The sequence below is a fragment of the Arthrobacter sp. JB02-1C genome (genome assembly GCF_057748045.1).
The window spans coordinates 2,537,663-2,595,333 of record NZ_CM173235.1; the positions used below are offsets into that span (position 1 = coordinate 2,537,663).

Annotated in this window: 46 protein-coding genes and 3 rRNA genes (2 of these 49 running past the window's edge); 37 read left to right on the forward strand and 12 right to left on the reverse strand. The window is 67.6% G+C overall.

What is annotated here, in order from left to right; all coding sequences use genetic code 11:
- The 3 genes from AC3ANP_RS11980 to AC3ANP_RS11990 all read right to left on the reverse strand — a co-directional run.
- Window positions 1-1,007 carry the 5' portion of a Pls/PosA family non-ribosomal peptide synthetase gene (locus AC3ANP_RS11980; protein WP_488333039.1) on the reverse strand. The gene continues 2,899 nt to the left of window position 1, outside the view, so 1,007 of the gene's 3,906 nt are visible here — the first part of the coding sequence; it begins with the start codon at window positions 1,005-1,007; its stop codon lies off the left edge, out of view.
- 121 nt (window positions 1,008-1,128) lie between these two features.
- On the reverse strand, window positions 1,129-2,094 hold the full coding sequence (locus AC3ANP_RS11985) for a quinone oxidoreductase family protein (protein ID WP_488330401.1): 966 nt from the start codon (window positions 2,092-2,094) through the stop codon (window positions 1,129-1,131).
- Between the two features lie 110 nt (window positions 2,095-2,204).
- Window positions 2,205-3,308, reverse strand: a complete 1,104-nt coding sequence (locus tag AC3ANP_RS11990) for a fatty acid desaturase family protein (protein ID WP_488330402.1) — start codon at window positions 3,306-3,308, stop codon at window positions 2,205-2,207.
- Between the two features lie 210 nt (window positions 3,309-3,518).
- Between AC3ANP_RS11990 and argC the strand changes: the two genes are divergently transcribed.
- From argC to AC3ANP_RS12035, 9 genes are all read left to right on the forward strand, one after another.
- Window positions 3,519-4,550, forward strand: coding sequence for an N-acetyl-gamma-glutamyl-phosphate reductase (gene argC / locus AC3ANP_RS11995; RefSeq protein WP_488330403.1), 1,032 nt, complete (start codon window positions 3,519-3,521; stop codon window positions 4,548-4,550).
- A complete protein-coding gene (gene argJ, locus AC3ANP_RS12000) occupies window positions 4,547-5,713 on the forward strand; it encodes a bifunctional glutamate N-acetyltransferase/amino-acid acetyltransferase ArgJ (RefSeq protein ID WP_488330404.1) in 1,167 nt (388 codons plus the stop codon). Before argC ends, argJ begins: the two co-directional genes overlap by 4 nt.
- Window positions 5,714-5,749: 36 nt before the next feature.
- Window positions 5,750-6,679 carry an acetylglutamate kinase gene (gene argB, locus AC3ANP_RS12005; RefSeq protein ID WP_488330405.1) on the forward strand — a complete coding sequence of 310 codons (930 nt, stop codon included), beginning with the start codon at window positions 5,750-5,752 and terminating at the stop codon, window positions 6,677-6,679.
- Window positions 6,676-7,947 (forward strand): acetylornithine transaminase, encoded by a 1,272-nt coding sequence (locus tag AC3ANP_RS12010; RefSeq protein ID WP_488330406.1) that lies wholly within the window; start codon window positions 6,676-6,678, stop codon window positions 7,945-7,947. Before argB ends, AC3ANP_RS12010 begins: the two co-directional genes overlap by 4 nt.
- Before the next feature lie 44 nt (window positions 7,948-7,991).
- A complete protein-coding gene (argF, locus tag AC3ANP_RS12015; protein ID WP_488333040.1) occupies window positions 7,992-8,969 on the forward strand; it encodes an ornithine carbamoyltransferase in 978 nt (325 codons plus the stop codon).
- Window positions 8,969-9,499 (forward strand): arginine repressor, encoded by a 531-nt coding sequence (locus tag AC3ANP_RS12020; protein WP_488330407.1) that lies wholly within the window; start codon window positions 8,969-8,971, stop codon window positions 9,497-9,499. The genes argF and AC3ANP_RS12020 overlap by 1 nt, the downstream gene beginning before the upstream one ends.
- A gap of 85 nt (window positions 9,500-9,584) precedes the next feature.
- On the forward strand, window positions 9,585-10,790 hold the full coding sequence (locus tag AC3ANP_RS12025) for an argininosuccinate synthase (RefSeq protein ID WP_488330408.1): 1,206 nt from the start codon (window positions 9,585-9,587) through the stop codon (window positions 10,788-10,790).
- A 26-nt stretch (window positions 10,791-10,816) separates the two neighbouring features.
- Window positions 10,817-12,280, forward strand: coding sequence for an argininosuccinate lyase (argH, locus tag AC3ANP_RS12030; protein WP_488333041.1), 1,464 nt, complete (start codon window positions 10,817-10,819; stop codon window positions 12,278-12,280).
- A gap of 133 nt (window positions 12,281-12,413) precedes the next feature.
- Complete coding sequence (locus AC3ANP_RS12035; RefSeq protein WP_488330409.1) at window positions 12,414-13,154, forward strand: maleylpyruvate isomerase family mycothiol-dependent enzyme; 741 nt, start codon at window positions 12,414-12,416, stop codon at window positions 13,152-13,154.
- 29 nt (window positions 13,155-13,183) lie between these two features.
- On the opposite strand, the gene AC3ANP_RS12040 is transcribed toward AC3ANP_RS12035, so the two are convergent.
- Together AC3ANP_RS12040 and AC3ANP_RS12045 are read right to left on the reverse strand one after the other, a co-directional pair.
- On the reverse strand, window positions 13,184-13,699 hold the full coding sequence (locus tag AC3ANP_RS12040) for a methylated-DNA--[protein]-cysteine S-methyltransferase (RefSeq protein ID WP_488330410.1): 516 nt from the start codon (window positions 13,697-13,699) through the stop codon (window positions 13,184-13,186).
- Complete coding sequence (locus AC3ANP_RS12045) at window positions 13,696-15,246, reverse strand: DNA-3-methyladenine glycosylase 2 family protein (protein ID WP_488330411.1); 1,551 nt, start codon at window positions 15,244-15,246, stop codon at window positions 13,696-13,698. Before AC3ANP_RS12045 ends, AC3ANP_RS12040 begins: the two co-directional genes overlap by 4 nt.
- 102 nt (window positions 15,247-15,348) lie before the next feature.
- Here AC3ANP_RS12045 and AC3ANP_RS12050 point away from each other — a divergent pair, with 102 nt between their 5' ends.
- Window positions 15,349-15,990 (forward strand): DNA-3-methyladenine glycosylase, encoded by a 642-nt coding sequence (locus tag AC3ANP_RS12050; RefSeq protein ID WP_488330412.1) that lies wholly within the window; start codon window positions 15,349-15,351, stop codon window positions 15,988-15,990.
- Here the strand turns inward: AC3ANP_RS12050 and AC3ANP_RS12055 are convergent.
- Window positions 15,960-16,577, reverse strand: a complete 618-nt coding sequence (locus AC3ANP_RS12055; RefSeq protein WP_488330413.1) for a GNAT family N-acetyltransferase — start codon at window positions 16,575-16,577, stop codon at window positions 15,960-15,962. The genes AC3ANP_RS12050 and AC3ANP_RS12055 overlap by 31 nt on opposite strands.
- A 203-nt stretch (window positions 16,578-16,780) precedes the next feature.
- Here AC3ANP_RS12055 and AC3ANP_RS12060 point away from each other — a divergent pair, with 203 nt between their 5' ends.
- The 20 genes from AC3ANP_RS12060 (at window position 16,781) to AC3ANP_RS12155 (ending at window position 42,581) form a co-directional block, all read left to right on the forward strand.
- Window positions 16,781-17,302: an adenine phosphoribosyltransferase gene (locus AC3ANP_RS12060; RefSeq protein ID WP_488333042.1), complete on the forward strand. Its 522-nt coding sequence runs from the start codon at window positions 16,781-16,783 to the stop codon at window positions 17,300-17,302.
- Window positions 17,303-17,490: 188 nt separating this feature from the next.
- A complete protein-coding gene (locus AC3ANP_RS12065; RefSeq protein ID WP_488330414.1) occupies window positions 17,491-19,719 on the forward strand; it encodes a HelD family protein in 2,229 nt (742 codons plus the stop codon).
- A gap of 166 nt (window positions 19,720-19,885) precedes the next feature.
- Window positions 19,886-21,199 carry a tyrosine--tRNA ligase gene (tyrS, locus tag AC3ANP_RS12070; RefSeq protein ID WP_488330415.1) on the forward strand — a complete coding sequence of 438 codons (1,314 nt, stop codon included), beginning with the start codon at window positions 19,886-19,888 and terminating at the stop codon, window positions 21,197-21,199.
- A gap of 501 nt (window positions 21,200-21,700) precedes the next feature.
- A 16S ribosomal RNA gene (locus tag AC3ANP_RS12075) occupies window positions 21,701-23,225 on the forward strand.
- 486 nt (window positions 23,226-23,711) lie between these two features.
- A 23S ribosomal RNA gene (locus AC3ANP_RS12080) occupies window positions 23,712-26,847 on the forward strand.
- A gap of 221 nt (window positions 26,848-27,068) precedes the next feature.
- Window positions 27,069-27,185 (forward strand): 5S ribosomal RNA (gene rrf / locus AC3ANP_RS12085).
- Together the 16S, 23S and 5S rRNA genes form the textbook arrangement of a ribosomal RNA operon.
- A gap of 969 nt (window positions 27,186-28,154) precedes the next feature.
- Window positions 28,155-29,255, forward strand: coding sequence for a hypothetical protein (locus tag AC3ANP_RS12090; RefSeq protein ID WP_488330416.1), 1,101 nt, complete (start codon window positions 28,155-28,157; stop codon window positions 29,253-29,255).
- A gap of 6 nt (window positions 29,256-29,261) precedes the next feature.
- Window positions 29,262-30,254, forward strand: coding sequence for an HAD-IIA family hydrolase (locus AC3ANP_RS12095; RefSeq protein WP_488330417.1), 993 nt, complete (start codon window positions 29,262-29,264; stop codon window positions 30,252-30,254).
- A gap of 10 nt (window positions 30,255-30,264) precedes the next feature.
- Window positions 30,265-30,573 carry a hypothetical protein gene (locus AC3ANP_RS12100; RefSeq protein ID WP_488330418.1) on the forward strand — a complete coding sequence of 103 codons (309 nt, stop codon included), beginning with the start codon at window positions 30,265-30,267 and terminating at the stop codon, window positions 30,571-30,573.
- On the forward strand, window positions 30,570-31,376 hold the full coding sequence (locus AC3ANP_RS12105) for a TlyA family RNA methyltransferase (RefSeq protein ID WP_488330419.1): 807 nt from the start codon (window positions 30,570-30,572) through the stop codon (window positions 31,374-31,376). Before AC3ANP_RS12100 ends, AC3ANP_RS12105 begins: the two co-directional genes overlap by 4 nt.
- 44 nt (window positions 31,377-31,420) lie before the next feature.
- The gene (locus AC3ANP_RS12110) at window positions 31,421-32,464 is read left to right on the forward strand and encodes an NAD kinase (RefSeq protein ID WP_488330420.1); all 1,044 of its coding nucleotides are present in this window, start codon (window positions 31,421-31,423) and stop codon (window positions 32,462-32,464) included.
- Window positions 32,465-32,467: 3 nt separating this feature from the next.
- Window positions 32,468-34,207, forward strand: a complete 1,740-nt coding sequence (gene recN, locus AC3ANP_RS12115; RefSeq protein ID WP_488330421.1) for a DNA repair protein RecN — start codon at window positions 32,468-32,470, stop codon at window positions 34,205-34,207.
- Window positions 34,208-34,285: 78 nt separating this feature from the next.
- Window positions 34,286-36,049 (forward strand): CTP synthase, encoded by a 1,764-nt coding sequence (gene pyrG / locus AC3ANP_RS12120; protein ID WP_488330422.1) that lies wholly within the window; start codon window positions 34,286-34,288, stop codon window positions 36,047-36,049.
- 27 nt (window positions 36,050-36,076) lie between these two features.
- Window positions 36,077-36,739 carry an NUDIX domain-containing protein gene (locus tag AC3ANP_RS12125; RefSeq protein ID WP_488330423.1) on the forward strand — a complete coding sequence of 221 codons (663 nt, stop codon included), beginning with the start codon at window positions 36,077-36,079 and terminating at the stop codon, window positions 36,737-36,739.
- A gap of 164 nt (window positions 36,740-36,903) precedes the next feature.
- Window positions 36,904-37,809 (forward strand): site-specific tyrosine recombinase XerD, encoded by a 906-nt coding sequence (xerD, locus tag AC3ANP_RS12130; protein WP_488333043.1) that lies wholly within the window; start codon window positions 36,904-36,906, stop codon window positions 37,807-37,809.
- Window positions 37,810-38,140: 331 nt separating this feature from the next.
- Window positions 38,141-39,541, forward strand: a complete 1,401-nt coding sequence (locus AC3ANP_RS12135; protein ID WP_488330424.1) for an HNH endonuclease signature motif containing protein — start codon at window positions 38,141-38,143, stop codon at window positions 39,539-39,541.
- Window positions 39,542-39,719: 178 nt separating this feature from the next.
- On the forward strand, window positions 39,720-40,223 hold the full coding sequence (locus AC3ANP_RS12140) for an RNA polymerase sigma factor (protein WP_488330425.1): 504 nt from the start codon (window positions 39,720-39,722) through the stop codon (window positions 40,221-40,223).
- Window positions 40,224-40,225: 2 nt separating this feature from the next.
- Window positions 40,226-41,020, forward strand: coding sequence for a hypothetical protein (locus tag AC3ANP_RS12145; protein ID WP_488330426.1), 795 nt, complete (start codon window positions 40,226-40,228; stop codon window positions 41,018-41,020).
- A 38-nt stretch (window positions 41,021-41,058) separates the two neighbouring features.
- Window positions 41,059-41,547: an 8-oxo-dGTP diphosphatase gene (locus AC3ANP_RS12150; RefSeq protein WP_488330427.1), complete on the forward strand. Its 489-nt coding sequence runs from the start codon at window positions 41,059-41,061 to the stop codon at window positions 41,545-41,547.
- 149 nt (window positions 41,548-41,696) lie between these two features.
- Window positions 41,697-42,581 (forward strand): hypothetical protein, encoded by an 885-nt coding sequence (locus AC3ANP_RS12155; protein ID WP_488330428.1) that lies wholly within the window; start codon window positions 41,697-41,699, stop codon window positions 42,579-42,581.
- Between the two features lie 93 nt (window positions 42,582-42,674).
- Here AC3ANP_RS12155 and AC3ANP_RS12160 read toward each other — a convergent pair whose 3' ends face one another.
- From AC3ANP_RS12160 to AC3ANP_RS12175, 4 genes are read right to left on the reverse strand one after another with little or no spacing between them, the layout of a single operon-like run.
- Window positions 42,675-43,823 carry a bifunctional 2-methylcitrate synthase/citrate synthase gene (locus AC3ANP_RS12160; RefSeq protein WP_488330429.1) on the reverse strand — a complete coding sequence of 383 codons (1,149 nt, stop codon included), beginning with the start codon at window positions 43,821-43,823 and terminating at the stop codon, window positions 42,675-42,677.
- A gap of 57 nt (window positions 43,824-43,880) precedes the next feature.
- The gene (gene prpB, locus AC3ANP_RS12165) at window positions 43,881-44,783 is read right to left on the reverse strand and encodes a methylisocitrate lyase (protein WP_488330430.1); all 903 of its coding nucleotides are present in this window, start codon (window positions 44,781-44,783) and stop codon (window positions 43,881-43,883) included.
- The gene (locus AC3ANP_RS12170) at window positions 44,783-46,303 is read right to left on the reverse strand and encodes an MmgE/PrpD family protein (RefSeq protein WP_488330431.1); all 1,521 of its coding nucleotides are present in this window, start codon (window positions 46,301-46,303) and stop codon (window positions 44,783-44,785) included. Before AC3ANP_RS12170 ends, prpB begins: the two co-directional genes overlap by 1 nt.
- Window positions 46,296-46,955 carry a GntR family transcriptional regulator gene (locus tag AC3ANP_RS12175; RefSeq protein ID WP_488330432.1) on the reverse strand — a complete coding sequence of 220 codons (660 nt, stop codon included), beginning with the start codon at window positions 46,953-46,955 and terminating at the stop codon, window positions 46,296-46,298. The genes AC3ANP_RS12170 and AC3ANP_RS12175 overlap by 8 nt, the downstream gene beginning before the upstream one ends.
- 173 nt (window positions 46,956-47,128) lie before the next feature.
- Here AC3ANP_RS12175 and AC3ANP_RS12180 point away from each other — a divergent pair, with 173 nt between their 5' ends.
- Window positions 47,129-49,024, forward strand: coding sequence for an AMP-binding protein (locus AC3ANP_RS12180; RefSeq protein WP_488330433.1), 1,896 nt, complete (start codon window positions 47,129-47,131; stop codon window positions 49,022-49,024).
- A 20-nt stretch (window positions 49,025-49,044) separates the two neighbouring features.
- On the opposite strand, the gene AC3ANP_RS12185 is transcribed toward AC3ANP_RS12180, so the two are convergent.
- Window positions 49,045-49,764, reverse strand: a complete 720-nt coding sequence (locus AC3ANP_RS12185; protein ID WP_488330434.1) for a response regulator — start codon at window positions 49,762-49,764, stop codon at window positions 49,045-49,047.
- A complete protein-coding gene (locus AC3ANP_RS12190; protein WP_488330435.1) occupies window positions 49,761-51,533 on the reverse strand; it encodes a sensor histidine kinase in 1,773 nt (590 codons plus the stop codon). Before AC3ANP_RS12190 ends, AC3ANP_RS12185 begins: the two co-directional genes overlap by 4 nt.
- A 131-nt stretch (window positions 51,534-51,664) precedes the next feature.
- Here AC3ANP_RS12190 and AC3ANP_RS12195 point away from each other — a divergent pair, with 131 nt between their 5' ends.
- The 6 genes from AC3ANP_RS12195 to AC3ANP_RS12220 all read left to right on the forward strand — a co-directional run.
- Window positions 51,665-53,032 (forward strand): cation:dicarboxylate symporter family transporter, encoded by a 1,368-nt coding sequence (locus tag AC3ANP_RS12195; RefSeq protein ID WP_488330436.1) that lies wholly within the window; start codon window positions 51,665-51,667, stop codon window positions 53,030-53,032.
- Window positions 53,033-53,312: 280 nt separating this feature from the next.
- A complete protein-coding gene (locus tag AC3ANP_RS12200) occupies window positions 53,313-54,212 on the forward strand; it encodes a ParA family protein (RefSeq protein WP_488330437.1) in 900 nt (299 codons plus the stop codon).
- 6 nt (window positions 54,213-54,218) lie between these two features.
- Window positions 54,219-55,067 (forward strand): segregation and condensation protein A, encoded by an 849-nt coding sequence (locus tag AC3ANP_RS12205; protein ID WP_488330438.1) that lies wholly within the window; start codon window positions 54,219-54,221, stop codon window positions 55,065-55,067.
- Window positions 55,064-55,732: an SMC-Scp complex subunit ScpB gene (gene scpB / locus AC3ANP_RS12210; protein WP_488330439.1), complete on the forward strand. Its 669-nt coding sequence runs from the start codon at window positions 55,064-55,066 to the stop codon at window positions 55,730-55,732. The genes AC3ANP_RS12205 and scpB overlap by 4 nt, the downstream gene beginning before the upstream one ends.
- A 46-nt stretch (window positions 55,733-55,778) precedes the next feature.
- Window positions 55,779-56,969, forward strand: a complete 1,191-nt coding sequence (locus tag AC3ANP_RS12215; RefSeq protein ID WP_488330440.1) for a pseudouridine synthase — start codon at window positions 55,779-55,781, stop codon at window positions 56,967-56,969.
- 3 nt (window positions 56,970-56,972) lie between these two features.
- Window positions 56,973-57,671: the 5' portion of a prephenate dehydrogenase gene (locus AC3ANP_RS12220; protein WP_488330441.1), read on the forward strand. It continues 408 nt past the right edge of the window; 699 of the gene's 1,107 nt are visible here — the first part of the coding sequence; it begins with the start codon at window positions 56,973-56,975; its stop codon lies beyond the right edge, outside the window.

A 57,671-nucleotide genomic window follows, 5' to 3' on the forward strand; every position in this document is an offset into this window, starting at 1 on the left:
ATGCCGCCTTCCGCGACCGGCGCCCCGTCCGGGCCGACGACGGCGAGGTCCCAGCCGTCCAGCGGCAGGCCGATCCGGACCGGGCCCGGACCGCCGAGCGGCGCCGCGCAGGCGACGACGGTGGCTTCGGTGGGCCCGTAGGTGTTCCAGACCTCGCGCCCGTCCACGGCCAGCCGGTCCGCGAGTTCGGGCGGGCAGGCCTCACCGCCGAAGATCAGCAGCCGGACATTTTCCAGGGCTTCGACCGGCCACAACGCCGCCAGTGTGGGGACCGTGGACACCACCGTGATGCCGTGGTTGATCAGCCAGGGGCCCAGGTCCATGCCGGTCCGGACCAGGGCGCGCGGCGCCGGCACCAGGCACGCACCGTGCCGCCAGGCCAGCCACATCTCCTCGCAGGAGGCATCGAAGGCCACGGAGAGCCCGGCGAGGACGCGGTCCTGCGGACCGATGGGATCGGTTTGCAGGAAGATCCGGGCCTCGGCGTCCACGAAGGCCGCGGCCGAACTGTGCCGCACGGCGACGCCCTTGGGGGTGCCGGTGGAGCCGGAGGTGAAGATGACCCACGCGTCGTCGACTGGGACCGGCTGCCTGGCGGCCGGGAAGGGCCGGGGATGGTTTTTGTCGGTCACGATCGTGCCGCCGGCGCGCAGGATGCCGGAAACCCGGGCCTCGCTGAACACCAGTTTGGCCCGCTCATCGGGGTCGTCGGCGTCCACCGGGACGTAGGCGGCCCCCACCAGCAGCACCGCCAGGATCGACACGTACAGCTCGTTGGTCCCCGAGGGGATCCGGATGCCGATCTTGTCGCCGGCGCCGAGTCCGGCCAGGTGCAGCTTCTTGGCGGCCGCGCGGACCTCGCCCATCAGCTGGGCGTAGCTGAGCGACCGGTGGCCGTCGTCGAGCGCGGAGGCGTCCGGGAAGCGGGCGGCGGTGTCCTGCAGGACATCGATCAGGGTCCGCTCCGGCGGTGCCGCGAAGGCGCCCGGCAGTTGCGGCTGATACATGGGTATCGCCGGGGCGGCGGGGTCCGCCGGGGTTCCGCTGCCGGCCGGCGGCTGCTGCTCAATCACGGGGTGATTCTCCTCGCCGCAGATGAACGGGGGATTGCGGCGCTTCCAGGCACGATCAGGGAACCAGGATGACCTTGCCGGTGGTGCGGCGCTGCTCCAGGTCGGTGTGGGCCGAAGCGGCGTCCGCGAGGTCGTAGCGGGCCCCGATCCGGACCTTAAGGCTGCCGGCCGCGACGGCGGCGAACAGTTCGCCGGAGCGCCAGCGGCGTTCCTGCGCGTCGCGGAGGAAGTGGGTGATGGTGGGCCGGGTCAGGTAGAGCGAGCCGCCGGCGTTGAGCCGTTGCGGATCAAACGGCGGCACCGGTCCGGAGGCCCCGCCGAAGAGCACCAGGGTGCCGCGGATCCGGAGGGCTTCGAGCGACTCGTCAAAGGTGTCCTTGCCGACCCCGTCGTACACGACATGGACTCCGGCGCCCCCGGTGAGCTCCCGCACCTTGGCGGCGAAGCCGTCGTAGCGCAGCACATGGTCCGCGCCGGCTCCGCGCGCCAGCGCCTCCTTCTCATCGGTGGAGACGGTGGTGATGACGTGCGCGCCCCTGGCCTTGAGCAGCTGGGTCAGGAGCAGGCCGACGCCGCCCGCGCCGGCGTGCAGCAGCACGCTCTGGCCCGGTTCCACCTTGAAGGAGGAGTTGATCAGGTAGTGCGCCGTGATGCCCTGCAGGGGGAGCGCGGCCGCGGTGAAGTCGTCGACGCCGTCGGGTACCGGCAGCGCCTTGTCCGCGTCCACCAGGGCGTACCCGGCGTAGCAGCCGACACCCTCGGCGGTGGCAACCCGGTCCCCGGGCGAGAATCCGGTCACCCCCTCGCCAAGCTCCTCCACGGATCCGGAGGCCTCGGACCCGGGGGTGAAGGGGTAGGACACCTTGTAGACGCCGCTGCGCTGGTAGGTGTCGATGAAATTCACGCCGACGGCGGCGACTTTGATCAGCAGCTGGCCGGGACCGGGCACCGGACGGTCGATCTTAGCCAGTTCGAGGACTTCCGGGCCGCCGGCCTGCCGGGCGACGATTGCGTGTGTCATGTGTCTCCTTGCTGGGTGTCTCCGCTCCGGGGAGGCGAAATTCCATGGCCCGGATTCTCTGTCCATCCTAGGGACACTGCCGCCACGGGCCCAGCGTGATGGTTCTAGAGCTAGTAACGCCGGGTAACGGTGGCCATCGGGCATTCGAAGTGACGGCCCGCGGAAAGGCCGACGTCGTTGAGGTAGCGCACAATGATGCCGTAGGACTGCAGCAGCGTGGTCTCGGTGTAGGGGACCTGGTGCTTGGCGCAGAATTCGCGCACGATCACGGCTGCCTTGTCCAGTTGCGGGCGCGCCATGTCCGGGAAGAGATGGTGTTCGGCCTGGCGGTTGAGGCCACCGAGGAGGATGTCCATGAAGCGCCCGCCGGAGATGTTGCGCGAGGTCAGCACCTGGCGGCTGAAGAAGTCCACCCGGCTGTCCGCGGGGAGCACCGGCATGCCCTTGTGGTTCGGGGCGAAGGAGGCGCCCATGTAGAAGCCGAAGACGGCCAACTGCACGCCGATGAACGCCAGTGCCATGCCCCACGGGAGGAAAACGAAGGTGAGCACCGGCAGCAGGCTCAGGCGCGCCAGCAGGATGGGAAGTTCGACCCAGCGGTGCGTGACTTTGGCGCGGCGGAACACGAACTTGACGGAATCGATTTGCAGGCCGAGGCCCACCAGGAACAGCAGCGGGAAGAAGAACCAGCCCTGCTTGCGGGTCAGGAAGGCGAACCGGCCCTGCCGGTCGGCGACAGCCTCGGTGTGGAAGGCGATGGGCCCGGGCGCGATGTCGGGATCCTTGGAGATGACGTTCGGGTGGTTGTGGTGGGCGCCGTGCTTCTGCTCCCACCAGGAGTAGCTCATCCCGGCCACGGAGGTGGCGAGGAGCCTCGCGGCCCAGTCATTGGCGCGGCGGGAGGCGAAGATCTGGCGGTGCCCTGCCTCATGGGCCAGGAAGCTCAGCTGGGTGCAGAGGATACCCAGGGCGGCCGCGATCAGGAGCTGGAACCAGCTGTCACCGATCAGCGCGAAACCGAACCAGGTGGCCGTCATCAGCAGGATGAGGGTGGAGAACACGGTGACGTAGAAGCCGACCCTGCGTTCCAGCAGGCCGGCGGCCTTGACGCTCTTCAGCAGTTCGGAATAGCTCAGGACCACGGCGTTGGGCTGCCGGACCCGCGCCTCGGGGCGCGGGGGTGTGGCGGGGGAAAGAGTGGGGGTGGGCGTCATAAAACGCATGCCTCGTAACTGTTACGGGCAACGCTGCGGCTGCCATTTGCAGCCGCACGGTCTGGATCACCCTCAATCCAGCATACGCCGCATGCGTTCCCACCCGGCACTCCGGTCCCGGGGCCCGGCTGGACGGTTCGGCGGCGGGACGCGGGCCAGTGAATGCATAAATATCGGGTTCTATGCATACTCTTGCTGTATACTCGAGCTATGACTATTTCAGTTGCCGTCTCGGGCGCCAGCGGCTACGCCGGCGGCGAGGTGCTCAGGCTCCTGGCCGCCCATCCCGACGTCACCATTGGCGCCATCACCGCGCACAGCAACGCCGGTTCCAGACTAGGGGAATTGCAGCCGCATCTCCACGGCCTGGCGGACCGGATTCTGGAAGACACCACGGTGGAGAACCTCGGCGGTCACGACGTCGTTTTCCTTGCCTTGCCGCACGGGGCGTCCGCGGCGATCGCCGCGCAGCTGCCCGCCGGGACGCTCGTGATCGACGCCGGCGCGGACCACCGGCTCCAGGACGCTGCGGCCTGGGAGAAGTTCTACGGCTCACCCCATGCCGGCACCTGGCCCTACGGGCTGCCGGAGCTGCCGGGCCAGCGAGAGGCGCTTCGCGGCGCCACCCGGATCGCAGTGCCGGGCTGCTACCCGACCTCTGCCCTGCTGGCCCTCGCCCCGGGCTTCAGCAGCGGCCTGCTCGAGGCGGACGACGTCGTGATCGTCTCCGCCTCCGGCACGTCCGGCGCCGGCAAGGCGGCCAAGGTCAACCTGATCGGTGCCGAGGTGATGGGCTCGATGAGCCCCTACGGCGTCGGCGGCGGACACCGGCACACCCCGGAGATCGAACAAGGGCTCGCCAACGCCCTGGGCGCTCCGGTCACCGTGTCCTTCACCCCCACGCTCGCCCCGATGAGCCGCGGCATCCTCACCACCGCAACCGCGAAAGTGCGCGAGGGCGTCAGCGGTGCCGAACTGCGCGACGCCTGGGCCGCGGCCTACGACGAGGAGCCGTTCGTCCACCTGCTGCCGGAAGGCCAGTGGCCCACCACCAAATCCGTGCAGGGTTCCAACCACGCCGTGATGCAGCTGGCCTTCGACCCGCACACCGGCCGCGTGATCGTCACCAGCGCCATCGACAACCTCACCAAGGGGACCGCCGGCGGGGCCGTGCAGTCCATGAACATCGCCCTCGGCCTGGCGGAAACCGCCGGCCTCGAGCTGCAGGGAGTCGCACCGTGAGCATCACCGCCCCCCAAGGATTCCGCGCCGCCGGCGTCACAGCCGGCCTCAAGGCCTCCGGCAACCCGGACCTCGCCCTCGTGGTCAACGACGGCCCGGCCAAGGCAGCCGCCGCCGTCTTCACCTCCAACCGGGTGGCCGCGGCGCCGGTGCACTGGTCCCGCGAGGTCCTCAAGGACGGCCGCGTCGACGCCGTCATCCTCAACTCCGGCGGCGCCAACGCCTGCACCGGGCCGCAGGGCTTCCAGAACACGCACACCACCGCGGAAAAGACGGCCGAGGCACTCGGCGTCTCCGCGACGGACGTCGTGGTCTGCTCCACCGGCCTGATCGGCGAACAGCTGCCGATGGACAAGATTCTCGCCGGGATCGGATCCGCCACTGCCGCCTTGAGCCGCGACGGCGGCCCCGCCGCGGCCGGCGCGATCATGACGACGGACACCGTTTCCAAGCAGGCGGTCTTCACCGGCACGGACGCCGAGGGCAAAAAGTTCACCATCGGCGGCATGGCCAAGGGCGCCGGCATGCTCGCTCCCGGCCTGGCCACCATGCTGGTCGTGCTCACCACCGACGCCGAAGTCCAGCCCGAGCTGCTCGATGTCGTGCTCCGGGACGCCACCCGGGTCACCTTTGACCGGGCCGACTCGGACGGCTGCATGTCCACCAACGACACCGTGGTCCTGCTCGCCTCCGCCGCCTCCGGATCTGTGCCGTCCGCCGTCGAATTCGGCAAGGGCCTGACCCAGGTCTGCGCGGAACTGGCCCGCAAGCTGATCGGCGACGCCGAGGGCGCCAGCCACGACATCGCGGTCCGCACGTTCAACGCCGCCAGCGAAAAAGACGCCGAGGTGGTCAGCCGGGCGGTGGCCCGCTCCAACCTCTTCAAGGCGGCCATTTTCGGCAAGGATCCGAACTGGGGCCGGGTGCTCTCCGCGGTCGGCACCACCGACGCCGCCTTCGACCCCGACCAGCTGAACGTGTCCATGAATGGTGTGCAGATCTGCCGCAACGGCAGCATCGGCGAGGACCGCAGCCTGGTGGACCTGGAACCGCGGGAAGTCCGCGTCGAGATCGACCTGCAGGCCGGCGACGCCGAAGCCACGATCTGGACCAACGACCTCACCCACGACTATGTCCACGAGAACAGCGCCTACTCCAGCTAGGCCGCACCCACGGGACGAACCAAAGGACGAACGCAGATGAGCACCCAGACCCGCGAGACCACCACCATGGCCGACGCGCAGGGCAAAGCGGGCACCCTGATCGAGGCCCTGCCCTGGATCCAGCGCTTCGCCGGCACCACCATGGTGATCAAGTACGGCGGCAATGCCATGGTCAACGAGGAGCTCCGCCGCGCCTTCGCCGAGGACGTCGTCTTCCTGCACCACGTCGGCATCCACCCGGTGGTCGTGCACGGCGGCGGGCCCCAAATCAACGCCATGCTCGGCCGGCTCGGCATCGAATCGGAGTTCAAGGGCGGGCTGCGCGTCACCACCCCGGAGGCCATGGACGTGGTCCGGATGGTCCTCACCGGCCAGGTGGGCCGCGAGCTGGTTGGCCTGATCAACTCGCACGGCCCCTACGCCGTCGGCATGTCCGGCGAAGACGGCGGCCTGCTGCGGGCAGTCCGTACCGGCACCGTCGTGGACGGCGAGGAAGTGGACCTGGGCCTGGTCGGCGAAGTCGTCGGCGTGAACCCCGCCGGCATCCTGGACATCGTCGCCGCCGGCCGGATCCCCGTGATCTCGACCGTCGCCCCTGAGATCGAGGACGACGGATCCACCACGGGACAGGTCCTCAACGTCAACGCGGACACCGCGGCGGCCGCCGTCGCCTCGGCCCTGGGGGCGTCCAAACTGGTCATCCTGACCGACGTCGAGGGGCTCTACGCCAACTGGCCGGACAGGTCCTCGCTGATCTCATCGCTGACGGCTTCCGAACTGCGCGCGATGCTGCCGCGTCTCGAGTCGGGCATGATCCCCAAGATGGCGGCCTGCCTGCAAGCGGTGGCCGACGGCGTCGAACGCGCACACATTGTGGACGGCCGGCTGGCGCACTCGATGCTGCTGGAAACCTTTACCACCGCCGGCATCGGCACCCAGGTGGTCCCGGACGAGGAAGTGAAATGAGCCAGATTGAAGTGTCCCCCGAACTGACCGAAATCGTGGAGCCGCACGGCCATGCCAGCGGCGCGCAGTGGCTCTCCCGCTACTCTTCGTCGCTGCTGGGCGTTTTCGGCGCGCCGCAGCGGGTCCTGGTCCGCGGCTCCGGCTGCCTCGTCTGGGACGCGGACGGCAACGAGTACCTGGACCTGCTCGGCGGCATCGCCGTGAACGCCCTCGGCCACGCGCACCCGTTCGTCACCTCCGTCATCTCCAGCCAACTCGCCACCCTGGGCCACGTCTCCAACTTCTTCACCAGCCCCACCCAGGTGGCCCTGGCCGAAAAGCTGCTGGAACTCAGCAAGGCGCCCGCCGGGTCCAAGGTATTTTTCGCCAACTCCGGCACCGAAGCGGTGGAGGCAGCGTTCAAGCTGGCCCGGCGGAACACCGGCGCCAGCCAGGGCCCGGCCGGGCAGCCGCGGACCAAGATCATCGCCCTCGAAGGCGCCTTCCACGGCCGCACCATGGGCGCCCTGGCCTTGACCTCAAAGGAAGCGTACCGGGCCCCGTTCGAGCCGCTGCCCGGCGGCGTCGTGCACGTCCCCTTCGGCGATATCGACGCCCTGCGCGCCGCGATTGACGACACCACCGCCGCCGTCTTCCTCGAACCCATCCAGGGCGAGGCCGGCGTCCGTCCGCTGCCCGCCGGCTACCTGCAGGCCGCCCGCGAGGCGACCACCGCGTCCGGTGCGCTGCTGATCCTGGACGAGGTCCAGACCGGGATCGGCCGCACCGGCAAGTGGCTGGCCAGCGAGGACGCCGGGATCATCCCCGACGCCGTGACCCTCGCCAAGGGCCTGGGCGGCGGCTTCCCGATCGGCGCCCTCATCACGTTTGGCCCGGACGTGTCCGCGCTGCTGACTGCCGGGCAGCACGGCAGCACCTTCGGCGGCAATCCGGTGGCCACCGCGGCCGCGCTGGCCACCCTGCACGTGCTGGAAAACCAGCACGTGCTCGACCACGTCGGGGAGGTGGGGGAACACCTGCGCTCCGGCCTGGCCGGCATCGACGGCGTCACCGACGTCCGGGGCGAGGGCCTCCTGATCGGCTTCGAACTCGATGCGGACGTCGCCCCCGCCGTCGTGACCGCGGGGCTCGACGCCGGGTTCATCGTCAACAGTCCCGGCCCGCGCACCATCCGGCTCGCGCCGCCGCTGATCCTCACCGCGGCCCAGGCGGACCGCTTCCTCGCCGCCCTGCCGGCCCTCCTCCAGACCGCAAAGGACGCCCAGTGACCGCCACTGAAGATTCGACCGCGACCCCGAACCTGCCTTCGACTGTGACTTCGACAAGGCCGGTCCGCCACTTCCTCAAGGACACCGACCTGAGCCCGGCCGAGCAGGCCGAGGTCCTGGACCTGGCGCTGCGGATGAAGGCCGCGCCGTACAGCGTCCAGCCGTTTGCCGCGGAGGGCAGCGGCCGGAAGACCGTCGCCGTGATCTTCGACAAGACCTCCACCCGCACCCGCGTGTCGTTCGCCACCGGCATCGCGGACCTGGGCGGCAACGCGCTCATCATCAACCCGGGCGAGGCCCAGATCGGCCACAAGGAATCGGTCGAGGACACCGCCAGGGTGCTCGAACGGATGGTCGCCAGCATCGTGTGGCGGACCGGCGCGCACGCCGGCCTCGTCGCCATGGCGGAGAATTCCCGCGTACCGGTGATCAATGCGCTGTGCGATGACTACCACCCCTGCCAACTCCTGGCCGACCTGCTGACCGTCAAGGAGCACAAGGGGTCGCTGGCCGGACTGACCATGAGCTACCTCGGCGACGCGGCCAACAACATGGCCAATTCCTACCTGCTGGCCGGCGCGACCGCCGGCATGCACGTGCGGATCGCCGGGCCGGCGGGCTACCTGCCCGATGCCCGGATCGTCGCGGCGGCCGAGGACCGCGCGGCCATGACCGGCGGTTCGGTGCTGGTCACCACGGATGCCGCCGAGGCGCTCCGCGGAGCCGACGTCGTCGCCACCGACACCTGGGTTTCGATGGGCCAGGAGGACGAGAAGGAGGCCAGGCTGCAGCTGTTCCGCGACTACTCCGTGGACGAAGCCGCCATGCGGCTGGCGGCCCCCGACGCCGTCGTGCTGCACTGCCTGCCGGCCTACCGCGGCTACGAGATCGCCGCCGGCGTGATCGACGGCCCGCAGTCCGTGGTCTGGGACGAGGCCGAGAACCGGCTGCACGCCCAGAAGGCCCTGATGGCGTGGCTGATGCACCGCTCCGGCCTCGCCGCGGTGGACGGGCTCGACTGATGTCCGTCCAGCCCGCCGCGCAGGGCGTCAGCCCGGCCACCAAGACGGCCCGGCAGGCACGGATCACCGCGATCCTGACCGGCGAATCCGTCCGCTCCCAGGCCGAGTTGGCGGCCTTGCTCGCTGACGACGGCGTGCAGGTCACCCAGGCCACGCTGTCCCGGGACCTGGTGGAGCTCGGCGCCGTCCGGGTCCGGTCCAAGGACGGCGTGCTGGTCTACGCGGTCCCCGGGGAGGGCGGCGAACGCGGAGCCAAGAGCGGCGTCACGCAGGAAGTCCTCGATGCCCGGCTCACCCGGCTGTGCGGAGAACTGCTGGTCACCGCGGAGGCCTCCGCGAACCTGGTGGTGCTCCGGACGCCGCCGGGAGCGGCGAACTTCCTGGCTCTCGCCATCGACCATTCGGTGATGCCCTCGATCCTGGGAACCATCGCCGGCGACGACACCGTGCTGCTGGTCACCCGCGACCCGGCCGGCGGCGCCGCCCTCGCCGCCCGGTTCCTGCAGCTGGCCGAGGAAGCCGGCCAATGAGGCCGCCGAGATTTTGCCCCACTGACTGTGCACTAAAGAGCGTGCACTCGAAACCCAAGAACCAAACAACTAAGGAGCATGTGAAGTGACTGAGCGTATTGTGCTGGCCTACTCCGGTGGCCTGGATACATCCGTAGCCATTGGCTGGATCGCTGAAGCGACCGGCGCCGAGGTCATCGCCGTGGCCGTCGACGTCGGACAGGGCGGCGAGTCGCTGGAGACCATCCGCCAGCGCGCCCTCGGCTGCGGCGCCGTCGAGGCCTACGTGGCCGACGCGTCCGACGAGTTCGCCAACGAATACTGCATGCCCACGCTGAAGGCCAACGCCCTCTACCAGGGCCACTACCCGCTGGTCTCCGCGATCTCCCGCCCGGTGATCGTCAAGCACCTGGTCAAGGCCGCCCGTGAATTCGGCGCCACTACCGTCGCGCACGGCTGCACCGGCAAGGGCAACGACCAGGTCCGCTTCGAGGTCGGCATCCAGACCCTGGGCCCGGACCTGAAGTGCATCGCCCCGGTCCGTGACCTCGCCCTGACCCGCGACAAGGCCATCGCCTTCGCCGAGGAAAAGGGACTGCCGATCGAGACCACCAAGAAGAACCCGTACTCGATCGACCAGAACGTCTGGGGCCGCGCCGTCGAGACCGGCTACCTTGAGGACATCTGGAACGCCCCTACCAAGGACATCTACGACTACACGGCGACGCCGGAATTCCCGCCGGCCCCGGACGAGGTCACCATCTCCTTCCAAGCCGGTGTCCCGGTCGCCATCGACGGCGTCAAGGTCACCCCGCTGCAGGCGATCAAGGAACTGAACCGCCGCGCCGGTGCCCAGGGCGTCGGACGGATCGACGTCGTCGAAGACCGCCTGGTCGGCATCAAATCCCGGGAGATCTACGAGGCCCCCGGCGCGATGGCGCTGATCACCGCGCACAAGCACCTCGAAGACATCACGGTCGAACGCGAACAGGCCCGCTTCAAGGCCACCGTCGGGCAGCGCTGGGCCGAGCTGGTCTACGACGGCCAGTGGTTCTCCCCGCTCAAGCGCTCCCTGGACGCCTTCATCGAGGACACCCAGAAGTACGTCTCCGGCGACATCCGCATGACCCTGCACGGCGGCCAGGCCGTCGTCAACGGCCGCCGCTCCGAGACCTCGCTCTACGACTTCGACCTCGCCACCTACGACACCGGCGACACCTTCGACCAGTCGATGGCGAAGGGCTTCATCGAGCTGTGGGGGATGTCAGCCAAGGTCGCCTCCGGCCGCGACATCCGCGTCGCCGGAAAGTAGCCCCTGTGGCTGAGCAAAAGGCGGAAATGGGCCCACGGGCGCAGGGGTCCCCGGCCGAGCGCAGCGAGGTTGGGGAGCGCTCGGGGACGAACACGGGCGCGCTGTGGGGCGGCCGGTTCGCCGGCGGCCCCGCCGACGCCCTCGCCGCGCTGAGCAAGTCCACGCACTTTGACTGGCGGCTGGCGCGCTACGACATCGCCGGCTCCAAGGCGCACGCCCGCGTGCTGCACACGGCCGGCCTGCTCGACGAGGCCGAGCTGGAGGGCATGCTGGACGCCCTGACCCGGCTGGACGCGGACGTCGCCTCCGGCGCCTACACCCCGGCCGAGTCCGACGAGGACGTGCACGGTTCGCTGGAACGCGGACTGATCGAACGCGCCGGAACCCAGCTGGGCGGCAAGCTCCGCGCCGGCCGGTCCCGCAACGACCAGGTGGCAACGCTGGGCCGGATGTTCCTGCGCGACCACGCCCGGATCATCGCCCGCGGCGTGCTCGCCACCATCGACGCGCTGATCGGCCAGGCCAAGGCACACCACGGCGTGGCCATGCCCGGCCGCACGCACCTGCAGCACGCCCAGCCGGTCCTGCTCAGCCACCACCTGCTGGCCCACGCCTGGGCGCTGCTGCGCGATGTGCAGCGGTTCCAGGACTGGGACAAGCGCGCCGCGGTCTCGCCCTACGGCTCCGGCGCCCTCGCCGGATCGTCGCTGGGCCTGGACCCGGAGGCCGTCGCGGCGGAGCTGGGCTTCGATTCGGCAACGCACAACTCGATCGACGGCACCGCCTCCCGCGACGTCTTCGCCGAGTTCGCCTGGGTCGCGGCCATGATCGGCGTGGACCTGTCCCGGGTGTCGGAGGAGGTCATCCTGTGGGCCACCAAGGAGTTCTCCTTCGTGACCCTGCACGACTCCTACTCCACCGGCTCCTCGATCATGCCGCAGAAGAAGAACCCGGACGTCGCCGAGCTGGCCCGCGGCAAGGCCGGCCGGCTGATCGGCGACCTGACCGGGCTGCTCGCCACCCTCAAGGGCCTGCCGCTGGCGTACAACCGGGACCTGCAGGAGGACAAGGAACCGGTCTTCGACGCCGCGGACACGCTCGAAGTGCTGCTTCCGGCCGTGTCCGGGATGATCGCGACGCTGACGTTCAACACAGAGCGGATGGAATCGCTGGCACCGCAGGGCTTCGCACTGGCCACGGACATCGCCGAATGGCTGGTCCGGCAGGGGGTGCCGTTCCGCGAGGCGCACGAGCTCTCCGGCGCGGCCGTAAAGCAGGCCGAAAGCCGCGGCGTCGAACTCTGGGACCTGACGGACGCGGAATACGCCGCCATCTCGGTGCACCTGACGCCCGAGGTCCGTACGGTGCTGTCCACCGAGGGGTCGCTGAACAGCCGGAACTCGCAGGGCGGCACCGCACCGGCCGCCGTCGAACGCCAGCTGCAGGCGCTCGAGGCCGAGCTCGGCGCCGTGCGCGGGTACGCCGGCTGACGGCCCCTGCGCCGACCACCGAGTTGGCATTTCGCAGCAGTGTTTTCCGAAAACATTGCCGTGAAATGCCAACTCGCGGCAGTTAAAGGCGGGTGCAGGAGTGAATCGGCGCGGCACGGCTAGGATGGGCGCCATGACCTCAATCACACCTGACTTCCTGCTGGCCGAGCTCCGGCGGGCCGCCGACGTCGTGACCGGCATTACCGCGACGCTCACCGACCAGGACGTCGCCGCGGCGTCGGAGCTTCCCGGCTGGACCCGTGGCCACGTCCTCGCCCACGTCGCCGGCAACGCCAATGCGATGGCTCGGCAGGTCGAGTACGCGGCACGCGGCGAAAAGATCGAACTCTACGACGGCGGCTTCGAGGGACGCAACCGGGCCATCGAGCTGGCAGCCGGGCACAGTGTTGAACAGCACCGCACTGCCGTGGCCGCCGCCGTCGGCCGCGCGCAGGAAGCGTTCGGCGCCCTCGACGCGGCAGGCTGGCAGAAGCCCATCAGTTACCGCGGCGGCGTCGTGTTCGACGGCGGCCTCGCGCTGTGGCGCGAACTGACCATCCACGCCACCGACCTCGGCACCGGCCGCGGCCCGGAAACCTGGAGCCGGCCGTTCTGCGAGCATCTTGTTGATTTCCTCTCCGCGCGGGTGCCAGAGGGGGAGCGGTTCGTGCTGCAGCCCCTGGGCCTGCCGCCCGTCGCGATCGGCGCCGCGGGCGGACGCTCGACAGCGATCAACGGCATGCTGACCGACATCGCCGCCTGGCTGGCCGGACGCACCCCCACGCTGGGGAGCCTGCGGGCGACCGCCGCAGCGGACGGCGTCGAGCTGCCGGCGCTGCTGCCCTGGCCCGCGGGCGTCCCCGTGACGAATTAGGCCCAGGTGCGGACTGAAGCCGCGACGGGTCAGGCCCGGACCGCCAGGGCGAGCTGCCGTTCGCGGTCCAGCAGGCTCTCCTTGACGGCAAGCCCCCAGCGGAAGCCGCCCAGGCTTCCGCCGGTGCGGATCACGCGGTGGCACGGGACAAACAGCGCGGCCGCATTAAAGGCGCAGGCGCTGGCCGCGGCCCGGACGGCTTTGGCGTTTCCGGCGAGTTCGGCATATTCGGTATAGGTCACGGGATGGCCCGGCGCCACGGTGCGGAGCACGTCCCAGGCATGGCTGCGGAAGGGGCCGGATTTCTGCAGCACCGTCACGTCCATGGCCGCCCGCGGGTTGCCGGCGTAGAACTCCTCGACGGCAGCTGAGATTGGCCCCAAATCCGGTACCGGCTCGTAGCCGGCCGGCATTAGCTCCGCGTGGATCTGGCCGGTGAGTTCACCGGGCACCGCGGTCCAGCCGGAGGCCAGCACCGCGCCGTCCCGGGCGATGATGGTGAACGGCCCGTCCGGGGTGGACATGGTCAGGAGCTGCGCTTTCATGGCATCACTTTCGTTGGAGCGGGTCTGCGGGTGCGGGAAGCGGCCTGCGCCGCGGCGGCGGCCCGCCACAGGTGCATGGTGGCGTAGGACCGCCACGGGCTGACCTCCCGGAAATCAGGGGACAGGGCGCCAGGGGGCAGGGCGCCGGGGGACAAACCGCCGGCCGGGGACAGGGCGGCGGCCGGCAGGAGCGTGCGGATCCCGTTGCGTACGGCGGCATCGTTGGCCAGGAACACGTCCGGGGCGCCGATCACCCGCATCGCCAGGTAGCCCACCGTCCAGGGCCCGACGCCGGGCAGCGGCAGGAGCTTGGCTTCCAGCGCTGCGAAGTCGTCGCCGTAGCCGAAGTCCAGGGCCCCGGAAGCCATCGCTGCCGCCGCGCCGCGCACGGCGTCGATGCGGCGTTGCGGCCCGCGGAGGAGCAGGTAGCCGGCCTCCGCGATGTCGGCAGCGCTGGGAAAAATGCGGTGCAGCCCGGCTGCCGGAACCAGGCTCTCGCTGCCGGACCCGGCAAGCTGGACCAGGGCCGTCCTGGCCGCTGCCACGGTAATCTGCTGGCCGATCATGGCACGGATGAGCAATTCCTGCGGGTCCACCGCTCCGGGCATCCGGATCCCCGGAGCAGCGGCGACGCTGGCAGCCAGGCGGGGGTCCGCGCCGAGCGCGGCATCGATGGCGACCGGGTCGGCGTCGAGGTCCAGCAGGCGCCGCACCCGGCTGAGCAGCGAGGCAAGATCGCGCAGGTCCACGGCCCCGACGGTCAGGGTCATCGGCCGGCCCGGGGCGCCGGCGTCGTAGTCCACGGTGAAACGGGCGTCCCCATGGGCCAGCCGGAGGGTCCGGGCATACGAGGCGGCGGTGCCCTCCTCGATGCCAGGGATGGCGCGGACGGCCAGGAAGCCGAAAATCCCGGGGTCGAACGGTTCCCGGTACGGCAGGCTGAGCGTCAGTGCCGTGGAGGATGCCGCGGCCCGCGCCGGCGCCGGCAGGTGCCTGGCCGTGGCCCGCAACGCCGAAGGGGTCATGGCAAAAACTTCGGCGATGGTCTCGTTGAACTGGCGGACGCTGCTGAAGCCGGCGGCAAAGGCAATATCCGCCGCCTTCATCGCGGTGGACACCAGCAGGGTCCGGGCGGTCTGCGCGCGGCTGGCCCGTGCCAGCGAGAGCGGACCGGCGCCGAGTTCCTGGCTCAGGATCCGGTTCAGCTGCCGCGACGAGTAGCCCAGCCGGGCGGCGAGGCCTTCCACGCCGTCGCGGTTGATGACGCCGTCGTTGATCAGCCGCATGGCCCGGCCCGCGATGTCCGAGCGGACGTTCCATGCCGGGGTGCCCGGCACGGCCTCGGGGAGGCAGCGCTTGCAGGCCCGGTAGCCGGCGTCGTGCGCGGCCGCGGACGTTTCGTAGAAGGTGACGTTGGCCGCTTTGGGGGTCCGCGCCGGGCAGGACGGCCGGCAGTAGATGCCAGTGGTCCGGACAGCGGTGTAGAACTGCCCGTCGAAACGGGTGTCCCGGGCATCGATTGCCCGGTAGCGCTGCCAAAAGTCCATGGCTCCATCCTGCCAGCCCCCGCCGGTCCACTGCTAGCGGAAATCGGACACGGCCGTTGGTGTTCCCGAAGCAGCTGCCGGCGGGTTTGTTAAAGTCGGAGCATGGATTCCGCCCTGACGCCCGACGCCGTGCGCGGGCTGCTCTCCGCCGATCCGCGCGACGTAGCCCCGCTGCTGCTTGGCGCGGTCCTTACCCATGACAGCCACGGCGGACCGGTCGCCGTGCGGATCACGGAGGTGGAAGCTTACCTGGGGCCGGTCGACTCGCTGCACCCGGATCCCGGCTCGCACACCTTCCGTGGCCGGACGCGCCGCAACGCGCCAATGTTCGGCCCCGCCGGTCACCTGTACGTCTACTTCACGTACGGCATGCACCACTGCACCAACATCGTCTGCGGGCCCGAAGGGGTGGCTTCCGCGCTCCTGCTCCGTGCCGGGCAGGTCGTCGACGGCCAGGAGTTGGCCGCCGCGCGTCGGCCCACGTCCCGGGCGCCGAAGGACCTGGCCAGCGGCCCCGCGCGTTTCGCCACGGCGCTGGGGCTGACGACGGCGGACAGCGGCCGGGATGCCCTGGCCGCGCCGTTCCGGCTCGAACTGCCGGCCGTTCCGGTGACCGGGATCAGCTCCGGACCGAGGGTTGGGGTTTCCGGCGCCGGCGGCTCCGAGGACTACCCGTGGCGCTTCTGGATCAGCGGGGACCCGACGGTCTCCCGCTACAAGGCAGCGAAAGTGCGGACGGCATGACTGTCGTCCACCGCAAAGGGGCCAAGGCGTGACCGCAGGCCCTCCCGCACCCCCGGCCACTCCTCAGCCAGGATCGAAAAGACCGCAGTATTCGAGCGTCCGCCGTCCGGCGCCCACCGCTGGCCGCGCAGCACGCCTTCGAACTGCGCGCCGAGCCGCTCGATCGCATGGGCGCTACGAACATTCGCGACGTCACAGCGGAAGCCGACCCGCTGCACCCCCAGCACGTCGAAGGCGTAACCGAGCAGCATGTTTTTGCTGGCCACATTGACGTGGCTGCCCCAGAACTGGCGGCCGAAGAACGTGCCACCGATTTCGATCCGCTGCTGCGCGGGGACGTAGTCGCACAGCGAGGTGGTGCCCAGCAACGCTCCGGTCCGCTGGTCCGTCACGGCAAAGGCGAGCACGGACGGGTCGTCCAACCGTGCCCGGAACAGCGCCGCCAGGTCCGCGGCGTCGTCCGGCCGGGCCGCCGCCATGCCGGACCACATTCCGGCGTCGACGAAATCAAAGAGCGTCCAGGCGTGCTGCGGCGAGAGCGGCACGGCGCAGACTCCGTGTCCGGACAAGAAAATTTCGTGCTGCATTGCAGTATTGAATCACCGCGGCCGACCCGGCGAAACGGAAAACCGGCTCCGCTCCCATGAACAGTTGGCGACGCCTGGATGACCGGACGGCTGACCCGCCGGCACCCGCACGAAGCGCCACCGCGTAAGGTAATGGGGTGAATTCAAGCAGCGGCGCCGTCCAGCCGGCGCAACCCAGCGAACCCTCCCCGTCCGGCGCCGTCGTGCCGGTGCAGGAGCTGATCACCAGCCTGTGCGCGACCGTACCGGACTATCCCAAGCCCGGCATCGTCTTTAAAGACCTCACCCCGGTCTTCGCTGACGCCGCGGCGTTCAAGGCCGTCGTGGACGCTCTGGTGGAACCGTTCCGGGGCAGGTTCGACGCCGTCGCCGGCGTTGAGGCGCGCGGCTTCCTGCTCGCCGCCGCCGCGGCGTACGCCACCGGCACCGGCGTCGTGACCGTCCGCAAGGCTGGCAAGCTGCCCCGGGAAGTGGTCGCCGAAGATTATGCCCTCGAGTACGGCACGGCCACGCTGGAATTGCACATTTCGGACCTGGTCCCGGGCAGCAGGGTGCTCATCCTCGATGATGTCCTTGCCACCGGTGGAACCCTGGGCGCTACCGCCCGGTTGTTCGAGCGCTGCCGGGTGCAGGTCGCCGGCGTCGGCGTGGTGATGGAGATCGGCTCCCTCGGGGGCCGCGCCGCGTTGACCGGACACGACGTCGTTTCGCTCCTGGACCTGTAGCGAACCCATGGGCGAAACCGGCCGGCGCCGGCAATGCTGCGCGGCGCTGGACGCCGGGACCGCCTCGGTAGAATGCCTGTCACATGCCCGGGGCCAAGGACAGCTGCAGAAATCTGACATGTTTCGGGATGGTGCGCCGAAATGGTAGTAGAATGGTAGGTCTGTCTTTTTCGATAGGGGAACGTTCGATGCACGACGCTGATTTGGCCCAGGAACGCGACTATGTAGCCGGACTTTATGCCCGGCTGGACGAGCTGCGGGCGGAGAAGCGCGCCCAGCTGGCCCAGGTGCGCCGTGCCGGCGCGGTCGGAACCATGCAGAACGTTTCCGAACGGGACGCATTCGCAGCCCTCTATGAGGACCGGCTCGCGCAGCTCGACGCCGTCGACGACCGGCTCGTCTTCGGCCGCCTCGACCTGGACTCCGGCGAGGCACAGTACATCGGCCGGATCGGGCTGACCACCGAGGACCTGCAGCGGCTGATGGTGGACTGGCGCGCACCGGAGGCCGGGCATTTCTACCAGGCCACCGCCTTCGACCGGCAGGGCGTCCGCCGGCGCCGGCACCTGATCCTGCAGGGCCGCGAGGTCAAGGCCATCGAAGACGACGTGCTCGACGCGGACATGCTGACCGACCAGGAATCATTGCAGGGCGAAGGCGCCCTCCTGGCCGCGCTGAACTCCAAGCGCACGGGCCGGATGTCGGACATCGTCGGCACCATCCAGTCCGAACAGGACCGCATCATCCGTTCCTCCATCTCGGGCGCACTGGTGGTCCAGGGCGGCCCCGGCACCGGCAAGACCGCAGTGGCCCTGCACCGTGCCGCCTACCTCCTCTACACGCACCGGGACCGGCTGAAGACCGCCGGCGTGTTGCTGGTGGGCCCGTCGTCGTCCTTCATGAACTACATTGAGCGGGTGCTGCCCTCCCTCGGCGAGACGGGCGTGGTGATGGCCAGCCTCGGCAGGCTGATGCCCGGCATCAAGGCCGTCGCGGAGGAAAATCCGGACGTTGCCGCCATCAAGGGACGGCTGAGTATGGCCGACGTTGTGGCCAACGCGGTTGCCAACCGCCAGCGCATCCCGGCCGAAAACCGCACCCTCGAAGTGGATGGCCGCAAGCTCATCCTCACCCCCCGCCAGGTCCGCCGCGCCCGGGAGAAGGCGCGGGCCACCGGCAAGCCGCACAACGAGGCCCGGGTGTCCTTCGTCAAGATCCTGTTGCGCGAGCTGACGGAACAAATGACCGAGCTGGTCGAGGCGGGCAGCATCGGCAACAACGCCGACCGGTCGTACCTCGCGGAGGACGTGCGTTCGGCGCGGGACGTCCGCGTGGCCCTGAACCTTTGCTGGATGCCGATGACCCCGGAAAAGCTGGTGGGCGAACTGCTGAGCAAGCCGGCAATCCTTGAGGCCTGCACTCCGGACCTGAGCCCGGCCGAGCGTGCCTTGTTGCTGCGGCCTGCGGGTGCGCCGTGGACCGAAGCCGACGTGCCGCTGCTGGATGAGGCCGCCGAACTGCTGGGCGAACTCGATCCGGCCGCGGGGCGGGGGCTGGCGCAGCAGGAGCATGACAGGGCCCGCGACCTGGCGAACGCGCGGCAAACCCTGGTGAACATGGAGACCGCCGGCGTGGATGTGCTCATCTCCGCCGAGGAACTGGTGGACCAGAACCAGGAGCGGGAGGCGCGGCTGACGGCCGCGGAGCGGGCCACAAGCGACCGCAGCTGGGCGTTCGGGCACATCGTGGTGGACGAGGCCCAGGAGCTCTCACCGATGCAATGGCGGCTGCTGGTTCGGCGCTGCCCGCTGAAGTCCTTCACGATCGTGGGCGACATCGCCCAGACAAGCTCGGTCGCGGGCGCAAATTCGTGGCAGAGCGCGCTGGCGCCGATGTTCGGGGACCGCTGGCAGCTCGAGGAACTGACCGTCAACTACCGCACCCCCTCGCAGATCGCCGAGGCGGCAGCCCGGATGGCCAACGCGGCCGGCCTGGTCGTCTCCGCGCCGAAGGCTGTGCGCGAAGGCCGGTGGTCCCCGGTGATCGACCGCGTCGAACCCGGCACCATCGTGGCCAAACTCCGCGAAGTTCTTCCGGAGGAGCTGGACGTGCTCGACGGCGGTCTGCTGGCGGTGATCGCCGACGGCGCGCTCCTGCCGGAGGCAACCGCCGCGCTGCGCGGTGCCTACGGCCGCCGCGTGGGCACCGGCGCCGGCAGCTACGAACAGGACATCGTGGTGATCAGCCCCCGCGAGGCCAAGGGCCTGGAGTTCGACGGCGTGGTGATCCTGGAACCGTCGGCGATGCTCAACCACGAGCACGGCCGGGTAGGGGACCTCTACGTCGCCATGACACGGCCCACCCAGCGGCTGCGGCTGATAGCAGCGGCAGGGGTGCCCGCCGGCATCGAGGGCTAACCCCGGCCGGGGCTGAGGGGCTGCCGGGCTGAGGGGCTGCCGGGCTGCGGGGCTGCCGGGCGGCGGCTTCGGGCTGAGCGCCCGGGGTGCGCCCGGGGTGCCCGGTCCGCCGTCATGTCGGGGCCGGGCGGCGCCTCGCCGCGCCGACCCTGCTAACTTTGATTCCGTGTCCCAGCAAAATGATCTTGAGTCCCAGCAGAATGATCCGAGCTTCGCCAACGTCTGGCAGGAGCTGAAATGGCGCGGCCTGGTCCACGTCTCCACCGACGAGGCGGAGCTTGAAAAACTGCTCGCCGGCGCCCCGGCGACATACTACTGCGGCTTCGATCCCACCGCGCCGAGCCTGCACCTGGGCAACCTGGTGCAGCTGCTCCTGATGCGCCGGCTGCAGCTGGCCGGGCACAAGCCCCTGGGCCTGGTGGGCGGTTCGACCGGCCTGATCGGGGACCCGCGGCAAACCGCCGAGCGTGTCCTCAATACCCCCGAGACGGTCGCCGAATGGGTCGGCCGGCTACAGGGCCAGGTTCAGCGCTTCCTCAGCTTCGAGGGGGACAACGCGGCACGGATGGTCAACAACCTCGACTGGACGGCGCCGCTAAGCGCCATCGACTTCCTCCGCGGCATCGGAAAACACTTCCGGGTCGGCACAATGATCAAAAAGGACATCGTCGCTACCCGCTTGAACTCCGAGGAGGGCATCAGCTACACCGAGTTCAGCTACCAGATCCTCCAGGGCATGGACTACCTGCAGCTCTTCCGCGACTACGGCTGCGTACTCCAGACCGGCGGGTCGGACCAGTGGGGCAACCTCACCAGCGGCACCGACCTGATCCGCAAGGTCGAGGGCAAGCACGTCCACGCGCTGGGAACGCCGCTGATCACCAATGCGGACGGCACAAAATTCGGGAAGAGCGAAGGAAACGCCATCTGGCTCGACGCCGAGATGTGCAGCCCCTACGCCTTCTACCAGTTCTGGCTCAATACTGCGGACGCCGACGTTGCCGCCCGGCTCAAGGTTTTCACCTTCCTCAGCCGCGCCGAGATCGAGGCGCTCGAAGCCTCCGTCGCCGAGCGGCCGTTCGCCCGCGAGGGCCAACGGAAGCTTGCCTTCGAGGTTACGTCCCTGGTGCACGGCGTGGAGGCCACCGAGAAGGTCATCGCCGCATCGGCCGCCGTGTTCGGCGGCGGGGACCTGGCGGCGCTGGACGCCGAGAGCCTTCGCGCCGCGACGGCCGAACTTCCGACCGCCACCGTGGACGGAACCGGCCTCGGCATTATCGACTTACTGGTGGCGACCGGCCTGGCCGACAGCAAATCAGCAGCGCGGCGCACCGTGGGGGAGGGCGGCGCCTACGTCAACAACGCCAAGGTCACGGATCCCGACGCCGTTATTCCCGACGCTGAACTTCTGCACGGACGATACCTCCTGCTGCGCCGCGGCAAGAAGAACCTCGCCACCGTAGAGGTCGTCCGCGGCTAGCCGGCACCCCCGGAGGCTTTCAACCTGCACGCTCCCTTCCGCCGATTTGCACGGCCGGAGGGGAGGGTGTATCGTTTTCTGAGTCGCCACCGCTGAGTGGTGACCAACCCCCAACATTGAGAAGCAATTCTTCTTGCGCTAGTCGCAGGAAATCGAAATTGCTTCGAATTCTGTTGGGCGGATTCGCTTCGTTGAGTGAATTTTTGGAGAATATCCGGATTTGCAAAGATGAAGTGAATGAAATAAGCTAAATACATCGCAGCGAAGAAAAGCGAAACAAACAAATCCACTCAAATGGACTGTTTCGAAGAGTATTCGAATGCTTCTGTTGTTTGAGAACTCAATAGTGTGCCAAGTTTGTTGATACCAATTGTTTTATTGATTGGTTGTTTTGGCTGTGTTGTCCACCCCGTGGATGGCATGGTTTTTACAGCTGGTTTCAAATTTTGTGCATTGTGTGCATCCCGTTTTCCCGGGGGCGCATGGTGTGTCTGTTTTACTTCAACGGAGAGTTTGATCCTGGCTCAGGATGAACGCTGGCGGCGTGCTTAACACATGCAAGTCGAACGATGATCTCCAGCTTGCTGGGGGGATTAGTGGCGAACGGGTGAGTAACACGTGAGTAACCTGCCCTTAACTCTGGGATAAGCCTGGGAAACTGGGTCTAATACCGGATATGACTCCTCATCGCATGGTGGGGGGTGGAAAGCTTTTTGTGGTTTTGGATGGACTCGCGGCCTATCAGCTTGTTGGTGAGGTAATGGCTCACCAAGGCGACGACGGGTAGCCGGCCTGAGAGGGTGACCGGCCACACTGGGACTGAGACACGGCCCAGACTCCTACGGGAGGCAGCAGTGGGGAATATTGCACAATGGGCGGAAGCCTGATGCAGCGACGCCGCGTGAGGGATGACGGCCTTCGGGTTGTAAACCTCTTTCAGTAGGGAAGAAGCGTAAGTGACGGTACCTGCAGAAGAAGCGCCGGCTAACTACGTGCCAGCAGCCGCGGTAATACGTAGGGCGCAAGCGTTATCCGGAATTATTGGGCGTAAAGAGCTCGTAGGCGGTTTGTCGCGTCTGCCGTGAAAGTCCGGGGCTCAACTCCGGATCTGCGGTGGGTACGGGCAGACTAGAGTGATGTAGGGGAGACTGGAATTCCTGGTGTAGCGGTGAAATGCGCAGATATCAGGAGGAACACCGATGGCGAAGGCAGGTCTCTGGGCATTAACTGACGCTGAGGAGCGAAAGCATGGGGAGCGAACAGGATTAGATACCCTGGTAGTCCATGCCGTAAACGTTGGGCACTAGGTGTGGGGGACATTCCACGTTTTCCGCGCCGTAGCTAACGCATTAAGTGCCCCGCCTGGGGAGTACGGCCGCAAGGCTAAAACTCAAAGGAATTGACGGGGGCCCGCACAAGCGGCGGAGCATGCGGATTAATTCGATGCAACGCGAAGAACCTTACCAAGGCTTGACATGAACCGGAAAGACCTGGAAACAGGTTCCCCACTTGTGGCCGGTTTACAGGTGGTGCATGGTTGTCGTCAGCTCGTGTCGTGAGATGTTGGGTTAAGTCCCGCAACGAGCGCAACCCTCGTTCCATGTTGCCAGCGCGTTATGGCGGGGACTCATGGGAGACTGCCGGGGTCAACTCGGAGGAAGGTGGGGACGACGTCAAATCATCATGCCCCTTATGTCTTGGGCTTCACGCATGCTACAATGGCCGGTACAAAGGGTTGCGATACTGTGAGGTGGAGCTAATCCCAAAAAGCCGGTCTCAGTTCGGATTGGGGTCTGCAACTCGACCCCATGAAGTCGGAGTCGCTAGTAATCGCAGATCAGCAACGCTGCGGTGAATACGTTCCCGGGCCTTGTACACACCGCCCGTCAAGTCACGAAAGTTGGTAACACCCGAAGCCGGTGGCCTAACCCCTTGTGGGAGGGAGCTGTCGAAGGTGGGACTGGCGATTGGGACTAAGTCGTAACAAGGTAGCCGTACCGGAAGGTGCGGCTGGATCACCTCCTTTCTAAGGAGCACCTACAACAACCACGCCAGGCGTTATGTCTGTGTGGTGGTGTTGTCAGGAGTACGCCCGTTGCGCAGGCGATTGTTCTGCGGCGGGTGCTCACGGGTGGAATATCAACAGATAGCGGCCGCTGGTTTTCTGCCGGCACCCAGTACGGTCACTTGTTCCCTTCGGGGGCGGGTTGTCCTGGAACGGTGCGGGGAGGGGATGGGCGGTTTAGTGTTTGGCACACTGTTGGGTCCTGAGACAACAGGACCGGGGGTTTTCCCCGGGACTTGGTGTTTCTGGTTCCTGGCTGCATCGATCACGCGCGTTGACGTGGGTGGGGTGTGTGGTACGGGGTTGTTGTTTGAGAACTACATAGTGGACGCGAGCATCTTTTATAAGAAGCAATTTCCAAGAATATGAACCTGGATCTGGTTCCATGCCTTTTGGGTGTGGGGTTGGTTTCGTGGTTCTCTCGTGAATTACTCCTTGATCTTTTGTGGTCAAGTTTTTAAGAGCACACGGTGGATGCCTTGGCATTAGGAGCCGAAGAAGGACGTAGGAATCTGCGATAAGCCTGGGGGAGTCGATAACCGGACTGTGATCCCAGGGTGTCCGAATGGGGAAACCCCGCCAGGGGCGCGAGTTGCCTGGTGACCCGCATCTGAACACATAGGGTGCGTGGGGGGAACGCGGGGAAGTGAAACATCTCAGTACCCGCAGGAAGAGAAAACAATAGTGATTCCGTTAGTAGTGGCGAGCGAACGCGGATCAGGCTAAACCGTTCCATGTGTGATAGCCGGCGGGCGTTGCATGGTCGGGGTTGTGGGACTTTCCGTTCTGTCTCTGCCGGGACAGTGGGGTGTGTTGCATGGGCATAGGTGAGCGGTCTTGAAAGGCCGGCCAGAGAGGGTGTGAGCCCCGTAACCGAAATGCTGTCATGCCGCCTGGGAGGTATCCCGAGTAGCACGGGGCCCGAGAAATCCCGTGTGAATCTGTCAGGACCACCTGATAAGCCTAAATACTCCCTAATGACCGATAGCGGACCAGTACCGTGAGGGAAAGGTGAAAAGTACCCCGGGAGGGGAGTGAAACAGTACCTGAAACCGTGTGCTTACAATCCGTCGGAGCCATCGCAGCTTGCTGTGTTGTGGTGACGGCGTGCCTTTTGAAGAATGAGCCTGCGAGTTAGTGTTACGTCGCGAGGTTAACCCGTGTGGGGAAGCCGTAGCGAAAGCGAGTCTGAACAGGGCGTTGCAGTGGCGTGATCTAGACCCGAAGCGAAGTGATCTACCCATGGCCAGGTTGAAGCGACGGTAAGACGTCGTGGAGGACCGAACCCACTTCAGTTGAAAATGGAGGGGATGAGCTGTGGGTAGGGGTGAAAGGCCAATCAAACTTCGTGATAGCTGGTTCTCCCCGAAATGCATTTAGGTGCAGCGTTGCGTGTTTCTTACCGGAGGTAGAGCTACTGGATGGCTAATGGGCCCTACAAGGTTACTGACGTCAGCCAAACTCCGAATGCCGGTAAGTGAGAGCGCAGCAGTGAGACTGTGGGGGATAAGCTTCATAGTCGAGAGGGAAACAGCCCAGACCACCAACTAAGGCCCCTAAGCGTGTGCTAAGTGGGAAAGGATGTGGAGTTGCGAAGACAACCAGGAGGTTGGCTTAGAAGCAGCCATCCTTAAAAGAGTGCGTAATAGCTCACTGGTCAAGTGATTCCGCGCCGACAATGTAGCGGGGCTCAAGTACACCGCCGAAGTTGTGGCATTCAGATTTTTGCTAAGCCCTTGTGGTTCAGGCGTCTGGATGGGTAGGGGAGCGTCGTGTGGGCGGTGAAGTCGCGGTGTAAACCAGCGGTGGAGCCTACACGAGTGAGAATGCAGGCATGAGTAGCGAAAGACGGGTGAGAAACCCGTCCGCCGAATGATCAAGGGTTCCAGGGTCAAGCTAATCTGCCCTGGGTAAGTCGGGACCTAAGGCGAGGCCGACAGGCGTAGTCGATGGACAACGGGTTGATATTCCCGTACCGGCGAAAAACCGCCCATGTTGAACGGGGGATACTAACCGCCCGAAGCCTGCCCGAGCGCCCTTGTGGTGTGAGGGTTTTGGTGGAGCGCGGGACCTGATCCCGGGAGGCAAGCGTATTAACAGGTGTGACGCAGGAAGGTAGCCGGGCCGGGCGATGGTTGCCCCGGTCTAAGGATGTAGGGCGAACGGTAGGCAAATCCGCCGTTCATGATGCCTGAGACCCGATGGGACCCCCGTAGGGGGGGATCCGGTGATCCTATGCTGCCGAGAAAAGCATCGACGCGAGGTTTTAGCCGCCCGTACCCCAAACCGACACAGGTGATCAGGTAGAGAATACTAAGGCGATCGAGAGAATTATGGTTAAGGAACTCGGCAAAATGCCCCCGTAACTTCGGGAGAAGGGGGGCCCCTACCGTGATGGACACGTGCTGTCCGGAGCGTGGCGGGGCCGCAGAGACCAGGGGGAAGCGACTGTTTACTAAAAACACAGGTCCGTGCGAAGTCGCAAGACGATGTATACGGACTGACTCCTGCCCGGTGCTGGAAGGTTAAGAGGACCGGTTAGCCGCAAGGCGAAGCTGAGAATTTAAGCCCCAGTAAACGGCGGTGGTAACTATAACCATCCTAAGGTAGCGAAATTCCTTGTCGGGTAAGTTCCGACCTGCACGAATGGAGTAACGACTTCCCCGCTGTCTCAACCATAAACTCGGCGAAATTGCAGTACGAGTAAAGATGCTCGTTACGCGCAGCAGGACGGAAAGACCCCGAGACCTTTACTATAGTTTGGTATTGGTGTTCGGAGTGGCTTGTGTAGGATAGGTGGGAGACGTGGAAGCCCGGACGCCAGTCCGGGTGGAGTCATCGTTGAAATACCACTCTGGTCACTTTGGACATCTAACTTCGGCCCGTAATCCGGGTCAGGGACAGTGCCTGATGGGTAGTTTAACTGGGGCGGTTGCCTCCTAAAAAGTAACGGAGGCGCCCAAAGGTTCCCTCAGCCTGGTTGGCAATCAGGTGTCGAGTGTAAGTGCACAAGGGAGCTTGACTGTGAGAGAGACATCTCGAGCAGGGACGAAAGTCGGGACTAGTGATCCGGCGGTACATTGTGGAATGGCCGTCGCTCAACGGATAAAAGGTACCTCGGGGATAACAGGCTGATCTTGCCCAAGAGTCCATATCGACGGCATGGTTTGGCACCTCGATGTCGGCTCGTCGCATCCTGGGGCTGGAGTAGGTCCCAAGGGTTGGGCTGTTCGCCCATTAAAGCGGTACGCGAGCTGGGTTTAGAACGTCGTGAGACAGTTCGGTCCCTATCCGCTGCGCGCGCAGGAAATTTGAGAAGGGCTGTCCTTAGTACGAGAGGACCGGGACGGACGAACCTCTGGTGTGTCAGTTGTACTGCCAAGTGCACCGCTGATTAGCTACGTTCGGATGGGATAACCGCTGAAAGCATCTAAGCGGGAAGCTCGCTTCGAGATGAGATTTCCATACACCTTGTGTGTGAGAGGCCCCCAGCCAGACCACTGGGTTGATAGGCCGGATGTGGAAGCGAGGACTAACGACTCGTGAAGCTGACCGGTACTAATAGGCCGATAACTTACACCACACACCACCCGGGGCAAACGGGTTCAAAAGCGTTTGCCACCAACGGGCGGTACAAAGAAACAAGACTGCTTGCGTCCACTATGTGGTTCCCAAACAACAAACCCGTCACCCGACGGCAACGTTGCAGGAACCAACACAACAAAATAACAACACCACATGTTGTAACCCACAGATTTCCCACCACCACCCCCACCAGGGGCCGGAACGGTGCGGAGCACGAGTTACGGCGGTCATAGCGTGGGGGAAACGCCCGGTCCCATCCCGAACCCGGAAGCTAAGACCCACAGCGCCGATGGTACTGCACCCGGGAGGGTGTGGGAGAGTAGGTCACCGCCGGACAACCATTACCGCCAGGCCCCGACACAACGTCGGGGCCTGCGCCGTTTAACCACCCAAATCTATGCCGGCTCCAGCAGTCGACCGGGTCCCCTCCCATAGCTGTGAGGCTCCCCACTGCTGGGCCAGCGGAGTTTCCGTCGTTAGCCCGGCGCCTGCCTCTCGCCTAGAATTGGATGAGTTGTACGGACTTCGAAGCGCCTGGATTTCGGGTTGCGTAGCGAACGAAACACGAAAGAGAGCGGCTGCGATTGCGCCAGTGTCAGCTCATAACAGGAGGAATCCACCATGGCTGAGCACAACGATCGCAACCGCGGCGGCAACGACCGCGGAAACTACGGCAGCGGCCGGAACTCCGGCGGTGGCGGGTTCCGCGGGACCAACAACTCCGGCGGCGACCCCCGGGGTTTCCGCAGCAGGGATGATCGCCCGGCTGGTTCCCGGCCAGCCTTTAATGATCGCGACCGTAAGCCGAGCGACGGTGATCGTCCGTCCCGTGAGGGTGGTGACCGTAAGCCGTTTGGTGACCGCGATCGTAAGCCGTTTGGTGACCGTCCGTCCCGTGAGGGTGGAGATCGTAAGCCATTTGGTGATCGTCCGTCCCGTGAGGGTGGAGATCGTAAGCCGTTTGGTGATCGTCCGTCCCGTGAGGGTGGAGATCGTAAGCCGTTTGGTGATCGTCCGTCCCGTGAGGGTGGTGACCGTAAGCCGTTTGGTGATCGTCCGTCCCGTGAGGGTGGTGACCGTAAGCCGTTTGGCGACCGCGACCGTAAGCCGTTTGGTGACCGTCCGTCCCGTGAGGCGTTTGGCGACCGCGACCGTAAGCCGTTTGGCGACCGGGATCGTAAGCCGTACAGCGGCGGCGACAACCGCAAGCCCTTCGGCAACCGCGAGGACCGTCCGGCACGGAGCTTTGACCGCGGCGACTCAGGGCCCCGCCAGTTCGGCCGTGATCGGGCCGAGGACCGTCCCGTGCGGGAGCCCAATGCCAGGGATCTGCGCAGTGCCAACCGCCCTGACCGCGAACGCTCGCCCCAGATCGATGAGGACGTCACCGGCAAGGAACTCGACCGCGCCACGCAGCACCAGATCAAGACGCTCGAAGACAACAGCGCGCAGTGGGTGGCACGCCACCTCGTCATGGCCGGCCGGCTGATCGAGGACGAACCCGAGCTTGCGTTCCAGCACGCGCTGGCCGCGAGCCGGCGGGGCGGCCGGCTTGCCGCTGTCCGCGAAGCCGTCGGGCTCACCGCTTACGCGGCAGGCCACTATGGCGAAGCGCTGCGTGAATTCCGGACCTACCGCCGGATCAGCGGCTCAAACATGCACCTGCCGGTCATGGCCGACTGCGAACGGGGCCTTGGACGCCCCGACAGGGCCCTGGAACTGGTCCGCTCCGAGGAGTCCAAGGACCTGGACGCACCGGGCAAGGTGGAACTCGCCATCGTTGCCGCCGGCGCCCGCGCGGACCTCGGCCAGTTCGACGCCGCAGTCTCCGAACTCGAGATCGCGCAACTGGACATTAACCGTGCCTTCTCCTACAGCCCGCGGCTGTTCCGTGCCTACGCCGACGCCCTGACCGCGGCCGGCCGTGACGCCGAGGCCGGAAAGTGGCAACGCCAGGCCGTCGTCGCCGAAGACGCGTTGGGCCTGAACGTCGACGACGAGCCGGACATCATCGATCTCGGCTGGGACGAGGAAGAGGAAGCCCGCGAAGAGCAGCGCCGCCGCCGGATTGTGCAGGAACAGTCCGACCGGCAGGCCGCCGCCACGGACCACGCCGGTAATCCGGCCCCCCGGGCGGCCAGCGCCGCCGCTGTGGCAGGACTGGCTGAAGACACCGGCACCCAGGGCACGGCGAGCGACCTTGAGACGGGCGCCGACGACGAAGAGCCCGGCTACTTCGAATCCGACGACGCAGAATCGGACGCCGACTCAGCGGAAGCTGACGAACTGGACGGCAGCACACTGGAGATCGGCGCACCGGAAAACGGCGGCCAGGAAACCGGCGGCCAGGAGGTTGCAGAGGACCGCGCCGGGGAACCCGGCCTGGCGGAACACGCCGAGGACTAGCCCCTGATGGCCGCAGCCGAACTGATTGCCGGCTTCGACGCGCTTCTCGCCGACCTGGACGGAGTCGTCTACGCCGGACCGCATGCCATCCCGGGCGCGGTGGAGTCCCTGGAACGGCTCGCCGGCATCGGCGTCGGGCTGGGCTACGTGACAAACAACGCGTCGCGGTCGCCCGCCGAGGTGGCCCAGCATCTGCGGGAGCTCGGCGCGCCGGCCGAAGAGCAGCAAGTCGTCAGCTCCGCCCAGGCGGCTGCCGGGCTGCTTGCTTCCCGGCTGCCGGCCGGCGCCCGCGTCCTGATCACCGGCGGAGACGCACTGGCCCGCGAAATCGAACTCGCGGGCCTGTGCCCGGTCCGCAGCCAGACCGAGGAACCGGTCGCCGTCGTGCAGGGATTCCACCCCGACGTGGGCTGGAAGCAGCTCGCGGAGGCGTCCTACGTGGTGGCGTCCGGCGCTCTATGGGTAGCCAGCAACACGGACTTGACCATTCCGCAGGCCCGCGGCATCGCCCCCGGCAACGGGACGCTTGTTGCTGCGGTTGCTGCTGCCACCGGCAAGCGGCCGCTGGTGGCGGGCAAACCCGAGGCGCCACTGTTTCACGCCGCTGCCAAGCGGTTGGGCGCGGAGCGGCCGCTCGTGGTGGGGGACCGGTTGGATACCGATATTCTCGGCGGCAACAACGCCGGCTACGCCACCGCGGCCGTGCTGACCGGCGTCGACACGAAGGAATCCATCCTCGCCGCCCGCTCCCAGGAACGGCCCAGCTTCCTGATCAACGACCTCACCGACCTCTACCGGCCCTACCCCGCGGTGAAGGCAGACGGCGACGGACGCCACCGTTGCGGTGCTGCGGTGGCCGAGTCAGACGGCAGCACCGTCCGGGTCAGCGGAAATCCCGCGGACCTGGACTCCTGGCGGGCGGCGTGCGCCGCCTGGTGGGCCGCGCATCCGGAGACCGACACCGCCCGGGCGCCCAGGCTGGTGTGGTCCGGTCACTAGACTGGAGTTCATGACCGAGCTGAACCACTCCACCGCCGAGCACGAATCCGCGGGTGCCCACGGATTCCCGGAAGCCGGCAGTGGAGCCCCGGAAGCCCGCGCGGGCGCTGTCCAGGACCCGGCCGTCGCTGCGCTCCTGTTGCGCCTCGACGCCCTTCCGGACCTGCCGGTGTCGGCGCACGGTGAGGTGTACGCTGACCTGCACAATGCCCTTGCCGAGGCGCTCAACGAAGACGTGGCGGCACAGACCGCAATGCCGGCGGCACAGCCTGCCGTAGATCCTGCGGCGACGCCCGGGGCAGGAGGCCAGCCGCTGTGACCCGGCTCGACCAGGCCCTCGTCAGCCGCGGGCTGGCGCGGTCCCGCACGCACGCGGCCCGGCTGATCGGCGAGGGAAAGGTCAGCTCCGGCGGGGCAGTGCTGGAGAAAGCTTCCTTGCAGATCCAGGACGGCACAGCCCTGGACGTCGCCACCACCGGCGAGGACGACTACGTCAGCCGCGCCGCCCATAAACTCGCCGGCGCGCTGGACGCCTTTCCCGCCGTCGTGGTTTCCGGCAAACGGTGCCTGGACGCAGGTGCCTCCACCGGGGGATTCACCGAAGTGCTGCTGCGCCGCGGCGCCGCCCACGTGGTCGCTGTCGACGTCGGCCATGACCAGCTGGTCCCGGAAATCCGCGGCGACGCCCGGGTCTCCGTCCACGAAGGACTCAACGTCCGCTACATGAGCCCGGAACTCATCGGCGGCCCGGCAGCGGTGACCGTCGCGGACCTGTCCTTCATCTCCCTTACCCTGGTGGTTGCTCCGCTCGCAGCGTGCACCGACCCCGGCGGAGACCTGGTCCTGATGGTCAAGCCGCAGTTCGAAATCGGCAAGGACCGGCTGGGCCGCACCGGCGTCGTCAACTCCGACCGGGAACGCCGGCTGGCGGTCTCGAAAGTGGCGGCGGCAGCGCTGGAGGCAGGCCTGGAACTGAACGGCTTGGCGCAGAGCCCGCTGCCCGGCCAGGACGGCAACGTCGAATACTTCCTGTGGATAAAACGCGGGAATCGGGCAGACCTGCCTAAGATCGAGGAGCGGGACGCAGCCGTTGCTGCGTTACTCGGTACGATCTGGCCCTAGCAGCGGAACCACAGCAAGCATCAAGTACCAGAAGGCGGAAACCGATGAGCAGGCGTGTCCTCATCCTTGCCCACACCGGCCGCGAGGAATCACTCAAGGCGGCCTGGGAAGCGTGCGCCCAGCTGCACGATTCAGGCATCGTCCCCGTGATGCAGAAATCCGAACTCGGCGAGATGGTCCGGTTCTTCGGCGAGCTGGACCAGGCCGTCGAGGTCCTGCATGACCACGTCAGGCTTCCCGACGTCGAACTCGTCATGGTGCTCGGCGGGGACGGCACCATCCTGCGCGCCGCCGAACTGGTCCGCGCAGTCGACGTTCCGCTGCTCGGAGTCAACCTTGGCCACGTGGGCTTCCTGGCCGAGAGCGAACGTGCCGACCTGGCCCAGACCGTGGAGTGGATCGCCCGCCGCCAGTACACGGTGGAGGAACGGATGACCATCGACGTGCAGGTATGGGTCCGCGGCCAGAAGATCTGGCACAACTGGGCGCTCAACGAGGCCGCGATCGAAAAGGGCAACCGGGAACGCATGTTGGAGGTGGTGACCGAGGTCGACGAGCGCCCGCTGACCTCCTTTGGCTGCGACGGGATCGTCCTCGCCACCCCCACCGGGTCCACGGCGTACGCGTTTTCCGCCGGCGGACCCGTGGTGTGGCCCGAGGTCGAGGCGCTCCTGATCGTCCCGATCAGTGCGCACGCGCTCTTCGCCAAGCCACTGGTCGTCTCGCCCAGATCCCGGCTCGCCGTCGAGATCCTGAGCCGCACCGAGGCCCAGGGCGTGCTCTGGTGCGACGGCCGGCGTTCGGTCGACCTGCCCCCGGGCGCCCGCGTCGAGGTCACCCGCTCTGACACGCCGGTCCGGCTGGCCCGCACCCACCAGACCCCCTTCTCCGGTCGGCTGGTCCGCAAATTCGAGCTCCCGATCCAAGGTTGGCGCGGCCCGGCTCCACAGACCGCCGCCGTCCACACCGGGCCGCTGCCGGTGGTCCGGACCCTGCAGCCCGGCGCCGGACTGCCCGCACCCCGGAACGTGGAGCCCGGCGGCCCGACCGACGCCGGGGCCCCGACCGACCCCTCAACTGCGAAGTGACCCATGCTTGAAGAACTGAGAATCCGCGACCTCGGCGTCATCACGGACGCCACGCTGCCGCTCGGCCCCGGGCTGAGCGTCGTCACCGGCGAGACCGGCGCCGGTAAGACCATGGTGGTTACCGCCGTCGGCCTGCTGCTCGGCGCCCGCTCCGACGCCGGGGCGGTACGCAGCGGCGCCAAAAGCGCCTCCGCCGAGGCCGTGCTGAAGCTCGACGCCGGGCACGCGGCGGTCAGCCGGGCACGTGAGGCCGGGGCCGAGGTGGAGGAGTTCGACGGCGGCGCTGAACTGCTGCTCGCCCGCAGCGTCGGCGCCGACGGGCGAAGCCGGGCCTACCTCGGCGGCCGCGCGGCCCCGGTCGGGGTCCTTGCCGAGATCGGCGGGACGCTGGTGGTGGTGCACGGCCAGTCGGACCAGATCCGGCTCAAGAGCGCGGTGGCCCAACGCGAGGCACTGGACAAATTCGCGGGGGAGGGTCTCGCCAAATCGTTGGCCGCCTACCAGGAATTGCACGGTCACTGGAGGACCAGCCAGTCCGAACTCGATGAGCTCCGCAGCGCTGCCCGCGAACGGCTGCGCGAAGCGGAATCCCTGGAGGCCGCCCTGGCCGAAATCGACGCCGTCGACCCGCAGCCGGGCGAGGATGAAGCGCTCAAAGCCGAGGCCGTCAAGCTCGCCAACGTCGAGGAGCTGCGGATCGCCGCCAGCACCGCCCACCAGGCACTGAGCTCCGAGGACTTCGGCGAGGAAGCCGACGCCACCACCCTGGTGGACGCCGCCAAGCGCACCCTGGAGCACGTCGCCGAACACGACGCGGAACTCGGCTCGGCCGCCGCCAGGCTCGCGGAGGTGGGCTTCCTGCTCAACGACATCGCCGTCGACCTGGCCAGCTACCAAGCCGGCCTCGACACGGAGGGGCCGGAACGCCTCGCCGAGATCGAAGACCGCCGGGCGGCGCTGGCCAAGCTCGTGCGCAAGTATGCGCCCAGCATCGACGAGGTGCTCGAATGGGCGGACCGGGCCCGCGCGCGCCACGAGGAACTCCAGGACGACTCAACCCGGATCGAGGCACTGGACGCCGACGTCGCACGCTCCGAGACCGAACTGCGCAAGCAGGCCGCCGCCATCACCAAGACCCGCAAGAAGGCCGCCAAGGAGCTCTCCGCCCGGGTCAGCGGCGAGCTGACCGCCCTCGCGATGGCCGACGCAACCCTCGTCATCAGCGTGGACCCGGGGACCCAGCTGGGACCGTTCGGCGTCGACGAGATCTCCTTCCTGCTGCAGCCGCACTCCGGCGCGCCGGCCCGGCCGCTGGGCAAGGGCGCATCCGGCGGCGAACTCTCCCGGGTGATGCTCGCCATCGAAGTGGTGCTGGCCGCCGTCGACCCGGTCCCCACCTTCGTCTTCGATGAGGTCGACGCCGGCGTGGGTGGCCGCGCCGCCGTTGAGATCGGGCGGCGGCTCGCGATGCTGGCCCGGCATGTCCAGGTCCTGGTGGTCACGCACCTGCCCCAGGTGGCGGCGTTCGCAGACCAGCACATCCGGGTCACCAAAACGTCCGTGCGCGGCGCGGACGGAGCGACCGCCACCGGCTTCACCTCGAGCGATGTGCAGTTGCTGGACGAGGCGGACCGGGTCCGCGAGCTGGCCCGCATGCTGGCAGGGCAGGAGGATTCGGAGTCGGCCCGGGCCCATGCCCAGGAACTCCTCGACGACGCCAAGCTGCTGCCGCAGCAGGCCTGAGCCGGGGAGGCCCGGCCGGCCGGGGGACTGGGTTGACGATCACAGCGCCGATATTCCGGCCCGCAGAGGGCCCAAAAGATGATAGGCTCGAATTCCGTGGTGCAGCGATCAAATTCCCGTGTAAATTCCCGGTTCCCGGGCTCGTCCAAGACGACCAAACACATCTTCGTAACCGGTGGTGTGGCGTCCTCGCTCGGTAAGGGGCTGACGGCTTCGAGCCTCGGCCACCTCCTGCGGGCACGCGGCGTGTCTGTAACAATGCAAAAGCTCGATCCCTACCTGAACGTGGATCCGGGCACAATGAATCCCTTCCAGCACGGCGAGGTCTTCGTGACCGACGACGGCGCCGAGACGGACCTCGACGTCGGTCACTACGAGCGCTTCCTGGACGAAAACCTCGAGGGCTCGGCGAACGTCACGACCGGCCAGGTCTACTCCACGGTGATCGCCAAGGAACGCCGCGGCGAGTACCTCGGCGACACCGTCCAGGTCATCCCGCACATCACCGATGAAATCAAGCGCCGGATGCGGCTCCCTGCCGAGGGCAAGAACGCCCCGGACGTCATCATCACCGAGATCGGCGGCACCGTCGGCGACATCGAGTCCCAGCCGTTCCTCGAATCCGCCCGCCAGGTCCGCCAGGACGTCGGCCGGAACAACGTGTTTTTCCTGCATGTCTCACTGGTGCCGTACATCGGGCCGTCGCAGGAACTAAAGACCAAGCCGACCCAGCATTCCGTCGCGGCGCTGCGTTCGATCGGCATCCAGCCCGATGCCATCGTGATCCGTTCGGACCGCGAGGTGCCGCAGGCGATGCGCGACAAGATCGGCCGCATGTGCGACGTCGATATTGACGCCGTGATCGGCTGCCCCGACGCGCCGAGCATCTACGACATCCCGAAGACCCTGCACTCCCAGGGCCTGGACTCCTACATCGTCCGCGCCCTTGACCTGCCCTTCAGGGACGTCGACTGGACCAGCTGGGACAAGCTCCTCGAAGCCGTCCACAACCCCAAGCACGAGGTTGAGGTTGCCCTGGTCGGAAAGTACATTGACCTGCCGGATGCTTACCTCTCCGTGACGGAGGCATTGCGGGCCGGCGGCTTTGCGAATAACACCAAGGTCAAGATCCGCTGGGTCCCCTCGGACGAATGCGACACCGAAGAAGGTGCGTTCAAGGCCCTGGACGGCGCGGACGCCATCTGCGTCCCAGGCGGCTTCGGCATCCGCGGCCTCGAAGGCAAGCTCGGTGCCCTGAAGTATGCCCGCGAATCCAAGCTGCCGGTCCTCGGCCTCTGCCTGGGCCTGCAGTGCATGGTGATCGAGTATGCCCGCAACGTGGTAGGCCTCGAAGGTGCCTCCAGCTCGGAATTCGAACCGGACTCCAAGTACCCGGTCATCGCCACCATGGAAGAGCAGCTGGACATCGTCGAAGGCAAGGGCGACCTGGGCGGCACCATGCGCCTTGGCCTCTACGAAGCCAAGCTCGACGAGGGCTCGGTAGTCGCCGAGACGTACGGCAAGACCCAGGTGAGTGAGCGCCACCGGCACCGCTATGAGGTCAACAACAAGTACCGCGAGCAGATCGCCTCCCACGGCCTGGTCTTCTCCGGGACCTCACCCGACGGCAAGCTGGTCGAATACGTCGAGCTTCCCCGCGACGTGCACCCTTACTACGTGGCCACGCAGGCACACCCGGAGCTCAGCTCCCGGCCCACCCGTCCGCATCCGCTGTTTGCAGGACTGGTCAAGGCGGCCCTTGACCGTCAGCAGGGCGCATCGAAGCCTGCGGCGGCTGCCGTGAAGAGTGCCGCCAAGCCTTCTCCGGTAGAGTCCAAGTAACGATCACCTGAACCAAAGGACGGCGCGATGCCCGGCAATCCCGAGACCAACCATGCTGCACGGCAGGTTTCGGACGAGCCGAGTCCGCGCCGTCTTTTGTCCTCAGAGAAGGTTTACCGGGGCCGAATCTGGGATGTGGTCAGCGACAGCTTCCGGTTGAGCGCCGACGGCGACCCGTTGGTCCGCGATTACATTGACCACCCGGGCGCCGTCGCTGTCCTGCCCATGAACGACGATGGTGAGGTCCTGCTGATCAAGCAGTACCGGCATCCCGTCGGCATGGACCTGTGGGAGATTCCGGCCGGCCTGCTCGACGTCGAGGGCGAAGGCTTCGTGACGGGGGCGGCCCGCGAACTGGCCGAAGAGGCCGACCTTACGGCCGCTCGCTGGGACGTGCTGGTGGACATCTTCAACTCGCCCGGCTCCTCCAGCGAGGCCGTCCGCATTTACCTGGCCAGGGACCTGGGCGAGGTCCCGGGCCACGAGCAGCACGTCCGCACCGATGAGGAAGCCGAGATCGAGCTGCAGTGGGTTGCCCTTGACGACGCGGTCCGTGCGGTCCTTGAAGGGCGTCTGCACAATCCGTCTGCCGTCGTCGGTATCCTGGCAGCAGCTTCGGCCCGCGCCACTGACTTCCGTGGGCTCCGACCCGCTGACGCGCCCTGGCCCGCACACCCCAGCCAACGCTGATGACCGGCCTGTTGGCGGCTGAGCCCCCCGCCTCAACGGCTTCCGACGCGGCGGACCCGCAGGCCCAGCAGACGTCCGCCGCGGCGGACCCGCAGGCTTCCGCCGCGCCGGCCGCAAGGCCGCCCACCGCCGTCGACCGTGCCATCACCGAGTACTTGCAGCACATGGGCGTGGAACGCGGTCTTGCCGCCAACACCCTGTCCGCTTACCGGCGGGACCTTGCCCGGTACGCCCGGCACCTCGCCGGTGCCGGCCGCCAGCGCCCCGAGGAGATCACCCGGCGGGATGTGACCGCATTTGTCCAGGCACTCTCCGACGGTTCCGACGGCGGTGCGGCGCTGGGCGTCCGTTCGGCCGCCCGGACCGTCGTCGCGGTCCGCGGCCTGCACAAGTTCTGGGCGCTCGAAGGCCTGACGCCCACCGACCCGGCGAGTGACGTGCACCCCCCGATGCCCGGCAAACGGCTGCCCCAGGCAATCAGCGTCGACGAGGTCACCCGCATCCTGGAGGCAGTCGGCACGGACACGGCAACCGGCCTCCGTGACCGCGCCCTGCTGGAGTTTCTTTATTCCACCGGGGCACGCATCAGTGAAGCCGTCGGCCTGGACGTGGATGACATCTCGTTGCGCGGCGACGACGCCGAGGACGGTGCCGGCCCCGCCATCGTCCGCCTCTTCGGCAAGGGTTCCAAGGAACGGCTGGTGCCGTTGGGCTCCTTCGGCGCGCGCGCCCTGGACGCGTATCTGGTCCGCGGCCGGCCCCTGCTGGCAGCGAAGGGCAAAGGTACCCCGGCCTTGTTCCTCAACGCCCGGGGCGGCCGGATCAGCAGGCAGAGCGCCTGGACCATCCTCAAGGCCGCCGCCGAGAAAGCCAACATCACCAAGGACGTGTCGCCGCATACCCTGCGGCACTCGTTCGCGACGCACCTGCTGGAAGGCGGCGCCGACGTGCGCGTCGTGCAGGAACTGCTCGGCCATGCCTCGGTGACGACCACGCAGGTCTACACCTTGGTCACTGCCGACACGCTGCGTGAGATCTACGCCGCCGCGCACCCGAGGGCCCTGGGCTAGAGGACACTCGGCTCACGGGCGCGGGCTTCGCGCGCGGGGGCCCGGGGGGGACCAAAACGCCCCTGTCCGGCAGGGCACTAAATCATCGCTCTTCGGTCCACGTGAAGCCCGCGAGTAATGTCAGTGGCTACTCGTAGTCTGTGGGTATGGGAAGCAGCGTTGCTTTAAGTGCGGAGAGCGAGCAGGCCGTGGCGGCTGTCGCCGCGTCGGCCGCTGCGCTTGCTGCCTTGGCTGGCGGGGGTCCCGTTGGGGTGCTGGCCACGGTTTCGACGATGATCCGTGGCGGGATGCGGATCCGTTGCGGGGCAGGGCGGAGGCGTGTCTGGACGGGTTGGCTGAGGTTGCCCGGTTGGAGGCGCGGGCTGCGGCGTTGAAGGTCAGGCTTGTCGCCGATTATGCGGACGCGGTCGGGGGCATGGCGTCGCCGGTGGCCTCGGCGGTGGATCGTAGCGTGCAGGAGATGGCGCTCGAGGCCGAGCTTGCCTGTGTCCTGACGGTCAGCGAACGGGCAGCGTCGGCGCTGCTGGCCGAGTCCCGGGCGCTGACCTGCGGGTTGCCGCTGACCCTGGCCGCGTTGCAGGCCGGGACGGTGTCCTGGCAGCACGCCCGGATCATGGTCGATGAAACCTCCGGCCTGGACCCGGCCGGGGCGGCCGGGTTGGAGGCGCATTTCCTGGACCCCGGTGCGCCGGACCCGGCGCGCGGCTGCCCGGCCGGGGACCTGGTGCCGGGCCGGTTCCGGGCCAAGGCGCGGACCTGGCGGGAGCGCCACCACCCGGTCAGCATCGAGGCCCGCCACACCAAGTGCACGGCGGACCGGCGGGTTGAGTATGTCCCGGACCGCGACGGGATGGCGTGGCTCTCCGCCTACCTGCCCGCCGATACCGCCGCGGGGATCTGGGACCGGACCACCGCCGCGGCACGTGCTTTGCAGGCGCCGGGTGAGGCCCGCACTCTGTCCCAGCTCCGCGCCGACGTCGCCGCCACCTGGCTCCTCACCAGCGGTCAGACCGGAACGGCCGGTGGCTTGTCCGGGGACGTGCCCTCGCCGCGGGCGCAGGTCCTGGTCACCGTCCCGGCCCTGTCGCTGCTCGGCGCCACCGAGGAGCCGGCCATGCTGGACGGGTATGGTCCGATCCCGCCGTCGATGGCCCGGGCCCTGGTCGCGGACGGTACCGAGTCGTTCTACCGGGTCCTGACCGACCCCCGGGACGGGGCGCCGCTGGAAATCGGGCGGACCAGCTACCGGGTCCCGAGGCCGCTGCGGCAGTGGCTGCGGCTGCGGGACGGCAAATGTTCGTTCCCCGGCTGCAACAACTCCTCGCTGGATAACGAGGCGGACCATCTGCTGGCCTGGGCCGACGGCGGCACCACCGGGATCAGCAACCTCGGCCAGCCCTGCCGCAAACACCATCGGCTCAAACACCGCTCCGCCTGGACCCCCACCGCAGCGACCAAAGACTACCCGCCCGGCTGGACCTCACCGACGGGCCGGCACTACCCCAGCGAACACCAGGACTGGGAACCAGCACACTGGCCGGACAAAGCCACAACCGGGCACGATCCGGGCTGGGATTTGCCGCCGGACCCCGGGCACGATCCGGGCTGGGATTTGCCGCCGGACCCCGGGCACGATCCGGGCTGGGATTTGCCGCCGGACCCCGGGCCCGAACCAGAAGTGAACCTGCCTCCGGACCCCTTCCCGGACTGGCAGCACTTCACGGCGGCGTGAGCACGCGCGGCATGGTCAGCTGAAGCGCCCGCCTAGCTCCGCCCGGGACGGACAACAGAGGTCATGCGGTTCCGCAGCGACGCCGGAACGGCGAAAAGTTACCCGGCGGTGTAATGAAATCCACTCCCCGGGACACTCTAGGATCAGGAACCAGTCATTCAATGTTTGGGGGAAGAGCATGTTGGCAGCCAAAGAGCAAGCGTTCATTGATCTGCACACGCAGCATTCCATGAGGGTCTACCGCTACATCGCCTGCCGCATCAGCGACCCGCACCGCGCCGAGGAACTGGCCGCCGATGTCTTCAAGGTTGCCTGGGAAAAGCAGCTACCGGAACCACCCGGAATTGGGTGGCTGCTCGCCACGGCCCGGAACGTGGTCGGCAATGAATACAAGGGCCGCCGTCGCCGCCAAGAACTTGTCGAACGGCTCAAGGAGGAAGCCCGCACCCGCACCCCCGCCACCGCGGGCGAAGAACAGGCCGCGGTAGCGGACGTGCTGGACCACCTACGCGAACGAGACCGGGAGGTCCTGATACTCAGCTACTGGGACGATCTGACGATCGCCGAGCTCGGCCAGGCGCTCGGCTGCTCACCCTCAGGCGCCGCAGTCCGGCTGCACCGCGCTCGACGAGCCTTCGCCAAGGTGGCTCCAGCACACCTGATGACGGAACCAAAGGAGTAGCCATGGACCGCATTGAACAGCTTATGAAGAACGCCAAGCCTGTGCTGGGAGACGCTCACCCGCTGCCGCTCCGAGCCCCCGCACCCTCGGATTCGGCACGCTCGATCGTCTCTTCCACCGATCCAAACATCGTCCGGATGGGCCGCCGCGTCCCGGCACGACGGACAGCACTCGCAGCTGCTGCCACTCTGGTGGCTGCGGCGGCCGTCATCGGCGCGGTCGTCGTGGGCGGCAATCTGTTGACCCGGCCGGAGCCCGGACCGGCCCCGGCCGGAACCCCGACGCCGGTTGCGTCCTCTCCTTCCGGAACGCCGCCGCCAAGCGCGACTTCCAGCCCGTCCGCACCGACCGGCCCGTCCGCACCGACATCCGGGGCCACAACGGGAGCAGAAGCGGGCACCCTGAGGACCGGAGGCGTTGAATGTTCGATCGCGAACGTCGACCAGCAACGCAACGACCAGACGCGCGCCATCGGGCCGGTTCCCCCTGGCGAGCGGGCGTATTACACGGTGCTGGGCTGCGCCGACGGCTGGCTCGCCTACTCCATTTCCGATGAGGGAACCAAAGCCCTCCAGCTCGACGGCGGCAATGCCTGGTTCAGAATTGCCACACTGCACAATGGACGGTTTCTTTGGGACACCCGTCAACCATGGGCAACGGTCTTCACGTGGGAGTTCCAGGCCCTCAACAACCAGGGGCTCACCGCCCAGCAGGCAATGGACCAGGAGTTCGCGCAGAAAGGGATCCCGGTCCAGCTGCGGCCGCAGCTGGTCGGTGAGGGACCGGCCGGTGGATAGCACCGGTGACAACCGGCGACGGCGATAGGGTTGGACCCATGGATTCCACACCGGTCACGCTCTGTTTCCTGCTCCGTGAAGCAGGGGGAAGGACCGAGGTGCTGCTGGGCCTGAAACGGACCGGCTTCGGGGCCGGCAAGATCGTCGGTATCGGGGGCCACGTCGAGCCGGGGGAGAGCGACGCCGAAGCTGTGGTCCGCGAGGTCTGGGAAGAGACCAGCATCATGGTACGGCAGGATGACCTGGCTCACGCCGGCGTCGTCGAGTTCCTCTTTCCGGCCCGGCCCGAGTGGAGCATGTCCTGCCGGCTCTTCACCACGCGGCGCTGGGAGGGCGAACCAGCCGAAAGCCTGGAGATCACCCCGGAGTGGTTCGACGCCGAGGCGCTGCCGCTGGAGCGGATGTGGCAGGACGCTGGGCACTGGCTTCCCGGCGCGCTGTCCGGGGTCCCGATCGACGTCGTCGTGGTCCTCGCTGAGGACAATGAGACAGTGGCATCCATCCGGTACCCCGCCCCGCCGCTCTGACCCCGACTGCGTGCCGAAGGGCGACGCGGAGCCGGGATCCCGGAAAGGCCGCGGTCGCGCCGGTAGCCTAGGGAACAGACAAACCTCCGCGGCGATCCACGCACGCCATCGCCCGGCGGCCGGCACACGCGGACCTTTTGGGGGCAGGCATGGACTCGCATAATCTCGACCTTCCGGGCGAGGACGATTACAACGATGAACCGGCGAAACGCACCGGGGCGCGGCGGCGCTGGCCCTGGGCGGTCGGCGCCGCTGCCCTTGTCGCGGCGGCCTTCGCCGGGGGTGTAGCCGTGGCAGGGAACCTGGGATCAGTAGAGCCGGCCGCTACCGCAGCTGCCACGGACTCCGTCCCGGCCCCGGCAGCATCCCCGTCCCTCACCACGACGCCGCGATCCACCGCTGCGACGTCGGCGTCGGTGCCGCCCCCGTCGTCCTCACCCGCCGCCACGACGCCACCTCCTGCCGCGTCCTGGCAGACCTTCACCAGCCCGGACGGAAGGGTAAGTTTCGAGCACCCGGCCGCCTGGCGGGTGGCGCCGCCGGCAGGTGCGGGGTCCGATGTGGTGGACGTTGACGTTTCGGATGAGGCCGGAATGGTGGTGGCATCCCTGCACGCCGGACCGTCCGGCGGCATCGGCGGTGCCTGCCAGGGAGCGGTGCCGTACACCGTGCTGGACTCGGTCGACGTCGACATTCCGTACCAGCCCACGAAGGGTTCGGTCACGCCCCGGTTCACCTTCCGTGCGCTCCAGGAGGCAGACCGCGTGACGGCGTCCTACGGCCTGACCAGCATGGCGGCGGGCCAGAACGGCACCACGTGCATGTTCTACAACGTCGTCAACGGCCCCGCCTGGTCGCCGCTCTTCTCCTTCGCCGACACCTTCCAGGTCAACGCCGGCGGCACCGAACAAGTCCCCAACCGCAAGGGCGCCAAGACGTTCCCGTCGATGGACGCGGCCCGGGCCTACATGCAGACCCCCGAGTACCTGAACGCGAAGCGCATGCTCACGTCGGTGAAGGTCACCGCGGGTTAGCAGGACCGGAGACGCCCCGGCAGCTCCGGGAAAGCACAGCGGGCCGGTCACCTCTTGCAAGGTGGCCGGCCCGCCGTCGTTCGGTGGAGGATGCTACGGCACGTGCCGTTCGTCCAAACCGTTGTATTCGCTGAGCGGACGGATCAGCGAGTTCGCTTCCAGCTGCTCCATGATGTGCGCGGTCCACCCGGTGATCCGGCTGGCCACAAACAGCGGAGTGAAGGTCGGAGTGTCGAAGCCCATCAGGTGATAGGTCGGACCGGCCGGGTAATCCAGGTTCGGCTTGATGGCCTTCGCCTCGTCCATTGCCGTCTCCAGGCCGTTGTAGAGCCCCAGCAGCTCGGGACGGCCGTAGTGCGCCACCATTTTGTCCAGCGCCGCCTTCATGGTGGGGACCCGGGAATCGCCGTGCTTGTAAACGCGGTGTCCGAAGCCCATGACCTTCTTCTTCTGGGCCAGGGCATCTTCCATCCAGGCCTTCGCCCGCACCGCCGCCTCCTCCAGCGACTCTTCCTGCCGGATGCCGATTTCGTCAAACGTATGCATGACGGCCTCGTTCGCGCCGCCGTGCAGCGGCCCCTTGAGCGCCCCGATGGCCCCGGTCACGGCGGAATGCAGATCCGACAGCGTCGAGGTGATCACCCGGGCCGTGAAGGTCGAAGCGTTAAAGGAGTGCTCGGCATACAGGATCATCGAAACGTTAAAGGCCTCGATGACCTCCTGCACCGGCTCCTCGCCAAAGGTCATCCAGAGGAAGTTCGCGGAGTAGCCCAGATCATCGCGGGGTGCCACCGGTTCTATCGGCCCCTCCGCATGACGGCGGCGCTGGTCATAGGCCACCACCGCAGGCATCGCAGCGAACAGGTCAACGGCCTTGGCCATGTTCGCCGCCCGCGAAGAGTCCTCCGCCAGCGGGTGCCGGGCGCCCAGCACAGACGTCGCAGTCCGGCAGACGTCCATCGGGTGCGCCGAAAGCGGCAGCGCGTCGATGATCTGCTTGACCACCGGGTCCAGCGCGCGGCTGGCACGCTCCTTGGCGGTGAACTCGGACAACTGCTCCGCGGTCGGCAGTTCGCCGTTCCACAGCAGGTAGGCCACTTCCTCGAAGCTGCACTTGGCGGCCAGTTCCTGCACCGGGTAGCCGCGGTAAAGCAGCGAGTTGGTGTCCGGGTTGACCTTCGACACGGCGGTGTAGTCCACCACGACGCCGGCGAGGCCCTTCTTGATGTCATTTTCAGCCATGCTGAAACTCCTTTGTTCCTAACGCGGGTGACCGGCCGGGGCCGGCGGTCCTGGGTGTCAGTTGCCGGGGATCTGGAAGTTGAAAACCCCGGTATCGAAGCGGTTGTAGGCCTCGTAGTCCACGAGGTCGTAGAGCCGTGCACGCGTCAGCATGCTCGAAACCTGCGCCTCCTGGGTGCCGTCGGCCTGGATCGCTTCCAGCGTACGCTCAGCGGCGCCCATGGCACTACGGAGCAGCGTGACCGGGTAGATGATCATGTTGACGCCGACGCCGGCCAGCTCGTCCACCGTGAACAGCGCGCTCTTGCCGAACTCGGTCATGTTCGCCAGGATCGGCACGTCGACGGCATCACGGATCGCCTGGAATTCGCTGAGGTCCTTCATGGCCTCCGGGAAGATCGCGTCCGCGCCGGCCTCCACGAGGGCCTTGGCGCGCTGCTGCGCCGCCGTCAGCCCGTCGGTGGCGCGGATGTCGGTGCGGGCCATGATCAGGAAGTTCGGATCCCGCCGGGCGTCGGCTGCGGCCCGGATCCGCTTCGTGGCGGTCTCCAGGTCAACGACGTTCTTGCCGTCGAGGTGGCCGCAGCGCTTCGGGTTGAACTGGTCCTCGATGTGCAGGCCCGCCAGGCCGGCGTTTTCGAGTTCCTGGACGGTGCGCGCCACGTTCATCGGCTCGCCGAAGCCGGTGTCGGCATCCACGATCGATGGCAGGTCCGTCATCCGGGCAATCTGCCCGGCCCGGGTGGCCACCTCGGTTAGCGTGGTCAGGCCGATATCCGGCAGGCCGAGGTCGTTCGCGAGGACTGCACCGGAGATATAGACACCGGCGAAGCCCTTTTCCTCGATCAGCCGCGCCGAGAGCGGGTTGAACGCACCCGGGAACTGCACGATGGTCCCGGCCGAAAGCATTTCACGGAAGCGGAGCCGTTTCTGCTCCGGCGTGGTCTTCGAATACAGCATTAGAAGAGTCCCTTCGGTGCGGCCGCAAGGTCGATCACGCCGTCGGCAGCCTTGATGTTGAGCTGGTCGAGCTCGCCGGCGGCCAGCTCGGGAAGCCGCGCGGCGGCGGCCAGGAAGCGCTCGATCTCCTCATCGGCGACCAGTCCTGCGGCGAGGGTGCGGAACTTGTTCACGTACTGCTCCCGGGCGAAGGGCCGGGCACCGAGCGGGTGGGCGTCCGCGACGGCAATCTGGTCGGTGAGGACGGTGCCGTCGGTCAACGTGATTTCGACCGAGCCGCCAAACGCCTTCTCCGCGATGTCCAGGGAGTGGTAGCGGCGGGTCCATTCCGGGTCCTCGACCGTGGTGACCTTGTGCCACAGCTCCACCGTGTCCGGACGGCCGGCGCGCTCGGGGGAGTAGGAGTCGACGTGGTGCCAGCTGCCGTCCTGCAGGGCGACTGTGAAGATGTAAGGGATGGAGTGGTCCAGGGTCTCGCGGCTGGCGGTGGGGCTGTACTTCTGCGGGTCGTTCGCGCCGGAGCCGATCACATAGTGCGTGTGGTGGCTGGTCTTGATCAGGACGGATTCGACGTTGGCCGGGTCCGTGACCTCCGGGTGCTCGCCGTGCAGCTTACGGGCCAGGTCGATCCAGGCCTGCGCCTGGTACTCGGCGGAGTGTTCCTTGGTGTACGTGTCGAGGATGGCTCGTTTGGCTTCGCCGGCTTCGGGCAGCGGCACCGAGTAACTGGCATCCGGACCGTCCAGCAGCCAGGCGATGACTCCGTCCTCACCTTCATAAATCGGTACCGGGGAGGTCTGGCCGCGGATCGCCCGGTCCGCCGCCTCGACGGCCATCTTGCCGGCGAAGGCAGGGGCGTGCGCCTTCCAGGTCGAGATTTCGCCCTTCCGCGACTGCCGCGTCGCGGTGGTGGTGTGCAGGCCCTGGCCGACGGACTGGAAGATGGTCTCGACGTCGAGGCCCAGCAGCGTGCCGATGCCGGCCGCGGCGGAGGGGCCGAGGTGGGCCACGTGGTCGATCTTGTGCTTGTGCAGGCAGATCGCCTTCGCCAGGTTGACCTGGATCTCATAGCCGGTGGCGATGCCGCGGATCAGGTCCTTGCCGCTGGCGCCGACGTGCTGGGCGACGGCGAGGATCGGCGGGATGTTGTCGCCCGGGTGGGAGTACTCCGCGGCCAGGAAGGTGTCGTGGTAGTCGAGTTCGCGGACTGCCACACCGTTGGCCCAGGCGGCCCACTCGACCGCGACCGGCTCGTCGATGCCGAAGACCTTCGAGCCCTTGCCCCCGGTGGTCGGCCCGTGGGTCAGTGCCTGGGCACGCGCGGCGACGATCGGGGCACGGTTCAGCGAGGCGATCGCCACCGACGCGTTGTCGATGATGCGGTTAATCACCATGTCGGTGACGTCGTCTGAGACCTCGACCGGGTCGGCGGCAACCTTGGCGATTTTGTAGGCCAGCTGGTCCTCGCGGGCCAGGTTCTCTTCGCTCTTGTAGACGCGGACGTGGTGTTCCTTAACCATGGTGCTCCTTCTGGTGCGGTACGTGGGTGGCTTTGAGGTGGGAAAGGCTGCGGTGCAGGTGGAGGGTGGTGGCTGCCTGGGCGAGCCGGGGGTTTCGGGCGGCAATCGCCTCCGCGATCGCGGCGTGCTCCGCGGCGGCGGCGGCGAGCCGCTCGGCGTCGTCGGCGGCCAACCGCCGGACGCGGACCAGGTGGACGCGCAGTCCGCGCATGGCCTGCGCCAGGTAGGCATTGGAGATGGCCGCGTCGATGGCCACATCGAGCCGCCCGACCAGCCGGTAGTAGTCGTGCCGTGCCGGGTCCGCGTCGCTGATCAGCTCCGGCGCCCGGAGCAGTTCACGCCACAGCCGGGCGAAAACCTCGGCGTCCCCCCGCTCCGCGGCTAGCGCGGCGGCCTTGCCTTCCAACGTTTCGCGCAGTTCGAACAGTTCATCGATGTCCTCGAGCGAGATATCGGTGACCACGACGCCGCGGCCGCCGGCGGCGCTGGTCAGTCCCTCCGCGGTGAGCCGGCCAAGCGCCTCCCGGAGCGGTGTCCGGGAGATCCCAAGCCGCTCGGACTGCTCCACTTCGGCGAGCACTGTACCGGGTTGGAGACGCCACTCGATGATGTCCTCGCGGAGCGAGGCATAGGCCTTGTCGCTGGCGCGCATGCTGGTCTCCTTCCCTGGACGGTCCCCTCAGTGTATACACGGAAGGCGGCGTTTCCTAGCGTCTAGCCCCAAAAGCCGCTGTGCCGCGCTTTTGTGTATACAAAAGTCTTGTGGCGCTCCCATACTCCGGGCTAGCATGAGCTGCATCACAACGTCGTGGAGGGATGATTCTGATGGTCACCAACAACTACCGGGACAGCTATGAACTCAGCGTCGAGCGGCCGGAGCAGTTCTGGCTGGACGCGGCCGCCCAGGTGGTGTGGAGTGTCCCTCCCAGCCGGGCCCTCGACTCCGGCCGGGCCCCGCTCTACAGCTGGTTCCCCGACGGCGTGCTGAATACCTGTTACAACGCCCTTGACCGCCACGTGGCGGAAGGCCGCGGAGCGCAGGACGCCCTGATCTACGACTCGGCCATGCTTGGCACGCAGCAGCGTTTCAGCTACGCCGAGCTCACCGACCTGGTGGCCCGCTTCGCCGGCGTGCTGCGCAGCCACGGCGTCGGCAAGGGTGACCGGGTGGTGATCTACATGCCGATGATCCCGGAAGCCGCCATCGCCATGCTCGCCACCGCCCGGCTCGGCGCGATCCACTCGGTGGTGTTCGGCGGCTTCGCGCCCAAGGAACTTGCCGCCCGGATCCGGGACGCGGCACCGGCAGCGGTGGTTACCGCCTCCGGCGGAATCGAACCCTCGCGGCGGATCGAGTACCTGCCGGCCGTGGCGGAAGCACTCGAGCTGGCCGGCGCGCCGGACACGCCCGTGCTGGTAAAAGCGCGGGACGGGTTCGCGTCGGCCGCGGCCGACCATGCCGGCTGGCGGGACTGGGATGAGGCCATGGCCGTGGCCGCCCCGGCAGCCCCGGTCGACGTGAAGGCCACCGACCCGCTCTACATCCTGTACACCTCCGGGACCACGGGATCGCCCAAGGGGGTGGTCCGGGATAACGGCGGCCACGCCGTCGCCCTGCGCTGGACCCTGGCGAACATTTACGACGTCGGTCCCGGCGACGTGCTGTGGACCGCGTCCGACGTCGGCTGGGTCGTGGGGCACTCCTACATCGTGTACGGGCCGCTGCTGGCCGGCGCCACCACGGTGCTCTACGAAGGCAAGCCGGTGGGGACCCCCGACGCCGGCGCGTTCTGGCGGGTCATCCAGGACCACAAGGTCAACGTGCTGTTCACCGCGCCGACCGCGCTGCGCGCCATCCGGAAGGCCGACCCCGAGGCGCAACTGCTGGGCCGCTACGACGTCTCCAGTTTGCGGACCCTCTTTGCCGCCGGCGAACGGCTGGACACCGACACCTTCCATTGGGCGTCCAAGGTGCTTGGCGTGCCGGTGGTGGATCACTGGTGGCAGACCGAAACCGGCTGGGCCATCTGTGCCAACCCGCGGGGACTGGAACCGCTGCCGATCAAGCCGGGCTCGCCGAGCGTTCCAATGCCCGGGTTCGACCTGAAGATCCTGGACGGGGGCGGCGCCGAGGTTGAGCCCGGCACGGAGGGCAACATCGTGCTGGGGCTGCCGCTGCCGCCGGGGACCCTGAAGACTCTCTGGCGCAACGATGACCGCTACATTTCCTCCTATCTGCAGGCCTTCGACGGCTACTATGCCACCGGTGACTCCGGCTACCGGGACGCGGACGGCTACCTCTTCGTGATGGGCCGCACCGACGACATCATCAACGTCGCAGGCCACCGGCTTTCCACCGGCGCCATGGAACAGGTGATCGGCCAGCACCCGGCCGTCGCCGAGTGTGCCGTGGTCGGCCTCGCGGATCCGCTCAAAGGGCAGCGACCGGCCGGCTACGTGGTCCTCAAGTCGGGGGTTGACGTGCCGACCGACGTGTTGGTCAAGGACCTGGTGGCCCTGGTCCGTCGCGACATCGGCGCCGTCGCCGACTTCAAGCACGTCACGGTGGTTGAGGCCCTGCCCAAGACACGTTCCGGCAAGATCCTGCGCAAGACCATGCGCCAGATCGCCGACGGCGACGACTACGTGGTGCCCTCCACGATCGAGGACGCCGGCGTCATCGACCAGCTGCTGGAGACGCTGCGGCCCGCCGCGGACTAGCCGCCCGCAGCTGACCGCCCTCAGTTAAGCGCCCTGCTCCAGCGGTATTCCTTTTCCGGCCGTCCCGGGGCTCCGTAGCGGGCCGTGCGGGAGGCAAGGCCGGCATCGGCAAGGTACTCGAGGTAGCGGCGTGCGGTGACCCGGGACATGCCGAGCGCTTCCATCACCTCGCTGGCGGAGACCGCGCCGGACTGCCGTTTCATGAAAGCCTGCACTGAGTCCAGGGTGGGGCCGGACAGGCCTTTGGGCAGCGGCAGCTCCGACGGCGCCCGCAGGCTCGCGAAGGCCTGGTCGACGTCGCTTTGGGAGGCGCCCGGGCCGTCGCCGCCCGTGCCGGGGGAGGCGAGCTGTTCCCGGAAGAGCCGGTAGCTGGAGAGTTTGTCGGCGAAGGTGGCGTACGTGAACGGCTTGATCAGGTACTGCACGACGCCGATTGCGACGGCGCTGCGGACAATGTTCAGTTCGCGGACCGCGGTGATCGCGATGATGTCGGCGAAGAGGCCTGCGCCGCGCATCCTCCGGGCGATGTCCAGGCCATGCAGGTCCGGCAGGTTCATGTCCAGAAGTACCAGATCGACGGCCCGGCCGGCCGCCGACCACTCGGTCATCAGCCGCAGGGCGGACTGGCCGTCCGGAGCTGAGCCGGCCAAGGTGAATCCTTCCAGCCGGCCGACGTAGGCCGCATGCGCCGCCGCCGCGATGGGTTCGTCCTCGACGACGAGTACGCGGATATCGCTCATGGTTGGTCCTTTGCTGTTCCGGCCGGATCCGCCCCGTCGGTCCGGGGGCCGGTCCGGGGGCCGGGAAGTGCCGGTGCGGGTACTTCCGCCGGGCGGGGCTCCCCGGCCGGCGCGGCCGGCAGGGTGACCCGGAACAGGGCTCCGGCCGGGCTGGTGATGGTCATGCTACCGCCCAGGCGTTGGACCGCCTGACGGACCAGCGCCAGGCCCAGGCCGCGGCCGAACGGTCCGGGCGCCTTGGTGCTGAAACCGTGCCGGAACACGTCATCGACCGCGTGAGGGTCAATCCCCGGCCCGCTGTCCTCCACCGAGATGTCCAGGGAACCGTCCTGGGATCTAACGGACAGCTCGACCAGCCGCGGCGGCGGTGCCCCGGCGGCGGCGTCGATGGCGTTGTCGAGCAGGTTTCCGAGAATAGCCACCAGGTCCTGGACGGCCGGCCCGGCCACGGCGGTGGACCCGTCGGTGGAAAGGATGAGCTCGACGCCCCGCTCATGGGCCTCGGCCACCTTGCCCATGATCAGCGCGCCGAGCACGGGTTCTTCAATCGAGCTGACCAGGTCATCGGTCAGCCGCTGGCTCAGCTCCAGGTCGTTGGTCGCGTAGTCCAGGGCCTCGGCGCCGCGTCCGAGTTCCATCAGGGATACCAAGGTGTGCAGCCTGTTGGCGTGCTCGTGGGTCTGGGCGCGCAACGCGTCAGAGAGGGTCCGCATGGTTTCGAGCTCGCTGCCCAGGGACTCAATCTCGGTACGGTCCCGGATGGTCGCGACGGTGCCGTAGACCGGTGCGCCGGACGCGGCCGTGCGCTGCCGACCGGACGCGGGGCGTGGGCGCCCGGCCGTGGCGGGTGGTCCGATGGCCGGGCCCTGGTTCACCACCAGCACCCGGGGGCCGCTCAGATGAATCTCGTCCTGGACGGAACGGCCGGATTCGAAAAGCTCCCGAAGGCTGGGGGCCAGCGGCAGGTCGGCCAGCGACGGCGCCTCCCGGTGACTGGTTCCGGAGGTGCCGGCGTCGACCGGGCGCGGCGGGACGCCGAGCAGCGCGGCGGCCTGGTCGTTGTACATCACCACTTTTCCCCGGGGGTCGATCAGCACCACGCCCTCACGGACCGAGTGCAGCACCGACTCGTAGTAGGCGAACAGCTGCGCGAGCTGCTCGGGGCCCCAGCCACGCGTCACCCGGCGAAGGTACCGGCCCAGCAGCCAGGACGCCACCGAACCGCCGACCAGCAGAGCCGCTGCGATCGCCAGCAGGGCCGGCAACCGGCCGGAAAAGGCCACGTCCACGGTTCCCACCGTGACTCCGGCGGCCACGAGCGCCCGGACCGAACCGTCCGTGTCTTTGACCGGGGCGATCGTGCGCACCGACGGGCCGAGCGTGCCGGCCACGATCTCGGTGAAGACCTCCCCGCGCAGGGCGGCGTCGACCGACCCGATATAGGGCTTGCCCAGTTCCTCGCCCTTCGGGTGGGTCCACCGGGTGCGGTCCGGCGCCATGATCGTGATGAAGTCCGCGCCGGAATCCTGCATCACCTGCAGCGCATAGGGCTGCAGTTGTGCGGACGGGTTTGCCGTGCCGGATGCCTTCAGGACCTGTGGATTGTCCGCCACCGCGGCGGCGATCCCGGCCATCCGCCGGCCGGCCTCCTGGTAGGCGTGGTCGCGGGCGTCCACGTACGTGGCTGTGCCGACCACGGCGGTCAGGGCCAGCATGAACAGCAGGTGGGCCACAAACAGCCGGCGGGCGATGCTCCAGTGGTGGATCAACTGCACCTTCCATGACCAATATGAACGCAAGGGTGATGCTCGTCACTGCGTCCACAATGATGGGGGAACAAGCAGAACGGACAGATGCGTGCGAACGCCGTATCAGGTCCAGCCTATCCAAGGAGAACACCATGGCCTCTCAACGAGGAGAGTCGGCGGCAGTGGCCGCAGCGCCGGTCAAGAAGCGGCGCAAGGGACTGGACAAGTCCCATTACCTTTACATCGCGGTCATCGTCGCGGTTGTCCTCGGCGCACTGATCGGCCTGATTTTCCCCGAGGCCGGCAAGTCGCTCAAGCCGCTCGGCGACGGATTCATCAAGCTCATCAAGATGATGATCGCCCCGGTCATCTTCTGCACCATCGTCCTGGGCATCGGCTCGATCGCCAAGGCCGCCACGGTCGGCAAGGTCGGCGGCCTGGCCCTGGGCTACTTCATCGTCATGTCGACCTTCGCCCTGGCCATCGGCCTGGTCGTCGGCAACCTGATCCACCCCGGCGAGGGCCTCAAACTGGCCCCGTACGATCCCAACAAGAAGGCCGCCACCGACAGCACGGTGGACTTCCTGCTCGGCATCATCCCGGGTGACGTTCCGGTGCTGCCCACCCTGCTCGCCGCGATCCTGGTCGGATTCGCGCTGCAGAAGATGGGGCCACAGGGCGCTCCGATCCTGAAAGCCATCGGCCACGGCCAGGCGCTCGTCTTCCGGATCCTCATCATGGTCATGTGGCTCGCTCCGGTCGGTGCCTTTGGTGCCATCGCGGCCGTCGTAGGTGCCACCGGTGTGCAGGCCATCATCAGCATGGCCACGCTCATGGTTGCCTTCTACCTGACCTGCGCGGTGTTCATCGTGGTCATCCTGGGCGGAATCCTCCAGGTCGTGGCCGGCGTCAACATCTTCCGGCTGATGCGGTACCTCGGCCGCGAATACCTCCTGATCTTCTCCACGTCCTCCTCCGAGGCGGCGCTGCCGCGCCTGATCGCCAAGATGGAACACCTCGGCATCTCCAAGCCGGTCGTCGGCGTCACCGTGCCTACCGGTTACTCCTTCAACCTGGACGGCACCGCCATCTACCTGACCATGGCATCCCTCTTCGTGGCCAACGCCATGGGCACGCCGCTGGACCTCGGCGCGCAGATCTCCCTGCTGGTCTTCATGGTCATCGCGTCCAAGGGCGCCGCCGGTGTCACCGGCGCCGGCCTGGCCACCCTGGCCGCAGGCCTGCAGGCCCACCGTCCGGAACTGCTCGGCGGCGTCGGCATGATCGTCGGCATCGACCGCTTCATGTCCGAGGCCCGGGCCCTGACCAACTTCACCGGCAACGCCGTCGCCACCGTCCTGATCGGCACCTGGGTCAAGGAGATCGACGGCGGCCAGGTCGAGCGCGTCCTCTCCGGCGCCGAACCGTTCGACGAACAGACCATGATCGCCGGCCATGCAGAGCAGCCTGCCGCCGGGGAACCGGCCCAGGCTTCCGCCCCGGTGCCGGCCAACGTCTGAGTCCAACGTCTCAGTCCACCGTCTGAGTCCACACCGGACCAACACGCCAGACCGCCCGGCCGCGCCAGTCGCGCCGGGCGGTTTCGCGTGCCCGGGGGCACGCCCCGCCAGCAACCCTCGACCTCAACCAAAGGGTCAAGGCGCGCCGAACGGCGGTTGTCAAGGTCCGCCGCAATAACGTGTCGGGGCTGTAACCTTGGGAGGAATAACGATCCGCCGGCCCTGCAGCCCACCGGGTCGGGCACGAAAAATCACCGTCATCGAAAGTGTGGATAGATACGTGAGCAGCGAACAGGGTTCAGCCACTCTGGAAGGCACCGAACTCGACCAGGAAGACGCCATCATGGGCCCCACCGGGCGCCCCCAACGCGATTTCCCGGAGCCTGCGCCGCTGTCTTCCCACGGCCCGGCGAGGGTCATCGCCATGGTCAACCAGAAGGGCGGCGTGGGCAAGACCACGTCCACCATCAATCTGGCCGCGGCCCTGGCCGAATATGGCCGGCGGGTGCTGCTGGTTGATTTCGACCCCCAGGGCGCCCTCTCCGCCGGCCTCGGCACCAACCCCCATGAACTGGACCTGACGGTCTACAACGTCCTGATGGACCGCAAGGTGGATATCCGCGACGCGATCCAAAAGACCGGCGTCGAAAACGTCGACCTGCTGCCGGCCAACATCGACCTCTCCGCCGCGGAAGTCCAGCTGGTGAACGAAGTGGCCCGCGAGCAGGTCCTGGACCGGGCGCTGAAGAAAGTCGAGGACGACTACGACGTCGTGCTGATCGACTGCCAGCCCTCGCTCGGGCTGCTGACCGTGAACGCGTTGACCGCGGCGCACGGCGTCATCATCCCGCTGATCTGCGAGTTCTTCGCGCTGCGGGCCGTGGCGCTGCTGGTCGAGACGATCGACAAGGTCCAGGACCGGCTGAACCCGCGCCTGCAGGTCGACGGCGTCCTTGCCACCATGTATGACGCCCGGACCCTGCACGGCCGCGAGGTGATCGCCCGGCTCGTCGAGGCGTTCGGCGACACGGTCTTTGAGACCGTCATCAAACGCTCGATCAAGTTCGCCGACGCCACCGTGGCCGCCGAACCGATCACCAGTTACGCAGGCACCCACCCGGGAGCCGACGCCTACCGCCGCCTGGCCAAAGAGCTGATCTCGCGCGGCGGCGCGCCCTAGCAGGCCGTGGCGACCACAGGCACCCTGACGGCGGAGCTTGCCCCGCCCGCGAAGAAACCCGGCTTCGAGGTCAGGCTGGAGAATTTCACCGGCCCGTTCGACCTGCTGCTGGGCCTGATCTCCAAACACCAGCTGGACATCACCGAAGTGGCGCTTGCCACGGTCACCGACGAGTTCATCAAATACAGCAAGGGCCTGCAGCAACTGGGGGAGGACTGGGCACTCGATGAGGCCAGCGAGTTCCTGGTGATCGCTGCCACGCTGCTGGACCTGAAGGCGGCCCGGCTGTTGCCCGCCGGTGAAGTCGAGGACGACGAGGACATCGCCCTGCTGGAAGCCCGCGACCTGCTCTTTGCCCGGCTGCTGCAGTACCGGGCCTTCAAGCAGGTCGCCGGACTCCTCGGCAGCACCCTGGAACTGGAGGGCCGGCGCTACCCCCGCCAGGTCGCGCTGGAGGGCCGGTTTGCGGCGCTGCTGCCCGAACTCGTGTGGAAGCACACCCCGCAGCAATTCGCCGCCCTGGCCGAGGCGGCCCTGAAGCCGAAGGAAGCAGCCCCCACCGAGGTCGGGCTGGCGCACCTCCACGGCACCCCGGTAAGCATCAAGGAGCAGGCCGAGATCATCGGTCTTCGGCTCCAGGCCGGCAAGGCGCTCACCTTCCGGGCGCTGATCGCCGACGCCGAATCCACCCTGGTGGTGGTCGTCCGGTTCCTCGCCCTGCTGGAAATGTTCCGCGATAAAGTGGTCTCCTTCGACCAGTTGCAGCCGCTGGGCGAGCTCTCGGTGCACTGGACCGCCGACCGCCCGGACTGGAGCAGCGAGACCCTGAGCGACGAATACGAGGAACAGCCATGAGCGAGCCGCCGACGGAAGCAGCGGACCTGCCGGATCTCGCCGGGCTGCCCGGCGGTGCCCGGGCGGCGCTCGAAGCGGTGCTCATGGTGATCGACGAGCCCGCGACCGCCACCGAACTGGCCGCCGGACTGCACCTGACGGTCGGCGTCGTCGACGATCTCCTGCTGGAACTGCAGCGGGAGTATAACGGCTATACTGGTAAGGCCCCGGATGCGGACGACTCCAGCCTTTCACCTAGCAGTGCTGGTTTCGGTGCCGCCCCCCGGGGTTTTGAATTGCGGAACATTGCCGGTGGCTGGAGAATCTACTCCCGCGCAGCATTCGCCGACGTTGTCGGCGGATTCGTGCTCGAGGGGCAGACTGCCAGGCTGACGCAGGCGGCGCTTGAAACTCTCGCCGTCATCGCCTACCGGCAGCCCGTCTCCAGGGCGCGCGTCTCGGCAATTCGGGGAGTCAACGTCGATTCCGTGGTGCGGACGCTGACCCAGCGTGGACTGATCGAAGATGCGGGCAACGACCCCGAATCCGGAGCCGTCCTGTACCGCACGACGTCGTATTTCCTCGAACGGATGGGAATCGGCTCGGTGGCTGAGTTGCCTCAGCTTTCACCCCATCTTCCGGGGCTTGAAGGCATAGCAGAGTTTTACGACGCAGGAAGAATGTAGGCAGGAGAACTTCCTGCGCACCCAGTAAGCAAACGAAGGACGGGTCATGACACAGGCGGGACGCCAGGGTTCACCACGTAACGGTTCGGGACGCACCAGCGCCGGACAACAATCAGCACGCACGTCGGGCGGCGCCGGGAGCGCCGGCCGCGGCCAGCGCGACTTTCCCAAGGGCGGCGGCGACCGCCCGTTCAAGCGCCCCAAGCCGCGCGAAGAAGCATTCATCGATCCGGACCTCGCACCCGGCGGCGGCGCCGCGGAGCCGGCCGACCGCAAGGGGGGCAAGCCGGCCGGCCGTAAACCCTCCGCGCGCAAGCCGGGCGCAGGCAAGGTCCCGGGCACGCCCGGCGCCCTGAAGCCCAAGCCGCGGATCGGCGCCGGAGCCGCCAAAGCCGTCGGCACCCGTGCCTTCGGCAGCGAACGGTTCGGCCAAAACCTCGGCCCGGTCCGGAAACCGGCCCGCAAGCGCGGCCCGCGCGCCAACGTACCCCAGTCCGAACTGCACGACGCCGACGGCATCCGGCTGCAAAAGGTCATGGCCTCCGCCGGCGTCGCCTCCCGGCGGGTCTGCGAAGAGATGATCGCCGAGGGCCGTGTTGAGGTCGACGGCCAGGTCGTCACCGAGCTCGGCGTGCGCGTCGACCCCAAAACCAGCGTGATCCACGTCGACGGCCTGCGCATCCAGCTGGACGAAAACATGGTCTACATGGTGTTCAACAAGCCCAAGGGCGTCGTCTCCACCATGGAGGACCCGGACGGCCGGCCCTGCATCAGCGACTTTGTCCGCAACCACCACGGCGAGCGGCTCTTCCACGTCGGCCGGCTCGACGTCGCCACCGAGGGGCTGCTGCTGCTGACCAACGACGGCGAACTCGCCAACCGCCTGACGCACCCGTCCTACGAGGTGCCGAAGACCTACCTGGTCCAGGTCCGCGGGCCGTTCCCGCAGGGCGTCGGCGCTCAGCTCAAGGCCGGCGTCGAGCTCGAGGACGGCATCGCCTCGGTGGACTCCTTCAAGCTCGTCGATTCGACTCCCGGCCACGTGCTGATCGAAGTGGTGCTGCACTCCGGCAAGAACCGGATCGTGCGCCGGCTCTTCGACGCCGTCGGCTTCCCGGTGCTGCGCCTGGTCAGGGTGAAGGTCGGCCCGATCGGCCTGGGCGACCAGCGCCAGGGCAGCATCCGCAACCTCGGCAAACAGGAAGTCGGCCACCTGCTGGCATCCGTGGGGCTCTAAGCCATGTCCGCATTTCGCACCCATGGCCGGGGCCACCTCTCCGGTCCGGTGGTGGTCGTGGGCACGGGGCTGTTGGGAACCAGTATCGGGCTGGGCCTTCGGGGCCGCGGCGTGCCGGTGTTCCTGACCGACCCTTCGCCCACCAACCAGGCCGTCGCCGTCGATATCGGCGCCGGGCTGCCCCTGGCGCGCCTGCAGGAAGATCCCGAGCTCGTCGTGGTGGCCGCCCCGCCGGACGTGACCGCCGACGCCGTCGCGAAGGCCCTTGCCGACTACCCGGCCGCCGTCGTGGTCGACATCGCCAGCGTCAAGGCCGCGATCCTCGCCGAACTGCGCGCCCGCGGCGCGGACCTGAGCCGGTACGTTGGCACCCACCCGATGGCCGGCCGGGAAAAATCGGGTCCCGTCGCAGCACGCGGCGAACTCTTCACCTCGATGCCGTGGGTGCTGTGCAGTACGGCCGAAACCCGCCCCGAAGCGCTGCAGACGGCACGTGCCCTGGCCGGGGACCTCGGTGCTGTGGTGTCCGAGTTCAGCGCCGAAGAACACGACGAAGCCGTAGCGCTGGTCTCGCACCTGCCGCAGGTCATGTCTTCGCTGGTGGCCAGCAGGCTGCAGGGTACGGAACTGCACGCCCTTTCCCTCGCCGGGAACGGGCTGCGGGACGTTACCCGGATCGCCGCGAGCGATCCCTCGCTCTGG

Excerpts from the sequence above, each read along its gene's own strand:
- AC3ANP_RS11985 (WP_488330401.1), bottom strand. The coding sequence starts at position 2,094 with ATGACACACGCAATCGTCGCCCGGCAGGCCGGCGGCCCGGAAGTCCTC.
- AC3ANP_RS11990 (WP_488330402.1), bottom strand. The coding sequence starts at position 3,308 with ATGACGCCCACCCCCACTCTTTCCCCCGCCACACCCCCGCGCCCCGAG.
- argC (WP_488330403.1), top strand. The coding sequence starts at position 3,519 with ATGACTATTTCAGTTGCCGTCTCGGGCGCCAGCGGCTACGCCGGCGGC.
- argB (WP_488330405.1), top strand. The coding sequence starts at position 5,750 with ATGAGCACCCAGACCCGCGAGACCACCACCATGGCCGACGCGCAGGGC.
- AC3ANP_RS12010 (WP_488330406.1), top strand. The coding sequence starts at position 6,676 with ATGAGCCAGATTGAAGTGTCCCCCGAACTGACCGAAATCGTGGAGCCG.
- AC3ANP_RS12020 (WP_488330407.1), top strand. The coding sequence starts at position 8,969 with ATGTCCGTCCAGCCCGCCGCGCAGGGCGTCAGCCCGGCCACCAAGACG.
- argH (WP_488333041.1), top strand. The coding sequence starts at position 10,817 with ATGGGCCCACGGGCGCAGGGGTCCCCGGCCGAGCGCAGCGAGGTTGGG.
- AC3ANP_RS12035 (WP_488330409.1), top strand. The coding sequence starts at position 12,414 with ATGACCTCAATCACACCTGACTTCCTGCTGGCCGAGCTCCGGCGGGCC.
- AC3ANP_RS12040 (WP_488330410.1), bottom strand. The coding sequence starts at position 13,699 with ATGAAAGCGCAGCTCCTGACCATGTCCACCCCGGACGGGCCGTTCACC.
- AC3ANP_RS12045 (WP_488330411.1), bottom strand. The coding sequence starts at position 15,246 with ATGGACTTTTGGCAGCGCTACCGGGCAATCGATGCCCGGGACACCCGT.
- AC3ANP_RS12050 (WP_488330412.1), top strand. The coding sequence starts at position 15,349 with ATGGATTCCGCCCTGACGCCCGACGCCGTGCGCGGGCTGCTCTCCGCC.
- AC3ANP_RS12055 (WP_488330413.1), bottom strand. The coding sequence starts at position 16,577 with ATGCAGCACGAAATTTTCTTGTCCGGACACGGAGTCTGCGCCGTGCCG.
- AC3ANP_RS12065 (WP_488330414.1), top strand. The coding sequence starts at position 17,491 with ATGCACGACGCTGATTTGGCCCAGGAACGCGACTATGTAGCCGGACTT.
- AC3ANP_RS12095 (WP_488330417.1), top strand. The coding sequence starts at position 29,262 with ATGGCCGCAGCCGAACTGATTGCCGGCTTCGACGCGCTTCTCGCCGAC.
- AC3ANP_RS12100 (WP_488330418.1), top strand. The coding sequence starts at position 30,265 with ATGACCGAGCTGAACCACTCCACCGCCGAGCACGAATCCGCGGGTGCC.
- AC3ANP_RS12110 (WP_488330420.1), top strand. The coding sequence starts at position 31,421 with ATGAGCAGGCGTGTCCTCATCCTTGCCCACACCGGCCGCGAGGAATCA.
- recN (WP_488330421.1), top strand. The coding sequence starts at position 32,468 with ATGCTTGAAGAACTGAGAATCCGCGACCTCGGCGTCATCACGGACGCC.
- pyrG (WP_488330422.1), top strand. The coding sequence starts at position 34,286 with ATGATAGGCTCGAATTCCGTGGTGCAGCGATCAAATTCCCGTGTAAAT.
- AC3ANP_RS12125 (WP_488330423.1), top strand. The coding sequence starts at position 36,077 with ATGCCCGGCAATCCCGAGACCAACCATGCTGCACGGCAGGTTTCGGAC.
- xerD (WP_488333043.1), top strand. The coding sequence starts at position 36,904 with ATGGGCGTGGAACGCGGTCTTGCCGCCAACACCCTGTCCGCTTACCGG.
- AC3ANP_RS12140 (WP_488330425.1), top strand. The coding sequence starts at position 39,720 with ATGTTGGCAGCCAAAGAGCAAGCGTTCATTGATCTGCACACGCAGCAT.
- AC3ANP_RS12145 (WP_488330426.1), top strand. The coding sequence starts at position 40,226 with ATGGACCGCATTGAACAGCTTATGAAGAACGCCAAGCCTGTGCTGGGA.
- AC3ANP_RS12150 (WP_488330427.1), top strand. The coding sequence starts at position 41,059 with ATGGATTCCACACCGGTCACGCTCTGTTTCCTGCTCCGTGAAGCAGGG.
- AC3ANP_RS12155 (WP_488330428.1), top strand. The coding sequence starts at position 41,697 with ATGGACTCGCATAATCTCGACCTTCCGGGCGAGGACGATTACAACGAT.
- AC3ANP_RS12160 (WP_488330429.1), bottom strand. The coding sequence starts at position 43,823 with ATGGCTGAAAATGACATCAAGAAGGGCCTCGCCGGCGTCGTGGTGGAC.
- prpB (WP_488330430.1), bottom strand. The coding sequence starts at position 44,783 with ATGCTGTATTCGAAGACCACGCCGGAGCAGAAACGGCTCCGCTTCCGT.
- AC3ANP_RS12170 (WP_488330431.1), bottom strand. The coding sequence starts at position 46,303 with ATGGTTAAGGAACACCACGTCCGCGTCTACAAGAGCGAAGAGAACCTG.
- AC3ANP_RS12175 (WP_488330432.1), bottom strand. The coding sequence starts at position 46,955 with ATGCGCGCCAGCGACAAGGCCTATGCCTCGCTCCGCGAGGACATCATC.
- AC3ANP_RS12180 (WP_488330433.1), top strand. The coding sequence starts at position 47,129 with ATGGTCACCAACAACTACCGGGACAGCTATGAACTCAGCGTCGAGCGG.
- AC3ANP_RS12185 (WP_488330434.1), bottom strand. The coding sequence starts at position 49,764 with ATGAGCGATATCCGCGTACTCGTCGTCGAGGACGAACCCATCGCGGCG.
- AC3ANP_RS12195 (WP_488330436.1), top strand. The coding sequence starts at position 51,665 with ATGGCCTCTCAACGAGGAGAGTCGGCGGCAGTGGCCGCAGCGCCGGTC.
- scpB (WP_488330439.1), top strand. The coding sequence starts at position 55,064 with ATGAGCGAGCCGCCGACGGAAGCAGCGGACCTGCCGGATCTCGCCGGG.
- AC3ANP_RS12215 (WP_488330440.1), top strand. The coding sequence starts at position 55,779 with ATGACACAGGCGGGACGCCAGGGTTCACCACGTAACGGTTCGGGACGC.